At 63.9% G+C, this 50337-nt stretch carries 53 protein-coding genes and 2 pseudogenes; 37 read left to right on the top strand and 18 right to left on the bottom strand.

The annotated features are described in order from the left end of the window. Window positions 1-150 precede the first annotated feature (150 nt). The 4 genes from ACR2J1_RS10470 (at window position 151) to kdsA (ending at window position 2034) form a co-directional block, all read left to right on the top strand. Window positions 151-426, top strand: coding sequence for a hypothetical protein (locus tag ACR2J1_RS10470; RefSeq protein ID WP_434019269.1), 276 nt, complete (start codon window positions 151-153; stop codon window positions 424-426). Beyond that, window positions 423-683, top strand: a complete 261-nt coding sequence (locus ACR2J1_RS10465; RefSeq protein ID WP_434019268.1) for an amidohydrolase family protein — start codon at window positions 423-425, stop codon at window positions 681-683. The genes ACR2J1_RS10470 and ACR2J1_RS10465 overlap by 4 nt, the downstream gene beginning before the upstream one ends. Further along, complete coding sequence (locus ACR2J1_RS10460; RefSeq protein ID WP_434019267.1) at window positions 683-1108, top strand: GFA family protein; 426 nt, start codon at window positions 683-685, stop codon at window positions 1106-1108. The genes ACR2J1_RS10465 and ACR2J1_RS10460 overlap by 1 nt, the downstream gene beginning before the upstream one ends. 62 nt (window positions 1109-1170) lie before the next feature. Beyond that, window positions 1171-2034, top strand: coding sequence for a 3-deoxy-8-phosphooctulonate synthase (kdsA, locus tag ACR2J1_RS10455; RefSeq protein WP_434019266.1), 864 nt, complete (start codon window positions 1171-1173; stop codon window positions 2032-2034). On the opposite strand, the gene ACR2J1_RS10450 is transcribed toward kdsA, so the two are convergent. The 7 genes and pseudogenes from ACR2J1_RS10450 to ACR2J1_RS10420 form a co-directional block, all read right to left on the bottom strand. Beyond that, the gene (locus ACR2J1_RS10450; RefSeq protein WP_434019265.1) at window positions 2006-2356 is read right to left on the bottom strand and encodes a hypothetical protein; all 351 of its coding nucleotides are present in this window, start codon (window positions 2354-2356) and stop codon (window positions 2006-2008) included. The two genes, kdsA and ACR2J1_RS10450, sit on opposite strands and share 29 nt — an antisense overlap. 287 nt (window positions 2357-2643) lie before the next feature. Beyond that, window positions 2644-3105: a preQ(1) synthase gene (gene queF / locus ACR2J1_RS10445; protein ID WP_434019264.1), complete on the bottom strand. Its 462-nt coding sequence runs from the start codon at window positions 3103-3105 to the stop codon at window positions 2644-2646. A 3-nt stretch (window positions 3106-3108) separates the two neighbouring features. Continuing rightward, window positions 3109-3489, bottom strand: a complete 381-nt coding sequence (locus ACR2J1_RS10440; protein WP_434019263.1) for a 6-pyruvoyl trahydropterin synthase family protein — start codon at window positions 3487-3489, stop codon at window positions 3109-3111. Window positions 3490-3533: 44 nt separating this feature from the next. Continuing rightward, on the bottom strand, window positions 3534-4166 hold the full coding sequence (queE, locus tag ACR2J1_RS10435; protein WP_434019262.1) for a 7-carboxy-7-deazaguanine synthase: 633 nt from the start codon (window positions 4164-4166) through the stop codon (window positions 3534-3536). A gap of 150 nt (window positions 4167-4316) precedes the next feature. Then, a pseudogene (locus ACR2J1_RS10430) lies at window positions 4317-4744 on the bottom strand (DUF1348 family protein); the annotation flags it as partial. Window positions 4745-4797: 53 nt separating this feature from the next. Beyond that, window positions 4798-5526 (bottom strand): 7-cyano-7-deazaguanine synthase QueC, encoded by a 729-nt coding sequence (queC, locus tag ACR2J1_RS10425; protein ID WP_434019261.1) that lies wholly within the window; start codon window positions 5524-5526, stop codon window positions 4798-4800. Continuing rightward, window positions 5507-5867: pseudogene (locus ACR2J1_RS10420) on the bottom strand (GFA family protein). Before ACR2J1_RS10420 ends, queC begins: the two are co-directional and overlap by 20 nt. Before the next feature lie 163 nt (window positions 5868-6030). On the opposite strand from ACR2J1_RS10420, the gene ACR2J1_RS10415 reads away from it, so the two are divergent. The 13 genes from ACR2J1_RS10415 to ACR2J1_RS10355 all read left to right on the top strand — a co-directional run bounded on the left by ACR2J1_RS10415 (window position 6031) and on the right by ACR2J1_RS10355 (window position 16728). Then, on the top strand, window positions 6031-6519 hold the full coding sequence (locus ACR2J1_RS10415) for a hypothetical protein (protein ID WP_434019260.1): 489 nt from the start codon (window positions 6031-6033) through the stop codon (window positions 6517-6519). Window positions 6520-6580: 61 nt separating this feature from the next. Further along, on the top strand, window positions 6581-7861 hold the full coding sequence (eno, locus tag ACR2J1_RS10410) for a phosphopyruvate hydratase (RefSeq protein WP_434019259.1): 1281 nt from the start codon (window positions 6581-6583) through the stop codon (window positions 7859-7861). A 75-nt stretch (window positions 7862-7936) separates the two neighbouring features. Then, window positions 7937-8266 (top strand): FtsB family cell division protein, encoded by a 330-nt coding sequence (locus ACR2J1_RS10405; RefSeq protein ID WP_434019258.1) that lies wholly within the window; start codon window positions 7937-7939, stop codon window positions 8264-8266. 70 nt (window positions 8267-8336) lie between these two features. Continuing rightward, window positions 8337-9389, top strand: coding sequence for a pyruvate dehydrogenase (acetyl-transferring) E1 component subunit alpha (gene pdhA, locus ACR2J1_RS10400; protein ID WP_434019257.1), 1053 nt, complete (start codon window positions 8337-8339; stop codon window positions 9387-9389). A gap of 14 nt (window positions 9390-9403) precedes the next feature. Continuing rightward, window positions 9404-10795: a pyruvate dehydrogenase complex E1 component subunit beta gene (locus ACR2J1_RS10395; protein WP_434019256.1), complete on the top strand. Its 1392-nt coding sequence runs from the start codon at window positions 9404-9406 to the stop codon at window positions 10793-10795. Window positions 10796-10814: 19 nt separating this feature from the next. Then, window positions 10815-11201, top strand: coding sequence for a GFA family protein (locus tag ACR2J1_RS10390; RefSeq protein ID WP_434019255.1), 387 nt, complete (start codon window positions 10815-10817; stop codon window positions 11199-11201). A gap of 2 nt (window positions 11202-11203) precedes the next feature. Then, window positions 11204-12694, top strand: coding sequence for a pyruvate dehydrogenase complex dihydrolipoamide acetyltransferase (locus tag ACR2J1_RS10385; RefSeq protein ID WP_434019254.1), 1491 nt, complete (start codon window positions 11204-11206; stop codon window positions 12692-12694). Between the two features lie 54 nt (window positions 12695-12748). Continuing rightward, entirely contained in the window at window positions 12749-13198 is a 450-nt protein-coding gene (locus ACR2J1_RS10380; RefSeq protein WP_434019253.1) for a hypothetical protein, read from the top strand. Window positions 13199-13208: 10 nt separating this feature from the next. Continuing rightward, the gene (gene lpdA, locus ACR2J1_RS10375) at window positions 13209-14615 is read left to right on the top strand and encodes a dihydrolipoyl dehydrogenase (protein ID WP_434019252.1); all 1407 of its coding nucleotides are present in this window, start codon (window positions 13209-13211) and stop codon (window positions 14613-14615) included. 105 nt (window positions 14616-14720) lie between these two features. Further along, window positions 14721-15035 carry a GlsB/YeaQ/YmgE family stress response membrane protein gene (locus ACR2J1_RS10370; RefSeq protein WP_434019251.1) on the top strand — a complete coding sequence of 105 codons (315 nt, stop codon included), beginning with the start codon at window positions 14721-14723 and terminating at the stop codon, window positions 15033-15035. Then, window positions 14993-15268 carry a GlsB/YeaQ/YmgE family stress response membrane protein gene (locus ACR2J1_RS10365; protein ID WP_434019250.1) on the top strand — a complete coding sequence of 92 codons (276 nt, stop codon included), beginning with the start codon at window positions 14993-14995 and terminating at the stop codon, window positions 15266-15268. Before ACR2J1_RS10370 ends, ACR2J1_RS10365 begins: the two co-directional genes overlap by 43 nt. Window positions 15269-15275: 7 nt before the next feature. Next, window positions 15276-16235, top strand: coding sequence for a lipoyl synthase (lipA, locus tag ACR2J1_RS10360; protein ID WP_434019249.1), 960 nt, complete (start codon window positions 15276-15278; stop codon window positions 16233-16235). Between the two features lie 19 nt (window positions 16236-16254). Continuing rightward, the gene (locus ACR2J1_RS10355) at window positions 16255-16728 is read left to right on the top strand and encodes a type II toxin-antitoxin system RatA family toxin (RefSeq protein ID WP_434019248.1); all 474 of its coding nucleotides are present in this window, start codon (window positions 16255-16257) and stop codon (window positions 16726-16728) included. On the opposite strand, the gene ACR2J1_RS10350 is transcribed toward ACR2J1_RS10355, so the two are convergent. Then, window positions 16720-17223 (bottom strand): CinA family protein, encoded by a 504-nt coding sequence (locus ACR2J1_RS10350; protein WP_434019247.1) that lies wholly within the window; start codon window positions 17221-17223, stop codon window positions 16720-16722. The two genes, ACR2J1_RS10355 and ACR2J1_RS10350, sit on opposite strands and share 9 nt — an antisense overlap. Next, window positions 17220-18401 (bottom strand): bifunctional 2-C-methyl-D-erythritol 4-phosphate cytidylyltransferase/2-C-methyl-D-erythritol 2,4-cyclodiphosphate synthase, encoded by a 1182-nt coding sequence (locus tag ACR2J1_RS10345; protein ID WP_434019246.1) that lies wholly within the window; start codon window positions 18399-18401, stop codon window positions 17220-17222. The genes ACR2J1_RS10350 and ACR2J1_RS10345 overlap by 4 nt, the downstream gene beginning before the upstream one ends. Before the next feature lie 169 nt (window positions 18402-18570). Between ACR2J1_RS10345 and ACR2J1_RS10340 the strand changes: the two genes are divergently transcribed. The 6 genes from ACR2J1_RS10340 to hflX all read left to right on the top strand — a co-directional run bounded on the left by ACR2J1_RS10340 (window position 18571) and on the right by hflX (window position 26987). Then, the gene (locus ACR2J1_RS10340; RefSeq protein ID WP_434019245.1) at window positions 18571-19704 is read left to right on the top strand and encodes a two-component system sensor histidine kinase NtrB; all 1134 of its coding nucleotides are present in this window, start codon (window positions 18571-18573) and stop codon (window positions 19702-19704) included. A 10-nt stretch (window positions 19705-19714) separates the two neighbouring features. Further along, window positions 19715-21157, top strand: a complete 1443-nt coding sequence (gene ntrC / locus ACR2J1_RS10335; protein ID WP_434019244.1) for a nitrogen regulation protein NR(I) — start codon at window positions 19715-19717, stop codon at window positions 21155-21157. Window positions 21158-21357: 200 nt separating this feature from the next. Then, on the top strand, window positions 21358-23763 hold the full coding sequence (locus tag ACR2J1_RS10330) for an ATP-binding protein (RefSeq protein WP_434019243.1): 2406 nt from the start codon (window positions 21358-21360) through the stop codon (window positions 23761-23763). Next, window positions 23753-25150: a sigma-54-dependent transcriptional regulator gene (locus ACR2J1_RS10325; protein ID WP_434019242.1), complete on the top strand. Its 1398-nt coding sequence runs from the start codon at window positions 23753-23755 to the stop codon at window positions 25148-25150. The genes ACR2J1_RS10330 and ACR2J1_RS10325 overlap by 11 nt, the downstream gene beginning before the upstream one ends. A 175-nt stretch (window positions 25151-25325) precedes the next feature. Continuing rightward, complete coding sequence (gene hfq, locus ACR2J1_RS10320; protein ID WP_434019241.1) at window positions 25326-25577, top strand: RNA chaperone Hfq; 252 nt, start codon at window positions 25326-25328, stop codon at window positions 25575-25577. Further along, window positions 25578-26987, top strand: a complete 1410-nt coding sequence (hflX, locus tag ACR2J1_RS10315; RefSeq protein WP_434019240.1) for a GTPase HflX — start codon at window positions 25578-25580, stop codon at window positions 26985-26987. Window positions 26988-26990: 3 nt separating this feature from the next. On the opposite strand, the gene mazG is transcribed toward hflX, so the two are convergent. Together mazG and ACR2J1_RS10305 are read right to left on the bottom strand one after the other, a co-directional pair. After that, complete coding sequence (gene mazG / locus ACR2J1_RS10310) at window positions 26991-27839, bottom strand: nucleoside triphosphate pyrophosphohydrolase (RefSeq protein ID WP_434019239.1); 849 nt, start codon at window positions 27837-27839, stop codon at window positions 26991-26993. A gap of 158 nt (window positions 27840-27997) precedes the next feature. Further along, window positions 27998-29539 (bottom strand): leucyl aminopeptidase, encoded by a 1542-nt coding sequence (locus ACR2J1_RS10305; RefSeq protein ID WP_434019238.1) that lies wholly within the window; start codon window positions 29537-29539, stop codon window positions 27998-28000. 250 nt (window positions 29540-29789) lie between these two features. Here ACR2J1_RS10305 and lptF point away from each other — a divergent pair, with 250 nt between their 5' ends. From lptF to rsmA, 6 genes are read left to right on the top strand one after another with little or no spacing between them, the layout of a single operon-like run. Next, entirely contained in the window at window positions 29790-30959 is a 1170-nt protein-coding gene (lptF, locus tag ACR2J1_RS10300; protein WP_434019237.1) for an LPS export ABC transporter permease LptF, read from the top strand. A gap of 8 nt (window positions 30960-30967) precedes the next feature. Next, window positions 30968-32077 carry an LPS export ABC transporter permease LptG gene (lptG, locus tag ACR2J1_RS10295; RefSeq protein WP_434019236.1) on the top strand — a complete coding sequence of 370 codons (1110 nt, stop codon included), beginning with the start codon at window positions 30968-30970 and terminating at the stop codon, window positions 32075-32077. A 29-nt stretch (window positions 32078-32106) separates the two neighbouring features. Further along, complete coding sequence (locus tag ACR2J1_RS10290; RefSeq protein WP_434019235.1) at window positions 32107-34503, top strand: LPS-assembly protein LptD; 2397 nt, start codon at window positions 32107-32109, stop codon at window positions 34501-34503. Between the two features lie 30 nt (window positions 34504-34533). Beyond that, on the top strand, window positions 34534-35481 hold the full coding sequence (locus ACR2J1_RS10285; RefSeq protein ID WP_434019234.1) for a SurA N-terminal domain-containing protein: 948 nt from the start codon (window positions 34534-34536) through the stop codon (window positions 35479-35481). Window positions 35482-35507: 26 nt separating this feature from the next. Then, on the top strand, window positions 35508-36530 hold the full coding sequence (gene pdxA / locus ACR2J1_RS10280) for a 4-hydroxythreonine-4-phosphate dehydrogenase PdxA (RefSeq protein ID WP_434019233.1): 1023 nt from the start codon (window positions 35508-35510) through the stop codon (window positions 36528-36530). After that, the gene (gene rsmA / locus ACR2J1_RS10275) at window positions 36527-37375 is read left to right on the top strand and encodes a 16S rRNA (adenine(1518)-N(6)/adenine(1519)-N(6))-dimethyltransferase RsmA (protein WP_434019232.1); all 849 of its coding nucleotides are present in this window, start codon (window positions 36527-36529) and stop codon (window positions 37373-37375) included. The genes pdxA and rsmA overlap by 4 nt, the downstream gene beginning before the upstream one ends. Here rsmA and gmk read toward each other — a convergent pair. The 7 genes from gmk to fabD form a co-directional block, all read right to left on the bottom strand. Next, the gene (gmk, locus tag ACR2J1_RS10270) at window positions 37372-38004 is read right to left on the bottom strand and encodes a guanylate kinase (RefSeq protein WP_434019231.1); all 633 of its coding nucleotides are present in this window, start codon (window positions 38002-38004) and stop codon (window positions 37372-37374) included. The genes rsmA and gmk overlap by 4 nt on opposite strands. Before the next feature lie 7 nt (window positions 38005-38011). After that, a complete protein-coding gene (locus tag ACR2J1_RS10265; RefSeq protein WP_434019230.1) occupies window positions 38012-38899 on the bottom strand; it encodes a YicC/YloC family endoribonuclease in 888 nt (295 codons plus the stop codon). A gap of 125 nt (window positions 38900-39024) precedes the next feature. Beyond that, a complete protein-coding gene (mltG, locus tag ACR2J1_RS10260) occupies window positions 39025-40392 on the bottom strand; it encodes an endolytic transglycosylase MltG (protein ID WP_434019229.1) in 1368 nt (455 codons plus the stop codon). A gap of 81 nt (window positions 40393-40473) precedes the next feature. Next, window positions 40474-41739, bottom strand: a complete 1266-nt coding sequence (fabF, locus tag ACR2J1_RS10255; RefSeq protein WP_434019228.1) for a beta-ketoacyl-ACP synthase II — start codon at window positions 41737-41739, stop codon at window positions 40474-40476. Window positions 41740-41836: 97 nt separating this feature from the next. Beyond that, entirely contained in the window at window positions 41837-42076 is a 240-nt protein-coding gene (locus tag ACR2J1_RS10250; RefSeq protein ID WP_434019227.1) for an acyl carrier protein, read from the bottom strand. A gap of 250 nt (window positions 42077-42326) precedes the next feature. After that, entirely contained in the window at window positions 42327-43064 is a 738-nt protein-coding gene (gene fabG, locus ACR2J1_RS10245; RefSeq protein ID WP_434019226.1) for a 3-oxoacyl-[acyl-carrier-protein] reductase, read from the bottom strand. Window positions 43065-43088: 24 nt separating this feature from the next. Continuing rightward, window positions 43089-44030 (bottom strand): ACP S-malonyltransferase, encoded by a 942-nt coding sequence (fabD, locus tag ACR2J1_RS10240; protein ID WP_434019225.1) that lies wholly within the window; start codon window positions 44028-44030, stop codon window positions 43089-43091. A gap of 191 nt (window positions 44031-44221) precedes the next feature. On the opposite strand from fabD, the gene ACR2J1_RS10235 reads away from it, so the two are divergent. From ACR2J1_RS10235 to ACR2J1_RS10200, 8 genes are all read left to right on the top strand, one after another. Beyond that, a complete protein-coding gene (locus ACR2J1_RS10235; protein WP_434019224.1) occupies window positions 44222-44713 on the top strand; it encodes a hypothetical protein in 492 nt (163 codons plus the stop codon). A 221-nt stretch (window positions 44714-44934) separates the two neighbouring features. Beyond that, entirely contained in the window at window positions 44935-45441 is a 507-nt protein-coding gene (gene rpsF, locus ACR2J1_RS10230) for a 30S ribosomal protein S6 (RefSeq protein ID WP_434019223.1), read from the top strand. Window positions 45442-45443: 2 nt separating this feature from the next. Continuing rightward, window positions 45444-45689, top strand: a complete 246-nt coding sequence (rpsR, locus tag ACR2J1_RS10225; RefSeq protein WP_434019271.1) for a 30S ribosomal protein S18 — start codon at window positions 45444-45446, stop codon at window positions 45687-45689. Window positions 45690-45773: 84 nt separating this feature from the next. Continuing rightward, entirely contained in the window at window positions 45774-46739 is a 966-nt protein-coding gene (locus ACR2J1_RS10220; RefSeq protein ID WP_434019222.1) for a DUF2232 domain-containing protein, read from the top strand. A 24-nt stretch (window positions 46740-46763) separates the two neighbouring features. After that, window positions 46764-47393 (top strand): 50S ribosomal protein L9, encoded by a 630-nt coding sequence (gene rplI / locus ACR2J1_RS10215; protein WP_434019221.1) that lies wholly within the window; start codon window positions 46764-46766, stop codon window positions 47391-47393. 216 nt (window positions 47394-47609) lie between these two features. Next, complete coding sequence (locus tag ACR2J1_RS10210) at window positions 47610-49094, top strand: replicative DNA helicase (protein WP_434019220.1); 1485 nt, start codon at window positions 47610-47612, stop codon at window positions 49092-49094. Beyond that, entirely contained in the window at window positions 49091-50239 is a 1149-nt protein-coding gene (gene alr / locus ACR2J1_RS10205; protein ID WP_434019219.1) for an alanine racemase, read from the top strand. Before ACR2J1_RS10210 ends, alr begins: the two co-directional genes overlap by 4 nt. 3 nt (window positions 50240-50242) lie before the next feature. Then, the coding region (locus tag ACR2J1_RS10200; protein ID WP_434019270.1) for a hypothetical protein at window positions 50243-50337 on the top strand (95 nt) is incomplete at its 3' end.

Below are 50337 nucleotides of genomic sequence, written 5' to 3'. Positions count from 1 at the left end.
GGCTGGTGTAGCGCATCGCCCCGCGTCCTCGGGAGTGACGGCTCTGACTGAAAAATCTGTCACCGCGCTCCGTGGCACGATCGTTTCCTTCAGCGACGACCCGTTTCTCGTCGATCCGGCCAGCGCGGCGTCCATGAGACGGATGGCCTCGTGGTCTGCCGCGACGGCATCATCGAGAGCGTCGGCCCTTATGCCGATCTCCGCAGCAAGCTCCCACCGCATACGCCGATCACGGATTCCGGCTGCATAATCTCGGCAGGCTTCATCGATACCCATGTCCATTATGTTCAAACCGGAATCATCGCGGCGCCGGGCAAGGAGTTGCTGCAATGGGTGAGCGACTATGTCTATCCGGTGGAGGAGGCCTTCATGAACGAGGCCTACAAGGTGGGAGCCGCTTGTCGGCGGACCCATCACGGCGGTTGAGGGCCTCTACCTGGCGACGCTCGGCGGCGCGCGCGCTAGATCTCGAGGACCGTATCGGCTCGCTGCGCACCGGCCGCGAGGCGGACATCGTCGTGCTGAACCCAAAGGCGACCCCGCTGCTAGCCTTTCGCAATTCGCGGTCGCGCTCGATCGAGGAAAACCTGTTTGTGCTAATGACCCTCGGCGACGACCGAGCCGCGCGCGCAACCTATGTTGCTGGCCGATTGCCGCATGAAAACGTCCGCGAGGAAGCATGATGCCTGACGCGGTTCATACCGGGGGGTGCGCCTGCGGCAAGGTCCGCTTCGAGACGCGCGGCGAGCCTTACCGCGTGGGCGTCTGCCACTGCATGAGTTGCCGCAAGGTGCATGGCGCACCGTTCAACTTTTACGTCGTGTTCCCAATCGGGGCGGTGACAATCATTGGTGACGTTCTCGCTTTCGCGAACTCCGAACACGGGCGCCGGTATTCGTGCCGCGCGTGCGGCGCGCCCGTGTACTCTCATTACGAGAGGCCTGACGAGATCGACCTTTATCCGGGGTCTTTCGACGAGACGGGGCTGTGGCAGCCGAGCTACGAGCTTTGGACCAAGAGGCGCGAACCCTGGCTGCCAGAAATTCCGACCATCGTCCGCCGCTATGAGGAAAGCCGGCCCAAATGGCGGCGAACCGAGCAGGATTGAGCTGGAGGTCGCAACGACTGCCGGCTGTTGACGGGCTCTGATGCTGGCCCCATGGTCCCGCGATGAACGAAGCCATGAAGCCCGCGCCGAGCGCCGTCGTTGCGGTCGGAAATGCCCGGTTTGGCAACGATCTGCCGCTTGCCCTGATGGCTGGACCCTGCGCGATGGAGAGCCGCGCCCATGCCTTGGAGATGGCCGAGGCGCTCAAGGGTATCGCGGGCAGGCTCGGCATCGGGCTTGTCTTCAAGTCGTCCTTCGACAAGGCAAACCGCACCAGTTCTTCCAGCGCACGCGGCCTCGGCCTCAAAGAGGCGCTCCCGATCTTCGCCGAGATCAAGGAGCGCTTCGGTCTTCCCATTGTCACCGACGTGCATGAGCCTGAGCAATGCGCCGCTGTCGGCGACGCCGTCGACGTGTTGCAGATCCCCGCCTTTCTCTGCCGCCAGACCGACCTGCTGCTGGCCGCCGCGCGCACGGGCAAGCCCGTCAACGTCAAGAAGGGTCAGTTCCTGGCGCCCTGGGACATGCGTCATGTCGTGGCGAAGCTCGTGGCTGCCGGCAATCCGAATGTGCTGGTGACCGAGCGCGGCGTCAGCTTCGGCTACAACACGCTCATCTCCGATATGCGCGCGCTGCCCATTCTCGCCGAGACCGGCGCACCGGTGATCTTCGATGCCACTCACTCGGTGCAGCAGCCGGGCGGACAGGGGGCTGAGAGCGGAGGCGAGCGGCGTTTCGTGCCCGTGCTCGCGCGCGCAGCGGTTGCGGTGGGCGTTGCCGGCATCTTCATCGAGACCCATCAGGATCCCGATAAAGCTCCCTCCGACGGCCCCAACATGCTGCCGCTGAAACAACTCGAGTCGCTCCTCGCCGAGCTGATCGCTATCGACGAGCTCATCAAGCAGCCCCTGGAGTTGGGGGGATAAGTTTCTGGGTAATGGCGTCCCACCGCCATAGATTGGCGTTGGTGAGATGCGTGCCGCCCCACCAGCGGTCGATCGCAGTGTGGCGTACAAAGTCGTCGCGCCCGGCCAGAACTTTCAGGCCCAGAGGCGTAACCCGCAACTCGCTGCGGAAGTAGGGCTGCGCGAGGCCCTGACCGTCGGGCGTGAAGGGCGCGTCGACCAGGCTGGTAATCAATGGAGCCTTGGCGAGAGCGAGACCATCGAGCACGCCCCAAAAGCTCCAATCGCCCATGAAGGGCGCCTCTTCCTCCCGCTGCGTCGCGACAAACAGCGCCGGCGCCATGGCCGCGCCGGCTTCGATGGCGCTAGGATCTGCCGCTCGCTGCCCGACAGACCGTCAAGGCCTGGCAGCTCTTCCAGCATGCGGATGACGGAAGCGTGGAGAAAGGGCAGGGCGGAGAGGTCGCGCTCGAGAAGGCCGTGCCACGGCTCCGGCGTCGGCGAGCGAAAGGCCCGCCACGCTTCGCTCGCGAGAGAAAACTGCTCCGGCGTCACCGGACGTTCCAGCTCCTTCAGCTCCAGAATGCCCTCCGGGGTTTGCTGCCCGAGTGATGATGAGATCGGCCGTCTCTAGCCCCGGCCGCGATAGGGCGCGACGCCCTGGTCGGGCAGCCATATGCCCTCTGGCGTCGTGCCATGCTGCCAGAACACGTCGATGGGCATGCCGCCGCGCGGGTACCAATAGCCGCCAATGCGCAGCCAATGCGGCTGGATCAGCTCCGCCACACTCTTGCCGAAGGAGATCGTCGCGTCCTCGTGAAAGGCGCCGTGATTGCGGAAGCTCGCGAGATAAAGCTTCAGCGACTTCGACTCGAGCAGCCAGTCCTTTGGCGCATAGTCGATGACGAAATGCGCGAAGTCAGGCTGGCCCGTCACCGGACAGAGACAGGTGAACTCCGGTGCGGTGAAGCGCGCGACATAGAGCGTGTCGGCATGCGGATTGGGCACCCGCTCCAGCTCCGCGTCGCCGGGGCTTTGCGGCAACCGCGTCTGCTCGCCGAGCTGTTTCAATCCGCTGATCTTGCGTGTCATGACCTACTCCGCCGCAAACCGCTGCTGTGGCCCGCGATAGGCGCAGCCCTCATGGCAGCTGTCGCGCGAAACCTGCACCTCGGCAAGACCGGGGAGGCGGTTATGCAGCCGGTCCCACAGCCACATCGAGATGCGCTCAAGCGTCGGCTGCGCCAGCCCGTCGATGTCGTTTAGGAAGCGATGGTCGAGCGCCTCGCGCGCATCCGCGAGAGCCGCATCGAGATCGTCGAAATGGATGATCGTGCCGGTGTCGGGATTGGGCTCGCCGGCGACCGTGATGCGCACGCGGAAGGAATGGCCGTGCACGCGGGCATTGGGATGGCCTGGAGGCGCCGACGGCAACAGATGCGCGGCCTCGAAATGGAATTCCTTGTAGATATTCATGGCGGCTGTTTAGGCGATTTCACCTTGGCGAACCAGGGCTTTGGCTAAGGAATGCCGAGCAATTTGTGCGTTTGCAGGCTCAAGCGCCATTTGGGATGGGCGAGGCAATACGCAACGGCAGCGGCGAGATTTGCTTGTTGCGCCGGCCCGTCCATGGGCTGCAGCAGGTAATGGGTGAAGTCCAGCCCATCGATGACCTTCGGGGAGAGTTCGGCTTGCGGATAGACGAGCTTCAGCTCGTCGCCCGAGCGCTGCACCAGGCCTGCGCCGGCCTTGGGGCTGACGCAGATCCAATCGATCGTGCGCGGCACCGGAAGCGTGCCATTGGTCTCGATCGCGATCTCGAAGCCGGTGGCGTGCAGAGCGTCGATCAGCGCAGCGTCGACCTGCAGCATGGGCTCGCCGCCGGTGAGGACGACATAAGGCGGCGTTCCGGAATTGCCGCGCCAGGCGTCGCGGCAGGCACGCGCGAGAGCGGCGACATCCCCGAATTTTCCTCCGCCAGGCCCGTCGGTGCCGACAAAGTCGGTGTCGCAGAAATTGCAGGTGGCATCGTCGCGGTCTTGCTCGCGGCCGGACCACAAATTGCAGCCGGAAAAGCGGCAGAACACCGCCGGACGCCCGGTCTGCGCGCCTTCGCCTTGCAGCGTGTAATAGATCTCTTTGACAGCATACATGAGCGGAACTTGGCGGTTTGGGAAGGTGAGAGCAAGCCATGCGTCTCCGTGGCCGCGACGCGAGGCGGCCGGGGTTTGCTTTGCATCTCCCTCAGTCCTTTGGGAGGAGGGGGAGGGCGGGGATAAGTTTGCTGTAGGCGCATTATCGGCTCAAAGGCCAAGCTCGCTCAAGCCAGGATGATCCGACGGGCGCGGGGCACTTCGACTCCAATGGAATTTGCGGTCCGCCTCGGAGATCGGCAGATCGTTGATGGAGGCGAAGCGCAGCCGCATCAGGCCGTGCGCATCGAACTCCCAATTTTCGTTGCCGTAGGCGCGGTACCAATTTCCGGAATCGTCATGGAATTCATATGCGAAACGGACGGCGATGCGATGCCGGCGAAGGTCCACAGCTCCTTGATCAGCCTGTAGTCGAGTTCGCGAATCCATTTTCGCGTCAGGAACGCCATGATCTCGCCGCGGCCGTTGAGGAATTCGCTCCGGTTCCGCCAACACACGGCGTAAGACGGCGAAACAGCAGCACGGGATCGTTGGTCGGCGCAATGCCGTCGGCCATGACGAGCGGGTCGTAGTTGTCGCCTTGTCGGCTAAAATGTCGCCGGCTTTAAGGTTATTTCTTCCTCAGGAGACCTCACCGAGCCGCCTGCCAGGCGTTGAAGCCCTTGGCGCGGAGCTCGCAAGCGGGGCATGTCCCGCAGCCATAGCCCCAGGGGTGACGCCGCCCGCGCTCGCCTTTGTAGCAGGTGTGGGTCTCCTCGATGATGAGGTCGACGAGCGCATCGCCGCCGAGCTCTTGCGCGAACGCCCAGGTCTCGGCCTTAGTCAGCCACATCAGGGGTGTCAGAATCGAAAACGGGATCTCGGTGCCGAGCTGGATCGCCTGCTCGAGCGCGCGCAAGGTGGCATCGCGGCAATCGGGATAGCCGGAATAATCCGTCTCGCACATGCCGCCCACGAGCACGCGCAAGTTCCGGCGATAACCGAGCGCAGCCCCATAGACGAAAAAGACGAGGTTGCGCCCAGGCACGAAGGTGCTTGGCAGGCCCGATGCCAACATCTCGATCTCGGCGTCGGAGGTCAGGGCGGTGTCACCGATGGCGCCAAAGCTTGCGATGTCGAGCAGATGGTCCGATCCGAGACGCGGCGCCCAGTCAGGAAAGCGGTGGACGATCTCGCTGCGCACTCGCGCGCGGCAATGCATTTCGATCCCGTGGCGCTGCCCATAGTCGAAGCCCACGGTCTCCACGCGGTCGCATGTGTTGAGTGCATAAGCGAGGCAGACGGTCGAATCCTGGCCGCCAGAGAAGAGGACGAGGGCCGCGGATTGAGGTGTCACCACGCTAGCGGCTCTTGCCGTCATAGGGCGTGAGGGTCAGGGCATCGAGGTCGACATCGTCCAGACAGCGCACATTGATGCCGACGCCTTCCGACCCATCCTCGCCGCGACCGGTCGCGAAAGGAGGCGATGCCGCAGGTGCGGCAGAAGAAGTGGTGAATCACCCGCTTATTGAACTGGTAGTCGGTCAGCGCGTCTTCACCTGAGAGCAAAGTGAACTGGTCGGCCCCCACATAGGTCCGCAGCGAGCCGCGCTTCAGACACATCGAGCAATTGCAGTAGAGGACGGGTTCGAGGCTGGTCGAGACCTCGTAGCGGACACGCCCGCAACGGCACCCGCCGGTATGTTTACGCGCTTCGGCCATTCAACTCCTCGTTTCGTTCTCTGCGCTTAAAGCAACGTCCTACCGAATCTAGCAAAATTTCGGCCGGGCGCAGCGCTTTGCATCCTCGCCTTTTGACTCCTCCTATGGTTGTAATTATGATATCATGCTACTTAAGAGGGAAGCTCGGTTGGGGGTTAGGCCAATGGTTCGCGCCACTGCCGCTTTGTGCGGCATCGTTTCCGTCCTGTTTGCCGGCTGCTCGACCATCGTCAAAGGCACCGAGCAGCAGGTCTCCGTGAATACGCCCGGCGTGCCTAGCGCCACGTGCCAGCTGCAATCGCTGGCCATCGGCACGCGCACGGTCCAAACCCCTGGCAACGTCATACAGCCGAAGAGCAAGCACAACGTTGCTGTCTCCTGCACGGCACAGTGCTTCGGCCCCGGCGTCGGAACGCTCGCCTCGCATACCGAAGTGATGACGGCGGGGAATGTGTTGTTCGGTGGCCTGATTGGACTCGGCGTCGATGCGGCGTCGGGGGCGATGAACAAATACGATCCAGGTTTCGAGGTCATGATGAGTCCCGTTCCCAATTGCGGCCGGCCTGGTAGGGGGAAGGGCATGCCCATGGCAAGCTCCCCAGTACCGCCGCCAGCTCGCGCGGCTAGCGACCGCGCGAGGCCGTCCACTTAGCGGCTTCCGCTTACGGACCGGTTCGGCTAAGAGGGCCCCTTACCGAAAGGGACCCTGAAAAATGAGCGCTATCGCCACCATTGTCGGCCGAGAAATTCTGGACAGCCGCGGCAATCCCACGGTCGAGGTCGATGTCATCCTCAAGGATGGCGTGTATGGCCGCGCCGGGGTTCCGTCGGGCGCGTCGACCGGCGCGCATGAGGCCCATGAACTGCGCGACGGCGGCAAGCGGTATGGCGGCAAGGGCGTGCGCATGGCGGTCGCTGCCGTGAACGGCGAGATCCGCAACGCGCTGCAAGGGTTCGATGCCGCCGATTTGCAGGGGCTCGACGATCGCCTGCGCGCGCTCGACGGCACCGACAACAAGAAGCGCCTCGGCGCCAACGCCATTCTCGGCGTCTCGCTCGCCGCAGCCAAGGCCGCGGCGCTGGACCGTAAGGAGCCACTTTACCGTTATCTCGGCGGCACCGAGGCGAACCTTCTTCCCGTGCCGATGATGAACATCATCAATGGCGGCGCGCACGCGGACAATCCCATCGACTTTCAGGAATTCATGATCGCGCCTGTCGGCGCCACCAGCATCGCCGAAGCTGTGCGCATGGGCGCCGAGGTCTTCCATGCGCTGAAACACGCGCTGAAGGGCGCGGGCCACAACACCAATGTCGGCGACGAAGGTGGCTTCGCTCCCAATCTCGGCTCGACTCGCGAGGCGCTCGATTTCATTTTGACCGCGATCGACTCAGCCGGTTATCGCCCCGGCGAGGACGTGTTTCTCGCACTCGATGTCGCCGCGACCGAGCTTTACGGCGAGGGCCGCTATTTCCTCAAAGGCGAAAAACGCAGCCTGACCTCCGACACGCTCGCCGCCTATTACACCGAGCTCGTCTCCAAATATCCCATCTTCTCGATCGAGGACGGCATGTCGGAAGACGATTGGGATGGCTGGCAGGCCCTGACACAGGCGATCGGCGACCGTTGTCAGCTCGTCGGCGATGATCTGTTCGTGACCAATGTCACCCGCCTGAAGCAGGGCATCGAACGCCGCATCGCCAACGCCATCCTCGTCAAGGTCAATCAGATCGGCACCTTGTCGGAAACGTTGGATGCCGTGCGCATGGCGCAAAATGCGGGCTACGCCGCGGTGATGTCGCATCGCTCCGGCGAGACCGAGGACGCCACCATTGCCGATCTCGCCGTCGCCACCAATTGCGGGCAGATCAAGACCGGCTCGCTTGCCCGCTCCGACCGCGTGGCGAAATACAACCAGCTCATCCGCATCGAGGAAGAGCTGGGAACGGCCGCGCGCTACGCCGGCGCCTCGGTGCTCAGACGCGGCCAGTAACTCGGGATTAACCCTGCGCGGCCGATGCTGGGCCACGCCTCGTCTAGAGGGGCGGGGCACTCGCGCGAGGGGACAATGCGGTTTCGGGCCTTACTCTTTCCTTTGCTCGCCTGCAGCGTCGGCGGCTATTTCGTCTATCACGTCCAGATCGGCGACCATGGCTTGAAGGCGCGCGCCGATCTCGAACGGCGCACGCAGGTGCTGGAAGGCGAGCTTGCCGGCCTCGAAGAGGTCAAGCAGCGCCTTGAGCGCGATGTGGCCTTGCTGCGGCCGGAAAGCCTCGACCCGGATATGCTGGATGAGCGCGCCCGCGCCATCCTCAACCTCGCCCATCCCAACGACCTCGTTCTCCTCAAGCGCCGGACGCCTGCGCCGGACATCACCGAAACGCCACCGAAGCCCTAGACTTCGTGTAGCTTCCGGGACGCTTCCCAGTCGTGCTAGCCTTTGTCGGCGGAGACAGAGGCCAAGAATCATGAGTCCCAGCCCAAGCCTGACACCGGGCGCCGCCAATCTCTGGCTCGGCGAAGACGCACCCAGCACGAGAACGCCTGCCGAGCCCGAGCCGCTGACGCCGGACCAGGCGCTCGTCGCCTACCGCCAGATGCTCCTCATCCGCCGTTTCGAGGAGAAGGCTGGACAGCTTTACGGCATGGGACTGATCGGCGGCTTCTGCCATCTCTATATCGGCCAGGAGGCGGTGGTCGCGGGCATGCAGCTGAACGTCGAGGACGGCGATCAGGTCATCACCGCCTATCGCGATCACGGGCACATGCTGGCGACCGGCATGGACCCGAAGCGGGTCATGGCGGAGTTGACCGGGCGCCGCGACGGATATGCCAAGGGCAAAGGCGGCTCCATGCACATGTTCTCCGTCGACAAGAATTTCTACGGCGGCCACGGCATTGTCGGCGCGCCAGCACCGCTCGGCACAGGACTCGCCTTCGCCAACAAATATCGCGGCAACGACCGCGTCTGCTTCACCTATTTCGGCGAAGGCGCGGCCAATCAGGGCCAGGTCTATGAGAGCTTCAACATGGCCTCGCTCTGGAAGCTCCCGGTCATCTACATCATCGAGAACAATCACTACGCCATGGGCACGGCCGTGGAGCGCGGCAGTGCGCTCGCCGAGGAGCTCTATCACCGCGGCTCGGCCTTCGGCATTCCCGGCGAGCAGGCGGACGGCATGGATGTGAGCGCCGTGAAGGACGCCGGCGCGCGTGCGGTCGCGTGGACCCGGGCCGGCAACGGCCCGATGATTTTGGAGATGCGCACCTATCGCTATCGCGGCCATTCCATGTCCGACCCCGCGAAATACCGCACCCGCGAGGAAGTGGATAAAGTGCGCGAGCACCAGGACCCGCTCGAGCTTGTGCGCAAGCGCATCCTGGCGCGAGGCCTCGCGAGCGACGACGAGCTGAAAAGGATCGACCAGGAAGTACGCACGACGGTCCTCGAGGCCGCTGAGTTTGCGCAGAATGCGCCGGAGCCCGCTGCCGGCGAACTTGAAACCGACGTGGTGGTCTGATTGCCAAGCTGCCAATGACCATCCCCATCCTGATGCCGGCGCTCTCTCCGACCATGGAGGAGGGCAAGCTTGCGAAATGGCTCGTGCGCGAAGGCGATAGAGTCGCGCCCGGCGATGTCATCGCCGAGATCGAGACCGACAAGGCGACGATGGAGGTCAAGGCCGTTGACGAGGGCACGGTCGAGAAGCTGCTGGTGCCGGAAGGCGCCGAGCATGTGCCGGTGAACAAACCTATCGCGCTGCTGTTGGAAGACAGCGAAGTCGCGGCGTCGAGTTCCACCTCGTCCGCTTGGGGAGAAAAAGGCCGTGAGCCCGAGCCCGATCTCGGCGAGCGTCCGCCCGATGTCAAGGAGGCGCCGGCCGGACCGCAAATCGCGCCCGCTGAGCCGCGGCCGGAAGCGGAGATCGCCGCGGCCACCCAGATGGTGCAGATCACCGTGCGCGAGGCGCTGCGCGACGCCATGGCCGAGGAGATGCGCGCCGATGAGCGCGTCTTCTTGATGGGCGAGGAGGTCGGGGCGTATCAGGGCGCGTACAAGGTCAGTCAAGGACTGCTCGAGGAGTTCGGCGCACGCCGCGTCGTGGATACGCCGATCACGGAATATGGCTTTGCCGGCGTCGGTGTCGGCGCGGCATTCGCGGGCTTGCGCCCCATCGTCGAGTTCATGACCTGGAACTTCGCCATGCAGGCCATCGACCACATCGTCAACTCGGCGGCGAAGACGCTCTATATGTCAGGCGGCAAGATGCATTGCCCCATCGTCTTTCGCGGGCCGAACGGCGCGGCGGCCAGGGTTGCCGCGCAGCACAGCCAGGACTTCTCCGCCTGGTACGCATCCGTTCCCGGCCTGAAAGTGATCGCGCCCTACACCGCCGCCGACGCCAAGGGGCTGCTCAAGGCCGCTATCCGCGACAACAGCCCGCTCGTGTTTCTCGAGAATGAGATCCTCTACGGCCAGCGCTTCGACGTGCCGAAGGGCGAGGATTTCGTGATCCCCATCGGCAAGGCGCGCGTCGCACGCGACGGCAAGGACGTCACCGTCGTCTCTTACTCTCGGGGCATGGTCTATGCGTTGGATGCCGCCGAGCGCTTGGCGAGCGAGGGCATCGAGGCGGAAGTGATCGATTTGCGCACCTTGCGGCCGCTCGACATCGAAACGGTGATTGCCTCGGTACGCAAGACGAACCGCATCGTCTCCGTGGAGGAGGGGTGGCCGATCTGCTCGGTGGGCACGGAGATCTGCGCGCGCGTGGCAATCGAGGCTTTCGATTATCTCGACGCGCCGCCCATCAAGATCACCGGCGCCAACGTGCCCATGCCCTACGCCGCCAATCTGGAGAAACTCGCGCTGCCCTCCGTGGATCAGGTGGTCAAGGCGGCGAAGTCCGTCTGTTATCGGGAGTAAGACCGTGGCGGGGACCTCCATGCATTGGAAGAGCGGCGGCTGCCATTGCGGCACGGTGCGCTTCGAGGTGCTTGCGCCCCACGCAATCGAGCCCAAGGACTGCAACTGCTCCATCTGCCGCATGACGGGCTATCTGCATCTCATCGTGCTTGCCGACCGCTTCCGCCTGCTACAAGGTGAGCCGGCACTCACGACCTACAGCTTCAACACCGGCACGGCGCGGCATCGATTTTGCTCTGTGTGCGGAATAAAGAGCTTTTACGTGCCGCGTTCGCATCCCGACGGCTACAGCGTCAACGTACGCTGCATGGACGACGGCGCTTTCACCGCGGTGAAGGTGACACCCTTCGACGGGCGGCACTGGGAAGACAGCGTTGCCGCGATCGCCGGTCATGGGGGCGCCTGAGGATGCCCACCGAGATCCTGATGCCGGCGCTGTCGCCCACCATGGAGGAAGGCACGCTCGCCAAATGGCACATCAAGGAAGGCGACCGGGTGTCCTCCGGCGACGTCATCGCCGAGATCGAGACCGACAAGGCAACGATGGAGGTCGAGGCGGTGGAGGAGGGCACCATCGGCAAGCTGCTCATCGCCGAAGGCACGGAACATGTGCCGGTCAACAAGCCCATCGCGATTCTGCTTGACGAGGGCGAGGGGACGTCCGCGATTGTCAAAGTCAGTTCCCCCTCACCCAAGCCCGCTCCCCAATGGGGAGAGGGAGACGCCGACGCCGCAGCCCATTTCACGTCTCCCCGGTTGGGAGAGGTCGCTTCGCGTAGCGGAGCGGGTGAGGGGGAAGTCCCGACCGCTCATTCACCCGGCCCCTCACCCCGACCCTCTCGCCACGGGGAAGAGGGAGATCGTCAGGCGTCGGCCGAGCAGGTGATGCACCGCATCGCCGAGAAGATCAGGAGGAACGGCCAAGAGCGTGTCTTCGCCTCACCACTTGCGCGCCGCCTCGCTCGCGAGCAGGGAATAGACCTTGCGCATCTGCATGGCTCCGGCCCGCGTTGCCGCATCGTCGCCGTCGACATCGAGCAAGCAGCACAAGAAAGACTCCCCGCTTCGGAGCCAGAGGACTGGGAGGACGAAGAAGAGGCGGACGCCTCCGCGCCGCAGCGGAACATCGTTCAAGCGCCGCAGCGCCGGGAGGGGCGCGGCCTTTCCGACGAGACCGTGCTCGCGCTCTACGACCCCGGCAGCTACGAGATCGTGCCCCACAACACGATGCGGCGCTTCATCGCTGAGCGGCTGACCCTCGCCAAGCAAACCATCCCGCATTTCTATCTGTCGATCGACTGCACGCTCGACACCGTGCTTGCCGCGCGCGAGCGCCTGAATGCGATGTCGCCCCATGACGGTCCACGCGCCTACAAGCTGTCGGTCAACGACTTCATCATCAAGGCGATGGCCATGGCGCTACAAACGGTGCCGTACGCAAACGCCACATGGACCGAGCGCGGCCTGCTGCTGCATCGCAACTCCGATGTCGCCGTTGCGGTCGCGCTCGAAGGCGGCGGATTGTTCACGCCCGTGATCCGCAATGCCGAAGTGAAGAGCCTGTCGGAGATCTCCATCGAGATGCGCGACCTCGCCGCGCGCGCCCGCACCAAGCGGCTCGCGCCACACGAATATCAGGGCGGCTCGACCACCATTTCCAATCTCGGCATGTATGGCATCGCCCGCTTCGATGCCGTCATCAACCCGCCCCAGGCGTCGATCCTTGCCGTCGGCAAGGCCGAGCGTAAGCCCGTCATCAAGGACGATGCGGTAAAGATCGCCACGATGATGAGCGTGACGCTGTCAGTCGATCATCGCGTCATCGACGGCGCGCTGGGGGCGCAGCTCCTCGCGGCCTTCAAGGCCTATATCGAAGACCCCGTAACCATGCTGGTGTAGCGTCCGGACACGCGAAGGACACCGCAAGGACAGCCAACCATGCGCAGATTTTAGGTGCGGCTCTTGCTCATGCTGCCGCTCGCGTGCATCGGCTCGATCCTAGCCGGGTTCGCTGCCGGCTGGGTCGCGACCATGATTCCCTGCCAAAGCGAACGGCTCGCCTGCAATATCAACGAGGCCGTCGGCGCCTATGCCGTGCTGATCTGGGCGGCGCTCGGTCCGATTGTGTTCGGCGTCACGCTGCTTGTCGCCCGCAACCGCGGCGCGCTGTTGGGCGCGCTGTGCGTGCTGCTCGCGCCGCTTGCCACCTTCTTCTTTCTCGCGACCTATGAGAGATGGCTCTATGACCAACCCGATCTTTACGTCGATGGGCGAACCTTCCTGCTGATGATCGCGCCGCCGGGCCTCGCCGTCATTGCGCAATGGCTCGTGCTTCGTGCGGGGCTGAAGCTGCCCCGCTTGCGGGAAAGCGGAAGCGCCGAGACAGACCCGGCGAAAGCCTGATGGAGAGAGTGTGACGGAACACACCTACGATCTCGCCGTCATCGGCGCTGGACCGGGCGGCTATGTCGCTGCGATCCGCGCCGCGCAGCTGGGCCTAAAGACCGTCATCGTCGAGCGCGCGCATCTCGGCGGTATCTGCCTCAACTGGGGGTGCATCCCGACCAAGGCGTTGCTCCGCACCTCGGAGCTCTATCGCGCCATGCAACGCGCCTCGGAGTTCGGCCTCCGCGCCGACAATGTCGGCTTCGATCTCGCCGCCGTCGTGGCTCGCAGCCGAAAAGTGGCGGACCGGCTCGCGGGCGGCGTCGCCTATCTGATGAAGAAGAACGGCATCGCCGTGATCGACGGAGCCGCACGATTGCAGGGGCAGGGGCGTATCGCCGTCACGGGCAAGGACGGTCAAAATCTCCCCGAGATCGCGGCCAGGCATATCATCGTCGCGACCGGCGCGCGGGCAAGGACGTTGCCGGGGTTGGACACCGACGGCCGGCTGATCTGGACCTACCAAGAGGCGATGGTGCCGCCGAGCATGCCGCGATCGCTGTTGATCGTTGGCTCGGGCGCCATCGGTATCGAGTTCGCAAGTTTCTACCGCAGCCTCGGTGCCGAGGTCACGGTGGTGGAGATTCTCGATCGCATCCTACCAAGCGAGGATGCAGAGATCGCGGAGCTCGCCCGCAAGGCCTTCACGCGACAGGGCATCGCCATCCACACCGGCACAAAGGTCGAGCGGCTCGACAAGGCGCACGACAGCGTCTCCGCCACATTGCGGAACTCGGACGGGAACGACCGCGACGTCACTGTCGAGCGCGTCATCCTCGCCATTGGCATCATCGGCAATGTCGAGGGCATCGGACTGGAAGAGCAGGGGGTCAGGATCGAAAAAGGTCACATCGTCATCGACGAATGGTGCCGGACCGGCGTTCCCGACCTCTACGCCATCGGCGACGTGGCGGGTCCGCCCTGGCTCGCGCACAAAGCGAGCCACGAGGGCGTGCTTTGCGTGGAGAAAATCGCGGGCGTGGAAGGCGTCCACCCGATGGACACGACGCGCATTCCCGCCTGCACCTACAGCACGCCGCAAATTGCGAGCATCGGGCTGACGGAAGACACGGCGCGGAAGGAAGGCCACGAGCTCAAGGTGGGACGCTTCCCCTATTCCGCGAACGGCAAGGCCATCGCGCTCGGCGAGACCGACGGGCTAGTGAAGGCGATATTCGACGCCAGGACCGGCGCGCTGCTCGGCGCGCATTTGATCGGCGCGGAGGCGACCGAGCTTGTTCAGGGCTTCGCCATCGCCAAGGACCTGGAGACGACCGAGGCCGAGCTGATCGCAACCATCTTCCCCCATCCGACCTTGTCGGAGATGATGCACGAATCGGTGCTCGACGCCTTCGGTCGCGCGCTGCACATTTAACCGCCAACGAACCGATTCTGGCCGGGAACCAAGGGGAGCAACATTGCGAGCCTTATTATCTTTCTGATCGTCGGCCTCGTCGCCGGCGCCATCGCCTCTTACGTCATGGGCCGCCAGAAGGATCTTCTCACCAACCTCCTGATCGGCGTCGTCGGCACCGTGGTTGGTGGCCTGCTCGCCGGCCTTCTCGGTCTTGGCGCCTACAATATTATCGGCTCGATCATCATCGCCACGCCCGGCGCGATCATCTGCCTCTATGTCTGGCAGCGCATGCGATACGTCGGCCCGCTGTCTCTTGGCTTAAGACCATCTATATGGGAGGAGCCGGGGCGGGGTCGCCGCGGCGCAGGCAACGCAAAAAAACTCTGGAGGGCTCAATGGAGAACGACACGCAAGCGCTTCTCTCCACGCCGGGGGTAGGCTTTTTCGGCATGCTCGTGATCGGCATTCTCGCCGGCTATATCGCGGAGAAGGTTACCGCGAGCGACCACGGTCTTTTGACCAATCTGATCGTCGGCATTGCCGGCTCCTTCGTCGGCGGCGCGCTCGCCGGCCTTTTGAAGATCGAGTTCTATGGCTGGCTCGGCAACCTGCTCGTGGCCACCGTCGGCGCCATTTTGTTGCTCTTTGTGTGGCGCAGATTCAGGGACTGATGCAGGAATGGTGACATTGCTCGACATGACAGCAGTTAAGACGCGGCCGCGCCATCCCGAAAGGGCGCGGCTGCCGGACACTTCTGTCCTGCCAAAGCCATCCTGGATCCGCGTGCGGGCGCCCGGCGCGCAGGCCTTCGACGCGACCAGAGCGGTGTTGCAAGCCCACGCTCTGCACACTGTCTGCGAGGAGGCGGCCTGCCCGAATATCGGCGAGTGCTGGGGCAAGAAGCACGCGACCATCATGATCATGGGCGACATCTGCACGCGCGCTTGCGCGTTCTGCAACGTTGCGACCGGGCGTCCTGAAGCGCTCGATCCTTCTGAGCCCGAGCGGGTCGGGAACGCCATCGCCGCGCTCAACCTTACCCATGTCGTCGTCACCTCGGTCGACCGTGACGATCTGACCGATGGCGGCGCCGCGCATGTCGCCGCCACGATCGAGGCGATACGCAAAGCGGCGCCTTCGACCAGCATCGAGGTGCTGACGCCTGATTTCCTGAAAAAACCAGGGGGGCTCGACATCGTGTGCGGGGCAAGGCCCGACGTGGTCAATCACAATATGGAAACGGTACGATCCCTTTACCGGCGCATTCGCCCGGGCGCGCGTTACGATCATTCGCTCGCGCTGCTCGCCGCGGCGAAGACATGCGACCGCGGCCTCTTCACCAAATCCGGCATCATGGTCGGGCTCGGCGAGACGGAACCCGAGGTGCTGGCGCTCATGGACGATCTGCGCGGAGCGGATGTCGACTTCCTCACCATCGGGCAATATCTGCAGCCGACGCGAAAGCATGCGGCGATCCACCGTTACGTCACCCCGGATGAGTTCGCGGCGTATAGAAATGCGGCCGAGGCCAAAGGCTTCCTGCTCGTCGCCGCGAGCCCGCTCACCCGCTCGTCCTATCATGCCGCGGACGATTTCAACCGCCTCAAAGCGGCGCGCCGCGCGCCGCTCCCGCATTAGGCCCGAGGCGTCACAAGCGATGTACGTTTACGAAACCACGCACGTCATCGGCTACTCGGCCGACGACATGTTCGCGCTGATCGCCGACATCGAGGCCTATCCGAAATTCCTGCCGCTCTGCGAAGACCTCGTCATCAAGCGGCGCGAGCAGCGCGACGGGAAGGAGGTGCTCACCGCTTTAATGGCGGTCGGGTACAAGATGATCCGCGACAGTTTCACCACGCAGGTGATGCTCGACCGGCCGGAGCGCACCATCCTCGTCGAATATCTCGACGGCCCGTTCTCGTTTCTGGAGAATCGCTGGCGATTCGTGCCGCGGGGCGCGGAGTCCTGCGAGATCGAGTTTTATATCGCCTACAGCTTCCGCTCCCGTCTTCTGGAGCGCTTGATGGGCGGGCTGTTCGCCAAGGCGATACGGAAATATACCGATGCCTTCGAGGCCCGCGCCGACGAGATCTACGGCAAGCGCATGCGCATCGTGGCGTTACAATAGTTGCGCGACCAGGGCCAGTGCCCGCGCGACACTCTGCCGCCTGATCTCGTTTCGCCCAAGATCTCCGAACAGCACGCGCTCATGCAGCATGGGCGTATCGCGCCGCCCGGCGGCGAAATGCACCAGCCCCACCGGCTTGTCGTCGCTGCCGCCATCAGGGCCAGCGATCCCCGTCACCGCGACCGCAAGCGTAGCGCGGGAGCGATTCAGCGCACCGCCCGCCATGGCGCGCGCGACATCCTCGCTCACGGCGCCGTGGCGCTCGATGAGCCAGACCGGCACGCCGAGCATGGCGCTCTTCGCGGCATTGGAATAGGTGAGGAAGCCGCGCTCGAAGATCTCCGATGCGCCGGGCACCGCGGTCAACGTCGCGGCCACGAGACCGCCGGTGCAGGACTCGGCGGTGGCGATGGTGTCGCCTTTGGCGCGCGCTGCATCGAGCAGGGCTTCGGCTTGCGCGACAAGCTCCCCATCGATGCTGAAGCCGTCGCTCATGGCAGGCGGACCGTCGCGGTAGCGAGGGCCGCAATGCCTTCACCACGCCCGATAAAACCCAAGCCCTCATTCGTCGTCGCCTTGATGCTGACTTGGTCCACGTCGATGCCGAGCATCCCCGCGATCCGCGCGCGCATAGCGTCGCGATGCGGGCCTATGCGCGGCGCCTCGCACAGAAGCGAGAGATCGACATGCACGATTTCGCCGCCCCGCGCCTTCAGCATCGCGTCGGCGTGCTTGAGGAAGATCTCTGAGTCCGCGCCGCGCCAGCGCTCATCCGACGGCGGAAAATGCGAGCCGATATCGCCTTCCGCGATCGTGCCGAGCAGCGCATCCGTCAGAGCATGCAGACCAACATCAGCATCGCTATGGCCGATGAGTTTCTTGCTGTGGGGAATGCGCACCCCGCACAGCATGACGGCGTCGCCGGACCCGAGCGCGTGGACGTCATAGCCCGTTGCGACGCGAAGCGTGTCTTCGCGCCGGCCTTCCCGCGCACGCAACACCTCATCGGCGGCCGCAATATCCTCTCGCGTGGTGAGCTTCTCGTTCATCTCCGATCCTTCGACCAGCGCCACATCCAGACCGAACCATTCTGCGACCGCGGCGTCATCGGTGAAGTCTAGCGTCGCGTCCTGCGCGGCGGCACGGTGCGCGGCGAGGATCTTATCGAAGCGAAAGCCTTGCGGTGTCTGCGCGCGCCAAAGATCGCGACGGTCGACGGTCCCCGCGACACGGCCCGCATCGCCGCGCTTCAGCGTGTCGGTCACGGGCAGGCAGGGCAGGGCCCCGTCATGCGCATCGAGGCTGTGGAGAACACGGCCGATGAGGCCGGCGTCCACGAAGGGACGCGCGGCATCGTGGATCAGAACGGAAGATGGTGCGGTCGCCGCAAGCGCCTCGAGCCCGGCCCGGACGGACTCCTGCCGCCTGGCCCCGCCGGCAACCGCGGCCAGCAAACGCTCGCCGAAAGGACGCGCCGCAGCATCGTAGCGGGCGGCATCGTCGGGATGGATGACGACAGCGATGTCGCCAACGCCTGCATGGCCGGCGAAGGCCGCGATGCTTCGCGTCAGCATCGGTACGTCTCCAAGCGGCCAATATTGCTTGGGAACTAAGGTTTCGCCGGTGGCTCTGGTGCCGTGTCCGGCCGCCACGATCAAAGCTGCAACCGGCACGGGTTAACCTCCAAAATTCCCGCATTTCGGGAAACGAATTTGTTGCACTGCGGCAAAACGAGTGTTGCCTGCCGGGCAAATCCTCCGTAGTGTGCCCAATAATAGATCAAGGGGCAGAATTGCATAATTTTTATGCACCCGCGTTTAGAGTTCACCAAGGATACACGTGTTGAGCGGCTTCACCAAAAAGAGCCCACGCGGCGAAACGGCTGTCCCGGTGCTGCCGGAGAACCTTCTCGGCGCCCTGCCGCATCCGCTCCTCGTTTTAGGGGAGGGGCTTGCCATCGAATACGCCAATACCGCCGCCGAAGATTTCTTCCAAATGAGCGCTGGCGTGCTTTGCCGCCGGAACCTCACCGACGTCGTCCCCTTTGGCAGCCCGTTGATCGCTCTTGTCGAGCAGGTGCAGCGCAACGGCACGACCGTCAATGAGTACGGCGTGGATCTCGGCTCCTACCGCTTTGGCGCGCCGAAGCTCGTCGACCTTTACGGCGGCCCGCTGCCCGAAGTGTCGGGCAGGGTGCTGATCGTGTTGCAGCAGCGCAGCATGGCTCAAATGATCGAGCGCCAGCTCACCCATCGCGGCGCGGCTCGCTCCGTCTCCGGCCTCGCCGCGGTCCTCGCTCACGAGATCAAGAACCCGCTATCCGGGATCAGAGGCGCGGCGCAACTGCTCGAGGCCGACCGGGGCGAAAACGATCGCACCCTGACGCGGCTCATCTGCGCGGAGTCGGATCGCATCTGCAAGCTAGTCGATCGCATGGAGATCTTCGGCGATCAGCGTCCCATCCAGCGTGAGCCCGTGAACATCCATGACGTCCTCGACCATGTGAAGCAGATCGCTAAGACGGGCTTCGCGCGCCAGATCAAGATCGTAGAGAATTACGACCCTTCGCTGCCGCCGGTGCCCGGCAGTCGCGACAAGCTCATTCAAGTCTTTCTCAATCTGGTCAAGAACGCCGCCGAAGCCATCGGCCAGGACCGCGCCGACGGACAGATCACGCTGAGAACCTCGTTTCGACCGGGCGTGCGCCTGTCCGTGCCGGGAAGCCAGGCACGCGTCGGCCTGCCGCTGGAGATTTCTGTCGAGGACAACGGCGCCGGCGTGCCCGCGGACCTCATGCCGCATCTCTTCGATCCGTTCGTAACCACGAAGCCGTCGGGCACCGGCCTCGGTTTGGCGCTGGTAGCGAAGATCGTCGACGATCATGGCGGCATCATCGAATTTGACTCGCGGCCAAAATGCACCGTGTTCCGGGCGCTCATGCCCATGGCCGAAGGCGAAACGACGCAGACGGGATAGGCTTGAGTCAATGGGCAAGGGAAACATACTGATCGCCGACGACGACGCCGCGATCCGCACGGTGCTTAACCAGGCACTCGCCCGTGCCGGCTACGTGCCCCGCGCCACCGGGAATGCCGCAGCGCTCTGGCGCTGGATCAGCCAAGGCGAGGGCGATCTCGTCATCACCGACGTGCTGATGCCCGACGAGAACGCCTTCGACCTTATTCCTCGCGTCAAGAAGCTTCGGCCGGACCTGCCCATCATTGTCATGAGCGCGCAGAACACGTTCATGACCGCGATCACGGCCGCGGAGCGGGGGGCTTATGAATACCTGCCCAAGCCGTTCGATCTCAACGAGCTGGTCGCCGTGGTCGGCCGCGCGCTGGCGGAGCCTCGCCGCAAGGCCCAACGCCTCGCCGTCGATTCCAATGACGGGCTGCCGCTGATCGGCCGCTGCGCCGCCATGCAGGATATCTACCGCGTCTTGGCGCGGCTGACGCAGACCGACCTCACCGTGATGATCACGGGCGAGTCCGGTACCGGCAAGGAGCTCGTCGCGCGCGCGCTGCACGAATACGGCAAGCGCCGCAACGGCCCCTTCGTCGCCATCAACATGGCCGCGATCCCGCGCGAGCTAATCGAATCCGAATTGTTCGGTCACGAGAAGGGCGCTTTCACCGGCGCGCAGAGCCGTCACATCGGACGCTTCGAGCAATCCGAAGGCGGCACGCTGTTTCTCGATGAGATCGGCGACATGCCGATGGAGGCGCAGACGCGACTCCTCCGCGTCTTGCAGGAAGGCGAATACACGACCGTCGGCGGACGCACCCCGATCCGCACCAATGTCAGGATCATCGCAGCCACCAATCGCGACCTCCGCCAGCAGATCGATCAGGGCCTGTTCCGCGAGGATCTGTTCTATCGGCTGAACGTCGTCCCGCTGCGGCTGCCGCCGTTGCGCGAGCGGCTGGAGGATATCCCCGACCTCGTGCGGCATTTCCTCGGCATCGCGGAGAAGGAGGGACTGCCGCCGAAAGCGTTCGAGCCGAGCGCCATCGAACGCATGAAACACTATCAGTGGCCCGGCAATGTGCGTGAGCTGGAGAATCTGGTGCGGCGTCTTTCGGCGATCTACGCGCAGGACACCGTGACCCAGGAGATGGTGGACAGCGAACTTTCCAGCGCCACGCGCATCACATTTTCGGAAGCCGCCGAGCAGCAGGGCGATCTGTCCGAATCCGTCGAGCGCTTTCTCTCCGACTATTTCATGAGCTTCGGCCAGGAACTTCCGCCGCCCGGCCTCTATCCCCGCGTGCTGCGCAAGATCGAGCTTCCCCTCATCACTGCGGCACTGGCGGCCACGCGCGGCAACCAGATCCGCGCCGCCGACCTGCTTGGGTTGAACCGGAACACCTTGCGCAAGAAGATGCGCGACCTGGGCATCAAGGTCGTGCGCAGCCCCGGCCTCTAAGCGAATTCCAACGCGAATCAAGACCTTCAGGACTATCTCGCCCGAGCTACAACCCTCGGCCGCAGAAGGTGTGGACGCGCGATCACCGAAGCTTGATTGTCGCCAAAGCGCCACATTGTGATTTTATTGCAACCACTCCCCAATGGGGAGCGCTCCCGGCGACGTATCAGGGTTAAAGACCAGGATAGAGGGGGGAGGGGTTGCGTAGCTTCCTTCAGCATTTGCGCGAGGCGATCGACAAGGTGGCGTTTTGGCGGACGCCAGGCACATTGACTGACTCTGTCGCCCAAGCCTCCTCGCGAACGAACAAGACGCAGCCCGTCAAGGCGCAGTCTCAATCGCGCGCGCGCCGGCGGTTGCCCTTCACGCTCGGCTTGATCACCATGGTGCTCTCGCTGTGCTCCGGTCTCGCGACCTACGTGATCCTGACCGGCCTAACGCCTATCGTTCCGAACCACCGGGTGGTGGTAGGCGTCCTTCTTATCAATCTGGTTCTTGTCCTGGCGATGGTGGGGATCATCGCCTGGCAGGTGACGGGGCTCTGGCTTGCCCGGCGTCAGCAAGCCGCAGGCGCCCAGCTCCACGTCCGCATCGTCAGCCTCTTCAGCGTCATCGCGGTCGTGCCCGCCATTCTGCTCGCGGTGTTCGCCAGCGTCTCTCTCGCCCGCGGGCTGGACCATTGGTTCTCAGTACGCACCAAATCCATCATCCAGAATTCGATCGACGTGGCTACGGCTTACGTGCAGGAGCACGGCCAAGTCATCCGCGCCGACACGCTCGGCATGGCGAAGGACATTGACGAAGCGGTAGACCTGGTCCGCTCACGCCCCGACGGCTTCGGCAATTTCCTCACCGCGCAGGCAGCGATCAGGGCGCTACCCATCGCATATTTGATCGACAGCAAGGGGAAGGTCCTCGCCACCGCCGCAACCTTGCAAGACTTCCCGTATAAGCCGCCGCCACCAGCGGCGATGGAGCTTGCCAAGAAAGGCCAGGTCATCGTGATCGCGCCGGGGCAATCCCACATGGTCGGCGCGATCAAGACACTGCAAAATTTCAACGATACATATCTCTACGTCATCCGCCCGGTGAACGCCCGCGTGCTGGACCAGCTTCGCGCCACACGGGCGAATGTCGCCGAGTATCAGCTCCTGGAGCAACGCCGGACCGGCGTGCAGGTGGCCTTCGGCCTCATGTATGTGGCCATCGCGCTGACGCTGCTGCTTTCGGCGATCTGGATCGGCATGTGGTTCGCGAGCCGCCTTGTGGCGCCGATCCGTCAGCTCATGGGCGCGGCGCAGCAGATCTCGGAAGGCAATCTCGGCGGGGCGCTCGATGTGGATCCCGCCGATGGCGATCTCGCCGTGCTCGGCACCACGTTTAACACAATGACCTCGGAGCTGAAGAGCCAGCGCGACGAGCTGATCGGCGCCAATACCAAGCTCGACGAGCGGCGCAGCTTTATGGAGGCCGTGCTCTCCGGTATCACGGCAGGCGTGGTCGGCGTGGACTCCAATGGTGTGATCACGCTCGTCAACCGCTCCGCCGAAACCCTGTTAGGGGCCAAGGAGAACACTCTAACGGGGCAGCCCCTCGCGAGCGCCATCCCGGAATTCGGCCCGCTCTTCAAGCGCGCGCAGAAGCAGGATCGGCGCCTCGTCTCGGACCAAGTCTCGCTGCGCCGCGCGGGCTCCGAACGTAATTTCGCGGTGCGCGTGACGAGCGAGGGGACCGAGCAGCAGGCGGAAGGCTACGTCGTCACCTTCGACGACATAACCGAGCTCGTCAGCGCGCAGAGAAGCTCGGCCTGGGCCGACGTGGCGCGGCGCATCGCGCACGAGATTAAGAATCCACTGACACCAATCCAGCTTTCCGCCGAGCGCATCCGCCGCAAATACGGCGACTCCATCACCAAAGACCGCGAGGTCTTCGATCAGTGTACCGACACCATCATCCGCCAAGTGTCCGATATTGGCCGCATGGTGGATGAATTCTCGGCTTTCGCGCGCATGCCGAAGCCGGTGATGGAGCCCCACGATGTGCGCGAGCTCGTGCGCGAGGCCGTGTTCCTGTTCCAGGTCAGCCGGCCTGACATCAAATTCGAGTTCGAGCTGCCGCCGAAACCGCTGGTCACCTTGTGCGATCGCAGGCTGCTCACCCAAGCCGTCACCAATCTCGTCAAGAACGCCGGCGAGGCCATCGACTCCGCCGCCGAGGCGGACCCTGCGCGCGCCAATACTGGCCGCATCCTGACCAGGGTGCGCAGCAAGGGCGACCGGGTCCAGATCACGGTCATCGACAATGGCTGCGGTCTTCCGAAGGAAGATCGTCATCGCCTGGTCGAGCCTTACATGACGACCCGCGCTAAGGGGACCGGGCTCGGCCTCGCCATCGTGCAGCGAATCACCGAGCAGCATGGCGGCACGCTCATTCTCGCCGACGCGCCGACGCGCAACGGTAAAATCGAAGGGACCTCGGTCCGCATGGAGCTGCCCCTGACAAACGCGGGGTCCACTGGCGTGGTGGCGCCGGAGGACGATGTCTCGGTCGAGACCACCGCGCGTGAAGCGGTCGAGGAGGGAGAGGAAGTAACCCATGGCGTCTGACATCCTGATCGTTGATGACGAGGCCGACATTCGGGAACTCGTTGCGGGCATCCTCGAGGACGAGGGGCACTCCACACGCCTTGCCAAGAACAGCGACGAGACCCTCGCGGCGGTGGAGGACCGGCGGCCGACGCTCGTGATCCTCGACATCTGGCTGCAAGGCTCGAAGCTCGACGGCTTGGAGCTTCTCGACCGCATTCGAGCGGCGCATCCGGAGTTGCCCGTCATCATCATCAGCGGTCACGGCAACATCGAAACCGCCGTCGCGGCCATCAAGCGCGGCGCTTACGACTACATCGAAAAGCCGTTCAAGGCGGATCGGCTCGTGCTGATCACCGCACGCGCGCTCGAAGCCTCCAAGCTCCGCCGCGAGAACCGCGAGCTGCGCGAGCGCAGCACCTACAGCTTCGAGATGGTCGGACGCTCGGTTGCGATCACCCAGCTGCGGCAGTCCATCGACAAGGTCTCGCCCACCAATAGCCGCGTCCTGATCACCGGACCCTCCGGCTGCGGCAAGGAGCTTGCCGCGCGCATGCTGCACATCAAGTCGGCGCGCGCCGACGGCCCCCTCGTGGTGCTTCACGCAGCCGCCATGGTACCGGACCGCGTCGAGCTCGAGCTATTCGGAACCGAGGAGGGCGCCGGCTCGGGCGCGCGCAAGGTGGGCGCGCTGGAGGAGGCGCATAACGGCACGCTCTATATCGACGAAATCGCCGACATGCCGATGGAGACCCAGGCCAAGATCGTCCGCGTGCTCGTCGAGCAGCGCTTCCAGCGTCTCGGCGGCGGGCCCAAGGTGCATGTCGATGTGCGCGTGATTTCCTCCACCAGCCACGAATTGCAGAAAGAGATCGCGGCGGGGCGCTTGCGCGAAGATCTTTATCATCGCCTCAACGTCGTTCCCATCCGCGTGCCGGGCATCTCGGAGCGCCGCGAGGACGTGCCCGAGCTCGTGCGCTTTTTCGTGCAGCAGATCTCTGTTGCCTCGGGTTTGCCGCCGCGCCGCATCGGCGAGGACGCCATGGCCGTGCTGCAATCCCACGATTGGCCGGGTAATGTCCGCCAGCTGCGCAATGTCATCGAGCGGTTGATGATTCTCGTCGGCGGCGACGACGAAACCCTGATCACCGCGGAGATGCTTCCCGAAGAGATCGTCTCGCCGGTTCCGCTATCCCCGAACGGCGCAGGGGGGGAGCATCTGATGTCGCTCCCCTTGCGCGACGCGCGTGAAATCTTCGAGCGCGAATACCTGCTGGCCCAGGTCAACCGCTTCGGCGGCAACATTTCCCGCACCGCGGAATTCGTCGGAATGGAGCGCTCGGCGCTGCACCGTAAGCTCCGCGCGCTGGGCGTGCATTCCGCCGAGCGCGTCCCCGCCATGCGCTGACCGCACTCAGAAACCGCTTAATCTCGCCAAAAACGGACCCGTTTACGGCCCTAAGCCGCATCAGAACGCTTGCAGTCGTGCCCCGCAATCGCGTCTAATGCGCCAGTCTGACCGGGAGGCTGTATTCCGGGGCCAGAATCGGGCGTAAGCGTGGACCAAAGGCACGGGGAAGCCCATGGCAACTGAACGCACGCAAAGTCTTCAGGACACGTTTCTCAATCACGTTCGCAAAAACAAGGTCCCCTTGACCATCTTTCTGGTGAACGGCGTTAAGCTCCAAGGCGTTGTGACTTGGTTCGATAATTTCTGTGTCCTGCTGCGGCGGGATGGGCATTCACAGCTCGTCTACAAGCACGCGATTTCGACCATCATGCCGGGTCAGCCAATTCAGCTTGCGGACATTGAACCCGAAGGTGCCGGAGAGTAATTGCGTCCGACGAATCCGAAAGCGCTGAAGCGGAAGAAGACACCGGCGGAACCGCGCCGGGAGCGTGAGCCGAATGAAACGGGCCGCGTGCGCACCGTTGTGTTGAGCCCCGTTCTCGCCCCAGTCACACGCAAACTGCACCGCACAGGCACCGGCGCGGGCGAGCGTTCGCCGACGGCGCGGCTCGAAGAGGCCGTCGGTCTCGCGCTGGCGCTCGATCTCGACATCCGCGCAAGTGGTCTCGTGCCGGTCTCGCGGCCGAAGCCTGCGACGCTGTTCGGCGCAGGCAAGGTCGAGGAACTCGAGGGCCTCATCCGCGGAGAAGACGCCGAGCTCGTCATCGTCGACCTTGCGCTCACCCCGGTGCAGCAGCGCAATCTCGAGACCGCGTGGAATGCGAAGGTGCTCGACCGCACCGGGTTGATCCTGGAGATTTTCGGCGAGCGCGCACGCACGCGGGAAGGGCGCCTGCAAGTCGAGCTTGCCCATCTCGTCTACCAGAAGAGCCGGCTGGTGCGCTCCTGGACCCATCTCGAACGCCAGCGCGGCGGCCACGGCTTTCTCGGCGGCCCGGGCGAGACGCAGATCGAGACCGACCGCCGCCTCATCAGCGAACGCATCGACGTCATTCGCCGCGAACTCGAGCAGGTGCGCCGAACCCGCGCTCTGCACCGAAAATCGCGCGAGCGCGTGCCCTATCCGACCGTCGCGCTAGTCGGCTACACCAATGCCGGCAAGTCGACGCTCTTCAACGCGCTGACCGGGGCGGGGGTGCTCGCCGAGGACACGCTCTTCGCCACTCTCGATCCCACCATTCGCAGCCTACGACTGCCCGGCGGTACCAAGGCGGTTCTGTCCGACACCGTGGGCTTCATCTCCAATCTCCCCACCACACTCATTGCGGCCTTCCGTGCGACGCTCGAAGAAGTGCAGGAAGCCGACCTGATCCTGCACGTCCGCGACATCGCCGACGCCGCCACCGGAAGCCAGCGCGCCGACGTCAACGCCGTGCTCTCCGAGCTCGGTATCGATGCGGACGAGGCGCTGGGCCGCGTGCTCGAAGTCTGGAACAAGTCGGATCTACTCGACGAAACGGGCCGCCAGCGCGTCGAGAACGAATCTCACCGGGAGCCGGGGGCCGTCGTGGTCTCCGCCGTTACCGGTTTCGGCCTCGACGCGCTTCGCAGCAAGATCGAGCGGCGGCTCAATCGTACCCGCGACGTTCTGCGCATCGAGCTAGGACCCGACGAAGGGTCGCTTGAGAATTGGATCTACGAGAACTGCGAGGTGGTCGAGCGGTCCAATCTCGGCGAGGGCGCGACCGCGCTGCGGATTCGCATCGCGCCGCAGAAACTGCATATGCTCGCCCGTCTCGCCGGGTCCGCGCGGCTCGGGGAGGCCGCGGAGTAGGCCCTAGTCTTTTGCCTCGGCATCCTTTGCGGCGTCCCACAGCAGATCCATTTCTTCGAGCGTTGCGTCCTCGGGCTTGCGTCCATCGCGGGCAAGCGCCTGCTCGATGCTGTGGAAGCGGCGCGTGAACTTTGCATTCGCCGCCCGCAGCGCCGCCTCTGGATCAACGCGCAGATGCCGCGCGAGATTGGCCATGACGAAGAGGATGTCGCCATACTCTTCGGCGACATTCGCGGCCGCACTCTCGTCGTGCTTCTGCGCGAGAGCCGCTTTCAGCTCCGCGATTTCTTCCTCGGTTTTCGCCAGCACGGCCGCAATATCGGGCCAGTCGAAACCGACACGCGCCGCACGCGACTGAAGCTTGATCGCGCGCGTTAGGCCCGGCAGCGCCAACGGCACGTCGTCTAGTTGGGAGCGGGGACCAGCGTCGCCCTTTCCCGCCTTCTCCTCCGCCTTCATACGCTCCCAAAGATTGTCGCGCTGAAACTGATCCTCCCGCGTCGAATCATCGAACACATGAGGGTGCCGGCGGATCATCTTCGCCGTGATCGCGCTCACCACATCGCTAAAATTGAAGTCGTTTTGCTCCGACGCCATCTGCGCGTGATAGACGACCTGCAAAAGCAGATCGCCGAGCTCGTCTTTGAGCGCGTCCATGTCGGCGCGGTCGATCGCGTCGGCGACCTCGTAGGCTTCCTCGATCGTGTAGAGCGCGATACTTTGAAAAGTCTGGTCGCGATCCCACGGGCACCCTGTCTCACGATCTCGTAGCCGCGCCATCACCGCCAGGAGATCGTCGAGCGAGTGGCGTTTCTCCGCGGCGTCAGGGATGGCTGCGCCCCCTGCCGACAACTCTATTCTATGACGCGGCGATAACGAACAAAATTGCCGAGTGGAGACAAGGCGATAGCGGAATTCGGTCATTCTTCTGGCCCACCCTGATTCGCATAAGGTATATTATGGAAAATTATGTTGGGACGATTAGGTGGATCGTTGCGCGCTGCCCAGGGTCACTGCCGCTCGTATTGATCGCGCACGAACCGATCCAGCAGACGCACGCCGAACCCTGGACCCCAACTCCGATTGATGTCGGTGTCGGCGGATGCCATGCCCGTGCCGGCGATGTCGAGATGCGCCCACGGCATGCCGTCCTTGATGAAGCGCTGCAAAAACTGCGCCGCCGAGATCGAGCCGCCCCACCGTCCGCCGGTGTTCTTGATGTCGGCGACCTTGGAATCGATCAGCTTGTCGTATTTGGGCCCGAGCGGCAGCCGCCACAGTTTCTCGCCCGTCTCAGTTCCGGCAGCGAGCAGCTTGTTGGACAGACCGTCGTTGTTGGAGAAAAGCCCGGCATGCTCCTTGCCGAGTGCGACCATCACCGCGCCGGTGAGCGTCGCGAGATTGACGATGGCTTTCGGCTTGAAGCGCTGCTGCGCGTACCAGAGGCAATCGGCGAGTACCATGCGGCCTTCGGCGTCCGTGTTAAGAACCTCGATGGTCTTTCCCGACATCGCTTTCACGACGTCGCCCGGACGCTGAGCGCCGCCGCCGGGCATATTCTCGGTGAGACCGATAATGCCGACGACGTTCGCCTTCGCCTTGCGCTCGGCCAGCGTGCGCATGAGACCGACGACGCAAGCGGCGCCCGCCATGTCGCCCTTCATGTCTTCCATGCCCGCAGCGGGCTTCAGCGAGATTCCGCCGGCATCGAAGGTCACGCCCTTGCCGACGAAGACGATCGGGTCGCCCCCCTTCGGGCCCGCGCCGCGCCACTGCATGACGACGACATGGCTCGGCTGATCGCTGCCCTGCCCCACGGCCAGCAACGCACCCATGCCGAGCCTTTTCAGCGCCGGCTCGTTCAGCACCTCGACCTGGACGCCGACCTTCGTCAGCTCCTTGGCACGCTGCGCGAATTCGGATGGGCCGAGCACATTCGCAGGCTCGTTGACGAGATCGCGCGCGACGTCGACGCCATGCGCGATCGCCTGACCGGTCGCAAACGCCTTTGTCGCCGCGCGCGGATCCGCGCAATGGATGACGACCTTCTTCAGGCTCTTTTCGAGCTCGTTGGCCGCCTTCTTGGATTTGTCCGTCGTCTTGTACTTTTTGAAGCTGTAGCCGCGGAGCAACATCCCGAGAGCAAAACTTGCGACGTCTGCGGTGTCCACCTCGCCGTTTGCGATCTCGAGAAAGACATGCGCCGTCTGCCCTTCTTTGCCCGTCAGCGCGCCGCGCAGACAGCCGCCGAGATTGAGCCAGTCCTCGGGACCGAACTCAGCCGGCTTACCAATGCCGGCGACCACGAGGCGCGACAGGTTGAGTCCTGTCGGCACGAGCAAGTTAACGTAGCTGTCCTTCTTGCCCTTAAACCCGATGAGTTCTCCAGCCTTCGTCAGCAAACCTTTCGACTTCTTGTCGAAGTCTTGGGCCATGGGGCTAAATTTGGGTCCATCCTCGGCTAGAACGACCACGACGCCCTCCCCGGGGCCGCGCGCGCCAGCAAACGAAATTACGGGTTGATCGCTCAATTGGAACTCCCTCGATACCATTGCCGCCGTGCCAATCGCGGACGCACGAGCCGCGCCGTGAGTCGCTGCCGGCGCGCTCGCTGGTGCAATTTTGCAACAGCGGCATGGATTGCAGTCACCCTACCTAAATCCTGCGCCGCCGGAAAGCAAGCTGGCCCAAAACGTCGAAATTCCGCCATGTTAGCCTGATGGGAATCGTCAGCGGCACCAGACGGTTGGCGCCTCGCGCCGCCAGCCTACTGGGCCACTTGGGGGACATCTCGAAACGGCCATGACACTGTTCGGCCGATACGTGCTGCGGCAGGTGACCAACGCCTTCGTTGTCATCCTGCTCACGCTGACATCCGTCGTGTGGCTCGCTACAGCCCTGAAGGAGCTCGACCTGATCACCTCGCAGGGTCAGGGCTTGGGCCTCTTTCTGCACATGACGCTTCTCAGCCTCCCGAGCCTCATCGCGCTAATCGCTCCCAATGCGGTGCTGATGGCCGCGCTTTACACGCTCGACCGCATGAATGGCGACAGCGAACTCATCGTGATGACGGCCGCCGGCGCGCCGATTTGGCGGATCGGCGCCCCTTTCATCATCCTGGCCTCGGTCGTTAGCGTGGCGATCCTCGTCACCAACCTCTACGTCACCCCGGCCTCGATGCGTGCGCTGCGCACCCTCGTCACTCCGGTGCGCGCCGACATTGTCTCGCAAGTCCTTCAGCCAGGCCGATTTTCCAGCCCCGAATCGGGTCTCACTTTTCATATCCGCGATCGCGCCATGAATGGGGATTTGCTCGGGCTCCTCGTCCAGGATGAGCGCGACGACAAGGAAGTGATGAGCTACCTCGCCGAGCGCGGCCGCATCCTCAGCAATGAGGACGGCGACTATCTCGTGATGATGGACGGCTACGTGCATCGCTACGACAGCGAGGCCAAAGACAAAAACGTGCAAATCGTGGCCTTCGACCAAAACGTCCTCGATCTTTCCGAGCTCAACGCCAAGACCAGCGGCAGCAAGGGCATGGCGCCGCGCGAGCGATATCTGGGCGAGCTGCTCAATCTGACTGCCAAGGACGTGAAGAGTTTTGGGGGCGCAATCCGTCTGGAGCTGCACGACCGCTTCTCCACCGCCCTTTATCCACTGCTGTTCGCCTTCCTTGCCGTCGCCGTCCTCGGCCATGCGCGCACCACCCGCGACAGCCGCTGGGCGCAAATTCTCCTAGCCTTCGGCCTCGCGTTGGGGTTGCGCATAGCGGGCCTCACAGCCTCCAATCTTGTGGCCCTGAATGCATCCGCTGTGGCCTTGGTTTATGCTATTCCAGTGGGGGCGATTCTCGTTGCGGCATGGGCCGCACACGTTAGAATGTCGCCAGAAATTCGGTCCAAGCTGAACTTCGAGTTCCAGCCAAAAAATATAAGATTTTGGGCCGCGAGAGGGATGCAGGCGAAGTGAGAGCGCAGATGCCAGGCATCAGTGCAGTGGGGACCCTTGCGCGCTATTTTTCGCTGCGCTTCCTCATCGCCATGGTGGCGATGTTCGTCATCTGCTGCGTGCTGATTTTCTTCGTAGATCTCATCGAGATTCTGCGCCGCGCCGGCAAGTATTCCGGCGACGTTCCAGGCTTCCTGCTCGCCTGGATCACGCTTTTGCGCCTGCCGTCCTTCTCCGAGCTGATCCTTCCCTTCGCCGTTCTCATCGGCACGATCGGCGTGTTCCTGATGCTGAATCGCTCCTCCGAGCTCGTCGTGTTGCGCGCCGCCGGCGTTTCGGTCTGGCAGTTCTGCCTTCCGGCCATGGTCGTCGCCTTCCTGCTCGGCGTGGCTTTCATCCTGCTCTACAACCCCGTCGGCGCGTTGGCGCGCGGCGAGGCCGAGCGGCTTTACGCCCTCGCCTTCGACCGTGACGAATCCTTGCTCAAGGCGAACAAGAACGCCGGCGCCTGGCTGCGCCAGGATGGGGTCGACGGTCAGTCGGTGATTCACTCCCTGCGCGTGCTGAACCAGGGTCTCGAGCTCGGCGGCGTCACCGTTTTCCAATACGACAAAGATCAGGGTCTCTCCGAACGCATCGAAGCGGCGAAGGCCGTGCTCAAGGACGGCCGCTGGGAGTTGCAGGATGCCTGGGTCAGCGCCGTCGGCCAGGAGCCGGCGCACTATGAGAGCTATATTCTCAGCACCTATCTGACCCCGACCCAGGTGCGCGACAGTCTCGGCACCGTGTTCTCGATCTCATTCTGGGATCTGCCGAATTTCATCCAGATCGCGGAACGCGCCGGGCTGCCGGCGACCCAGTACCGCGTGCAGTATCAGCTGCTGCTGTCGCGGCCCTTCGTGCTCGTGACCATGGTGCTCATCGCCGCCACCTGCTCCTTGCGCAGCTTCCGCTTCGGCAAGATTCAGCTGAACGCCATGGTCGGGCTGGCGGCCGGTTTCGGGTTCTTCGTGTTCGCCGAAGTCTCGCGCAATTTCGCCATGTCCGGACTGACCTCCGCGGTGGCCGCGGCCTGGGTTCCCGTCATCGTCGCGGCGAGCCTCGCGCTGACCGTGCTCTTGTACAAAGAGGACGGCTGACCATGGCCACGGGGGAAGCGATGAGGAGGATGCGCCGGGCCCTGCCCGGCTTCGCCGCGTCTATGGGCCATTGCGTCTGCAGCTGGCGCGAGGCAGCTTTTGCCTGCCTGCTCGCCTGCGGTTTTGCGCTTGCCGGCGCGCAGATCGCCGCCGCTCAGCAGGAGCAGATCGCCGCCGCTCAGCAGGAGAAGGCGAGTGAGCTCACCAAGTCCCTGACCGCGCCCAAGATCGGCGACAACGAGCCCATGCTGCTGCAAGCCGACGAGATGATCTACGACAACGACAACAACCGGATCACCGCCAAGGGCAATGTCGAGATCTATTACGGCAACTACACCTTGATCGCCGAGCGCGTGGTCTACGACCGCGGTTCCAACACGCTCAAGGCCGAAGGCAATGTGAGCATCAAGGACCCCGACGGCGCGGTGATCACGGCGGACCACATCACCCTCACCGACGATTTCCGCGACGGCTTCATCGACGCGCTCAAGGTCGTCACCCAGGAAGACACCCGCATCGTCGCCACCACCGCATCGCGCGAGGCCGGCAACGTCACCGTGTTCCAGGACGGCTGGTTCACGCCTTGCAAACCTTGCCTGCGAAACCCGGAGAAAGCGCCGACCTGGCGCATCCGCGCGCAAAAGATTACCCATCGCCGCGACCAGGCGACCATCACCTACAAGAACGCCCAGTTCGACCTCTTCGGCGTGCCCGTCGCCTGGGTGCCGTATTTCCAGATGGCCGATCCGACGGTGAAGCGTAAATCCGGCTTCCTCATCCCGAGCTACGGCAATACCGATCAGCTCGGCAGCACCTTCCAGGTGCCGTACTATTTCGCTCTGTCGGATAATTTCGACTTCACCTTCGCCCCGATGTTCACCACCAAGGCGGGAACGCTGCTGCAGGGCAATTGGCGGCATCGGCTCTCGACCGGCGCCTACTACGTCGATCTCGCAGGCGTCGTCACCGATTCGAATGCCGACAGCCCCGCCGACAGTGATTTCCGCGGCAGCATCAAGACCGCGGGTAAGTTCGCGCTCAATCCTTATTGGGGCTATGGCTGGGACATTCTCGCCGAGACCGACGACACGTTCCGCCGCTTCTACAGTCTCGACAGCAGGCTCAAGACCGACCGCGTCTCGCAGGTGTTCCTGGAGGGCCTGCACGACCGCAACTACATGAGCACCCGCTTCTACGAGACCGGCAACCTGCTCTTCACCGATGGTGAGCCGAGCGCGCAAGCCTGGGTTCTTCCCATTGTCGATTACGACTACATCGTCAGCCAGCCCATCGTCGGCGGTGAGCTCAGCTTCAATGCCAATGCCATGAGCCTGACGAGCGGCGAGGAAGGCCCCGACTCCAGCCGCCTCATCGCCCAGGCGCAATGGCGCCGGCAGATGATCGATGGCATGGGCCAAGTCTACACGCCGTTCGCGCAGGTACGCGGCGATGTCTACGACGTCACGGGCTTCAGCGCGGCCGACACCACGAGCCCGCTCGGCGACAACATCGCGCCGACACCTGTCACCTCGGTGGACGTCAACAGCACGCCTGTTCGCGGCAATGCCGTGGGCGGCGCGGAGTATCGCTATCCCTTCGTCGCCAACACCGGCAGCGTGACGCATATCTTGGAGCCGGTCGGGCAGATCATCGCGCGCCCCGACGAGGTCGGAAATCAGGGTGAGATCCCCAACGAGGACGCGATCAGTCTCGTCTTCGACGACACCATCCTCTTCGACATCGACAAATTCTCCGGATACGACCGCATGGAAACCGGCACGCGCGCCAATGTCGGCATGCGCTATACCGCTCAGCTTTATTCCGGCGCCTACGCCCGCGCCGTGTTCGGCGAGAGCTATCAGCTTGCCGGCGAGAACCCGTTCAACGATCAAACCGGCGCCGGTCTTGAAACCGCCCGCTCCGACTATGTCGGCGGGCTCTATGTGCAGGCGAGTTCGTATCTGTCCTTCGTCGCCCAGTCGCGCTGGGATCAGGATAATTTCGACACCCAGCGCACAGATCTCGGCTCCAACGTGAACTACGGCCCAGTATCGGTCGGGGTGAACTATGCCAAGGCGGTGGCGCAGCCGGGGCTGGAGCAGCAGGGCCTGACTGTCGACGAGGGCCGCGAGGAAATCCGCACCACCGGCTCCCTGGCGCTGACCGAACGTTGGGCGCTGCTCGGTCAGATCCGCTATGACCTCGAGCGCGACTATACCGTCACCGATGCGGTCGGCCTGCGCTATCAGGACGACTGTTTCATGTTCAGCGTTCAATACGCCGAAAGCTTCCTGCAAGATCGTGACATCGAGCCGGAGCAGATCGTTCTCGTCAATTTCTCTTTGAAATATCTCGGCGCCTACAGCGTTCAGAGCGAGGCCTTAGGCATGGTCAGTCCGGACTCGACCGATCTGAACAACCCGTAGACGCGGCTGCTGAAACGCGCAGGAAGCACAATGGTAAGAGTTCAATCCGTAATCTGGCTGCTGGCGTCATTGACGCTTGCCGTGTGCCTGATCGGCGGCTCCGCGTTAACGCAGGAGGTCTCGATCGTCGTGCTCGTCAACGACGAGCCGATCTCCGGTTACGACATCGAGCAGCGCGAGCGCTTCCTCGCCATCACCACCAAAGCCGAGCCCTCCCCTGCGCTCAAGAAGCAAGCGACCGACCTTCTCATCGACGAGAAACTGCAACAGCAGGAAGCCCGCAAGCTCGGCATTAACGCCGACGAGAGCGACATCAATCGCATTCTCGAGGACATGGCGAAGAAGAATAATATGCCCGTCGATGGCCTGGCGAAGGCGCTCGGGCAAATGGGCGTCGACATCAAGACGTTGCGGGACCGCATCCGCTCCCAGATCCTCTGGCAGGACGTCGTGCGCCGCAAGTTCCGCCAGGAAGTGAACATCGGCGAGGCCGATGTCGACAAGGCGCTCTCCGAAGGCACCGGCGAGAAGGCCGAGACCGGCACGCCCGATGAAACGACATTGCAGCTGCGTCAGGTCAAGTTCGAGGTTCCAAGCGGCGCCAACCAGGCGACGCTCGCGGCACGCCTCGCCGAAGCGGAAGCTCTTCGCGCCCGCTTCAATTCTTGCGCCAATGTCACCGAGCTCGCCAATGGGATACAGGGCGCGAGCGTGAAATCTTTATCCGACCAGGCACCGGCGTCTCTCGCCCAACCTGCACGCCTCCTGGTCCTAAACGCCAAGGTCGGGCAGATGACGCCGCCCACCCTGTCGGCCTCGGGCATCGAGCTTTACGCCGTCTGCGGCAAGCGCGCCGTCCGCGGCGACGCGACCGCGCGCGAGCAGACCCAGAAGAAGTTGATGAACGACGAAATGACCATCCGCGCCGAACGGCTTCTGCGCGATCTGAAGCAGGACGCCTTCATCGAATACCGTTAGTCAGATTTCCGTGCTAGCCCGATGCCATGGGTTCTAGCGATCGATTACTCGCCCTCACGCTCGGCGACCCTGCCGGCATCGGGCCCGACATCACGCTGCGCGCCTGGCGGGCGCGCGAGCGCGAGGCTATACCGCCTTTTGTGCTGCTCGGAGATCCCGGTCTCCTCCTCGACCGCGCCAAAGCCCTCGGCCTCGCGGTCAGGATAGAAACTGTCGATGACATCCGCTCGGGCGCTGCGCTGTTTGCGGACGCCCTCCCCGTGCTGCCAATAAATATGCCCGGCCCCGTCACGCCCGGCCGCCCCGACGTCGCGTGCGGCCGCGCGGTGCAGCAATCGATCGAGGACGCGGTCCGTCTCGTACTGCAGGGGGAGGCGTCTGCCGTCGTCACCAACCCGGTGAGCAAGGCCATGCTCTATCGCGGCGGCTTCGCCTTTCCGGGGCATACTGAATATCTGGCGTCGCTCGCCGCAAGCGAAGGCGAGACGCCGCACCCCGTGATGATGCTCGTGGGCGAGGATCTGCGCGTGGTGCCGGTTACTATTCACATCCCGCTGAAGGATGTGCCGGCGGCACTCTCGACCGAGCTCATCCTGGCGACCATCGAGATCACCGCCCGCGATCTCGGCCGCTTCTTCGGCATCGCACACCCGCGCATCGCCGTCTCAGGACTGAACCCTCATGCAGGCGAGGACGGGAGCTTAGGCCGCGAGGAACTCGACATCGTTGCGCCAGCCATCGAGGCGGCACGCGCCAAGGGCCTGGACGTGACCGGCCCACATTCCGCCGACACGCTGTTCCACGCAGCCGCACGCTCAGGCTATGACGCCGCCATCACCATGTATCATGACCAGGCGCTAATACCGATCAAGACCATCGCCTTCGATACCGGCGTCAACGTGACCTTGGGCCTGCCCTTCGTCCGCACCTCGCCGGATCACGGCACGGCCTTTGCGCTGGCAGGCACCGAAAGGGCGAGCCCCAACAGTTTGATTGCCGCTCTGCGCCTCGCAGCCGCGATGAACAAGACGGCGGCGAGCCGCGCGTGAGCACGCCCGACGGTCTGCCGCCTTTGCGCGACGTCATCCGTGCGCTGGAACTGACCGCGCGGCGCAGCCTCGGCCAGAACTTCCTCCTCGACTTCAATTTGACCCGCCGCATCGCGCGCGCAGCCGGCGCGTTGGACGACGCGACCATTGTGGAGGTCGGGCCTGGGCCTGGGGGCCTCACACGCGCTCTTCTGTTCGAGGGTGCACGTCGGGTCGTCGCGATCGAAAAGGACGAACGCTTCCTCCCTGCCCTCCATGCGATTGCCGCGCAGTATCCCGGCCGTCTCCAGATCATCGCCGCCGATGCCAAGCATGTCGATTATGCCGGCATGGATCTCGGCAAGCCGGCCCGCATCGTCGCCAACCTGCCTTACAGCATCGCCACGCCCCTGCTTGTGGGCTGGCTCAAGACCGAGCCGTGGCCGCCTTGGTTCGATCGCCTCGTGTTGATGTTTCAGCGCGAGGTCGCGGACCGCATCGTCGCCGCGCCGCGGACCAAGGACTACGGCCGCCTCGCCGTGCTGTCGGGCTGGCGCACGGAACGGCGCATCCTCCTGACCCTCCCGGCGCAGGCCTTCACGCCGAAGCCTAAAGTCGACTCCGCCTTGGTCGAGCTTGTGCCGAAGCCGATCCCCACCCCACCTTGCGACGTCACATTGTTGGAACGAGTGACGGCCGCAACTTTCGGCCAGCGCCGCAAAATGCTGCGCGCGTCGCTGCGGCAAATCACGCCCGACGCCGAAATATTTTTGCTGAAGCTCGGTATCAACCCGCAAGCACGTGCCGAAGAGCTCGATGTCGCCGATTTCTGCCGCATCGCCAATGCGCTTGGTGGCGTCGGCTAAAGCTCCGACAGCAGCGTCTGCACGAAATCCTTCAAGCCGGTAAGGCGGGAGCGCCGCACGCGCTCGGCATCGAGGATCGACCGAATTGTTTTCGAGGACTGATTCACATCGTGATTGACGACGACGTAATCGTAGTCGTTCCAGTGCTGAATCTCGTTGCCGGCTCCGAGCATCCGCCGCTTCACAACGTCCGGCGGGTCTTGCGCGCGGACATTGAGCCTTTGCTCCAGTTCGGCTGCGGACGGCGGAAGAATAAAGACTGTCACGACATCGCCGGGAGCATTGGCGCGCAGGCTCGCGGCCCCTTGCCAGTCCACGTCGAACAGCACGTCGCGACCTTGCGCCAGCGCGGCCTCGACCGGCGCACGCGGTGTGCCGTAATGGTGATCGAACACGACCGCCCATTCCAGGAACTCGCTATGGTCGCGCATGCGCGCGAAGGTCTCGCGGTCGATGAAGTGATAATCCTTCCCCTCGACCTCTCCGTTGCGCTGCTTTCGCGTCGTGCAGGACACGGACATCTCGATGCCCTGCCCCTCCAGGATATGGCGCGCAAGCGTGGTCTTGCCCGCACCTGATGGCGACGACAAGACCAGCATCAGCCCCCTGCGGGCGATCGGACTTTCCATCACCGCCTCACTCGATATTCTGAATCTGTTCACGCAATTGATCGATCACGGTCTTGAGCTCCAAGCCGATGCGGCTGATCTCGATATCGGCAGCCTTGGAGCAGATCGTGTTCGCCTCGCGATTGAATTCCTGCGATAGGAACTCGAATCTGCGTCCGACCGGCTCCCGCGCGTGCAGCAGCTCTTTCGCGGCGGCGACATGCGCGCGCAAGCGATCCATCTCTTCTTGAATGTCGGCCTTGGCGGCAAGCAATAACGCTTCCTGGTGCAGGCGCTCGGGGTCCAGACCCGCAGCGCCCTCCATCAGCCGGTTCAGCTGCTCGCCGAGGCGCGCGGTGATGGCCGCCGGCTGCCGCGCCGGAGCGTTCGCCGCCTTCTCGACGAGGCTTCCGATCTGTTCAAGCTGCTTGCCGATCACCTCGGCGAGACGTTCGCCCTCGCGCGCACGCGCATCCACGAGCTGATCGAGCGCCTTGGCAAGCCCCGCGATAAGCACGTCGGCAAAGGCGGCACGCTCTTCCTCGCTTTCCTCGCCCTCCGCCACTTCCACCACGCCACGCATTGCAAGCAGCGTATCGAGTTGCGGTGCGGCCATATTGGTCAGGCCTTGCGCGCGCTCTGCGAGCGCCACGGCTTGGCGAAGCGCTGCTTCGTTGAGGTGGATCTCCATCTCGCCCGACTCGCGCTTGACGGAGAGATTGATGGTGCAATTCCCACGCGCCAACCTCTCCTGGCAAAGCCCCCTCGCCCGCAGCTCGATGCCGTCGGACCCGGATGGCAAACGCAGGCGCAGATCGAGATTGCGGCCGTTGACGCTGCGCGCTTCCCAACTCCAGGCAATGTTGCCATGGATGCCGTCGGCGCGGGCAAACCCGGTCATGCTCTTCAAGGTCATTCGCCTGCAGGCCCTTCGCCGAATGAGGAGGCTTATATGCGCCTTATAGGCCGAGTGGTTCGCGTTGGGGGACGATGGGTCAGAAGCTTAGGCAAAAATGGTTACTTCGGCCGCCGGTCAAGAAATCAGCGCTTGGGGTTGCGCTTCGGCAGCGGCACGGCCTCGCCTGCATCGGCCGGGGATTCCGTGGCCCCCGTGGCTGCCGTCTCGCCGGCGACGGTGACGAGAGCGTCCGGCAGGGTGACGGCCCCTGTCTCTGCGGCCGCGCTGGTGCTCGCGTCCACAGGCGGCGCATTCGCGGCTGCGGCGGTCGCCTGCTCCGCCTCGCGCGCACGCCGCTCGCGTTCGATCGCCCGCCACTTCGCGACATTCTTATTATGCGCGTCGAGAGACGGCGCGAAGGCGTGGCTGCCCGTTCCGTCCGCCACGAAATAAAGGTCGCTCGTCTTGGCGGGGCGCAGCACGGCCTCGATCGCGGCGCGGCCGGGAGTGGCGATCGGTGTCGGCGGCAGGCCATTGATCTTATACGTATTGTACTCGGTCTCGCGGTCGAGCTCGTCTTGCGTAATGGGATGGTCGAGGACGCCGACGCCTTTCACCAGCCCATAAATAATCGTCGGGTCCGATTGCAGCCGCATCTTCTTGCGCAGCCGGTTATGGAACACGCTTGCGATCCGGGGACGCTCGTCGGCGCGGCTCGTCTCCTTCTCCACGATGGAGGCGAGGATGAGCGCCTCTTGCGGTGTTGAGATCATGAGATCCTGGTCGCGATTGTCCCAGAGCGTGGCGAGAAACTTCGCCTGCGCGGCCTGCATGCGCTCGATGATGTCCTGCCGCGTGTCGTTCCCACCGAATTTATAAGTGTCTGGCAGCAGCGTGCCCTCGGCGGGGATTTGGGCGATCGTGCCCTTGAGCTCCGGATGCGCGAGCAGGCGCTCGACGATCTGCTGGCTGGTGAGGCCTTCGGCAAGCGTCACCTTGTGCTCGATTGAGCGTCCTTCGACCAACGTGTCGAGGACCTGGCGGATGCTTGCATATTTGTCGAATTCATATTCGCCGGCTTTGAGGCTGCCCTGCCCCCGCAGATACATAAAGTAGAGCACGCTCGTCATGAACACGCGGCGATCGCCGATCACGTGCTCACGCTCCAGCCGCTCCGCGATGGCGCTGACGCCTTCGCCCTTCGGCACGACGATCACGGTCGAGGTCTTGAGCGGCCCCGGACGGTCGAACTGCACTTTGACAAAGTAGACGACGCCGAGCGCCGCCACGAGCATCAGGCAGGCAAGCGTGAGCATGCCGCTGAGAAAGCTGAGGAAGGGATGCTTGTCGCGCGCGCGTTCGGGACGTTCCGGGCGGTCCGGCGGACGCATCGGCTCCAGCGCCTCGGCGGGGCTGCGCGGGAGAATCGCGAGTGCATGCCCCTTGTGCCCGGCGTTGCCTCGGCCGTCATTGCCGTTAGCCGTCGGCGGATAGTCGCTGGTCAATGACATGGCCGATAAGCCCCGCGCGGATAACGTGAATCAAGTGACCGCGAAATATGGCAAAAGGGAGGATCGCGGGAGTCCGCGCGGCTAGGCAGCATAACGGCGCATGATCAGCGAGGCATTCGTGCCGCCGAACCCGAACGAGTTCGACAGCACCGTATCGATGCTCCTCCGCCTCGCCTGATGCGGCACGAGATCGATGGCCGTCGCCACCGACGGATTGTCGAGATTGAGGGTCGGCGGCGCGACATTGTCCCGGATCGAAAGCACCGAGAAGATCGCCTCGACGGCGCCTGCCGCACCCAAGAGATGCCCGGTCGCCGACTTCGTCGACGACATCGAGATTTTGCCGGCGGCATTGCCGAACAGCCGCTCCACGGCCGCAAGCTCTATCTCGTCGCCCATCGGGGTCGAGGTGCCGTGCGCATTGATATAGTCGATATCGGCGGGCTCGATCCCCGCCCGCTTCGCCGCCGCGACCATGCAGCGATAGGCGCCATCACCGTCCTCCGCCGGTGCCGTGATGTGGAAGGCGTCTCCGGAAAGCCCGTAGCCGATCACCTCGGCATAGATCTTGGCGCCGCGCGCCTTAGCGTGCTCCAGCTCCTCCAGCACGACGATGCCCGCGCCCTCGCCCATGACGAAGCCGTCGCGGTCGCGGTCGTAGGGACGCGATGCGCGCTCGGGCTCACGGTTGAAATTGGTGGAGAGCGCCCGGCACGCGGCGAAGCCCGCGAGCGACAGCCGGCAAACCGGAGATTCCGCGCCGCCCGCGACCATCACGTCGGCATCGCCAAGCGCCACGAGCCGCGAGGCGTCGCCGATCGCGTGCGCGCCCGTCGAGCAGGCGGTCACGACCGAATGGTTCGGCCCCTTCAGCCCATGCTCGATGGAAACATAGCCGGAGGCGAGATTGATGAGGCGTCCGGGAATGAAGAAGGGGCTGACGCGGCGCGGGCCCTTTTTGGCGGACAGCCGCGACGTCTTCTCGATGCCCTGCAAGCCGCCGATGCCAGATCCGATCAGCACGCCGGTGCGGATCTGATCCTCATAGGCCTCGGGCTTCCAGCCGGCATCGCGCAATGCCTGGGTCGCCGCGCTCATGGCATAAATAATAAAGTCGTCGACCTTGCGCTGCTCTTTCGGCTCCATCCAATCGCTGGCATTGAAGGTGCCGTCGCTGCCGTCGCCGCGTGGAATCTGGCAGGCGATCTGGCAGCTGAGGTCCTCGACCTCGAAATTCTCGATGCGCCGCGATGCGGTCTCGCCTGCGGTCAGCCGTTGCCAAGCGGTTTCGTAGCCGCTGCCGAGCGGCGAGACGAGACCCAGACCTGTAATGACTACACGTCGCATCGCGCGCTTTCGCTTGAGAGTTCGGAGACCTGCCGCGACCTATTGGGAGTCGGCAGGTCTCAAAACAAGGACGCTGGAGAGCAAGCGCGAAATCGCGTCAGGCGGCGGTGTTCTTTTCCAAGAACTTGATCGCGTCGCCAACCGTCAGAATCGTCTCGGCCGCATCGTCGGGAATCTCGCAGCGGAACTCCTCTGCGAATGCCATCACCAATTCGACAGTATCGAGACTGTCGGCCCCGAGATCGTCGATGAAGCTCGCATTCTCGGTCACCTTATCCGCCTCGACTCCGAGGTGCTCGACCACAATTTTCTTAACGCGCTCCGAGATATCGCTCATGTCCGCCTCACCGTTCCTTGCATGTCAGTCCACAGACTTAGCATGTCCCCCCGAGCGGCGGCTCACGCCGAACGTACCCCCGAGTGGTCGTTTCGGAGTTTGATCGCGGTGGGATGGTTTTTTGTCAAGCCCCACTTGAGCGCCGTTTGGGTAACACACTTTACCAGAGTTTGCCAGCAGCCCTCATCGGTTGCATCTCACCTGGGGCCCAAGCTGAGGAGCCCATCTTAAGCTATTGAAAAATAATCGATTACATCATCACCATGCCGCCATTGATATGCATGGTTTCCCCGGTGATATAGCCCGCTTCGTCGCTCGCCAGGAACACGACCGCAGCCGCAATGTCGTCCGGTTTGCCGAACTTTTGCGCAGGGATGGCGGCGGCAATAGCCTCGACTTGCTTCGGCGTCAACGCATCCGTCATCGGCGTCTGGATAAAACCGGGCGAGATACAGTTGGCGGTGATGCCGCGGCTCGAGACCTCGCGCGCAAGCGATTTTGTCATGCCGACGAGGCCCGCTTTCGACGCGGCATAATTGGGCTGCCCCGGATTGCCGAGAACGCCGGAGATCGACGCGATGTTGACGATGCGGCCCGCGCGGCGGCGCATCATGTTGCGCAAAATCCCGCGCGTCAGCACGAACACGGAGGTGAGATTGACGGCAATCACGTCGTCCCACTCCTCGTCCTTCATGCGCATGAAGAGGTTGTCGTGGGTGATGCCGGCATTGTTGACGAGAATGTCGACCTGGCCGAGCGCCTTTTCCGCATCTTCGCCGAGCTTGACCACCGCGGCGCGATCGCGCAGATCGCAAGGCAACGGTGTCACGCGCGTGCCAAGCTCGGACGCAAGCTCCTCGAGGCGCTCCGCGCGCGTGCCGGAGATCGCGACATTGGCGCCTTGAGAGTGCAGGGCTTTGGCGATGGCCCAGCCGATGCCGCCGGTCGCACCGGTGACGAGCGCCCCTTTTCCAGTCAGATCGAACATCGAGGCTCTCCTTCTCCTTGAGGGCTACGCCGCAAGCGCCGTTGCAGCCGCTTCGATCTCTTCCGGCGTGCCGGCGCTCTTCGCTTCCATGCCGTCGAAGCGGCGCGCAATGCCGGTGAGCACGCGGCCCGCCCCAACCTCATACACGGTACTGACACCCTGCGACTGCAAATAGAGCATCGACTCGCGCCATCGGACCATGCCGGTGACCTGCTGCACCAGGTGCGCGCGGATCTCGTCCGGATCGGTCAACGGCGCGGCAAGGACATTGGCGATCAAGGGCACCGAAGGGGCCTTTATCGTGACGGCGCCAAGCGCCTCGCGCATCACCTCGGCAGCCGGCTGCATCAAGGCGCAATGAAAAGGTGCGCTGACGGGAAGGAGCACGGCCCGGCGCGCGCCGAATTTTGGCGCGAGCGCAATCGCTCGGTCGATCGCGGCCTTTGTGCCGCTGATCACAACCTGGCCCGGGGCGTTATCGTTTGCGGCCTCGCAGACTTCTCCGTCCCTTGCGGCTTGAGCCAGCTCTTGCGCCTGGGCGAGATCGGCGCCGAGCAGCGCGGCCATAGCGCCGGCGCCGACCGGCACGGCCTGCTGCATCGCGCGCCCCCGAGTCTTCAAGAGGCGCGCGGTATCGGCAAGGCTCAAGGCCTCCGCGGCGGCGAGAGCGGAATATTCACCGAGCGAATGGCCCGCGACATAAGCCACGCTCGATGCGAGCTGCATGCCTTTTTCACCCAGCACCCTGATCGCGGCGAGGGACACCGCCATCAGCGCGGGCTGCGCGTTTTCGGTCAGGGTCAGCTCGCTCTCCGGGCCCTCCCACATCAGGGTCGAGAGAGTCTGGCCGAGCGCATCGTCCACTTCGGCGAAGACAGCTTTCGCGGCCGGAAACGCCTTGGCGAGATCGGCGCCCATGCCGACTGCCTGGCTGCCCTGCCCGGGAAAGATGAAACCTATGCTCATGCTGCGCAGTTGCTCGCTTATAGGAGAGCGGCAAAGACACTGTTTGCGTCTAGGCTGTCAAGCCGGGCCCCAGAACGCGGTAAGCACGCCAGGAAAGCGAGCATTGGCAGCGTCACCCTCCATGCTAGAAGAATGCGTGATCGCACGAGCCAACTTACGAAAGAAGCTTAAGACGCCCTAGGGAGATATCGATGAAAGCCTCCGCCCGCCTCGCCGTCCTAGCCGGTCTTGCCGCGCTCGCATTGACCGGACCGCTCCTCGCCGCAGATCCGCTGCCTTGGCCGTGGAAGGACAAAAGCCCCAACGATCCTGCGCTGGCGCTGCTGACGTCGGTTGAGGATGTATCGGTCGTCGTAAACGACAAATCCACCCCTTCAACCGTGGCGATCACTGTGAAGGCGACCGCGCCCGCTCCGGGTTTCACCGAACTCCAGCTCGCCTATCGCATGGGTGATACCGCCGACCTCAAATTTGAGTTCGATGCACGGGGACGGCCGCCGCAGGACGTAACGACCGAGGCGGCCACGCCGGTCACGATCAGCGCCGAATATGCCGATCCGCCGCTGGCGAAGCTCGGGATCGTGGAGGTCTACGCCAAGGACAATTGCATCGGTTTTTCCATCAAGGACAAGACCAAGGTCGACTGCAAGCCGAGGCCGGGCACCGCGCAAGAGGCGAAGTAGGCCGATTGCTCACGCACCCTTGCAAAGAACGGCCGAAAGCTTATAAACCGCTCACATTAGCAACCGCTCCGGTCGGAGGCTGAACGGAGGACCGCGTCCGCGGTAGGCACTTGCGCCGCCCTCCCGTGTCTCCGCTCCCACGGGTCGTCACTTGGGCCTTTCCTTCTAAGCGCCCTTGCGAGGCTTCGCGCCGGAGTAAACTGAAGAAGGAAAGGCAGGCCATGCCTCTTTACGAGCATGTGTTCCTGGCGCGCCAAGATATTTCGGTGCAACAGGTCGAAGCACTTATTGAAAGTTTCCGCTCCATTCTTACGGAGCACGGCGGCACGCTCGGCAAGACCGAGTATTGGGGCCTCAAGGGTCTCACCTACCGCATCAAGAAAAACCGCAAGGCGCATTTTGCCCTGATGGACATCAACGCGCCGCACGAGGCCGTTTCCGAGCTCGAGCGCCAGATGGGTCTTTCGACCGACGTCATCCGCTTCCTGACCGTGAAGGTCGAGGAGCATGAGCAGGGCCCGTCGGCCATGATGCGCCGTTCCGATCGCGACGAGCGTGGCGATAGAGGTGACCGCGGCGACCGCTTCGATCGCGGCGACCGAGGCGATCGTGGAGATCGTGGCGGCCGTGGACCCCGGCGCGACCGCGACTTTGGTGGTGGCCGTGAAGCCGCTGCGCCACGGCCCGAGATTGAAGCTGTCGTCGCGACCGAGGAGGAGCCCGCATGAGCATGACCTCATCATCGTCGCCCGCGCGGCGTCCGTTCTATCGCCGGCGCAAGACCTGTCCGTTCTCGGGCGATAAAGCGCCGAAGATCGACTACAAGGACGTGAAGCTGCTTCAGCGTTATGTCTCCGAGCGCGGCAAGATCGTTCCGAGCCGCATCACGGCGGTATCCGCCAAGAAGCAGCGCGAGCTCGCAAAGGCGATCAAGCGCGCCCGTTTCCTTGGTCTCCTGCCTTATATCATTCAGTAAGGTGGACCTGACGCCGACTGACGCCTGACAGAAGTTGGGGTGGTTCGGCCACCCCTAACCGCTCTTCAATGAGCCGGGACAGCGATGCCGACTTATCTCTTGATTGGTGCCGGTGCGGGACTTGTTTCCGCCGCCCTGTTTGGCTCCGCTGCTACGGCTACCGCGTTTGCGGGCGTGCTGTTCTACCTCGCTCCTCTTCCGCTTTGCCTTGCCGGGCTCGGCTGGGGCGCGACGGCAGCAGCCGTTGCCGCTCTGTCGGGGACCCTGATCGTTGCAGCAGCCCTTGGCATCCCGACCGCGGGCGTTTTTGCGTTCGCGATGGGCGTGCCCATCGTAACGCTGATCCATCTCCTCCTGCTCTCGCGCCCCGCAGGCACGCCGCAAAGCGCCGTGCCCAATGTCGTTGAGTGGTATCCGCCCGGACGCGTGCTCGGCTGGGCTGCCATGGTCGCCGGCGGGCTCGCGGGCATCATGGTGCTGTTCCTGGGCTACGACACCGAGACCTACCGCGAGTCCATCAAGACCATTCTTCAGCACAGCGCGCTGAAGGAGTTCGACCGCGACGGCTTCTTCAGCGAGGAGAATATCGCGAAGCTGGCCGGCGTTCTTGCCCGCGCGCTACCCGCCGCCTTCGCCGTCATCTGGCTCTCCATCACGCTATTCAATCTTTGGATGGGCGGCCTCATCGTTCAGGCGTCTGGCGGCGCCATGCGTCCCTGGCCGCGGCTTGAGGAACTCGATCTTCCCAATGTCTTCTTTATTGTCTTCGCGGCATCCCTCGCTCTGTCTTTCATTCCCGGCCTGCCAGGTCTGCTCGCGACGGGATTCGCGGGTGCCTTGCTCTTTGCTTATGTGCTGCAAGGGCTCGCGGTGCTGCACGTTTATACGCGCGGCATGCCCGTTCGCGGGCTGCTCCTGGCCGCCGTCTATATCGGCATTTTGCTTTTGGGCTGGGTCGCTCTCGCCGTCGCCATTCTCGGCCTTAGCGAACCGATCCTGCGCTTGCGCGATCGCGCGGCGGCCCGAGGCCAACCACCCACCAACGATTGATCATCTTAGAGAGGAGTAATTGATATGCAGGTCATTCTACTTGAGCGCATCGGTCGCCTCGGACAAATGGGCGACGTGGTCAAAGTCAAGGACGGCTTCGCCCGCAACTTCCTCCTGCCGCAGGGCAAGGCGTTGCGCGCCACGAAAACGAACTTGAAACACTATGAAAGCGCCCGCACCCAGCTTGAAGCGCGCAATCTCGAGCTGAAATCCGAAGCCCAAACCGTTGCCGACAAACTCAACGATAAGAGCTTCATCGTCATTCGGCAGGCGGGCGATGCCGGCCAGCTTTACGGCTCGGTTTCCACGCGCGACATCGCGACCGTCGTGAGCGAAGGCGGGTTCTCCGTCGAGCGGCGTCAGGTTCTGCTCGACAAGCCGATCAAGACTCTCGGGCTCCACGAGGTTCGCGTCGCTCTCCACGGCGAGGTCGAGCCACGCGTCACCGTGAACGTCGCCCGCTCGGCCGACGAGGCGGAACGCCAGGCCCGCGGCGAGGAGGTTGGCCAAGCCGCGACGGAGGCCGAGGAGGATGCCGCCGAGGCCCGGCGCGCTGCTTCCGAGCTCTTCGAGGACGGCAACGCAGCCCCCGGGGACGAAGAGGCCGCGGAGGAAGCAATCGTCGATGAGAATGGAGACGACGAGGAGGACTAAACCTGCGTCCTGGTGAATCGCTTCCCCTGACCCGCGACTATCTCTACGACACCGAACGTGAGCTGCGCGCGTGTCAGGGCACGGAAGCGTCCTCCACACGGCGCCCCGGCGCTAGCTCAAGCCGCCTCTCCAGCTTGTGGGCAGATCGCGATCTCCCCGTTCTCCACAGACCGGGCATCTATCGGCCCCGATTCTTTTGGATACACTGTCACTGCCATGAGCACCGCCCTGATTCTCTCTCGCCACGCCCCGGAAACGCCCGTTTTCCGCTCCGCCCCCCACAATCTCGAGGCCGAGCAGGCGCTTCTTGGCGCGATCCTCGTCAATAACGAGGCGTGCGACCGAGTCTCAAGCTTCCTAAAGGCCGAGCATTTCTTCGACCAGTTGCATGGGCGCATCTACGATCACGCCGCAAAGCTGATCTGGGCCGGCAAGCGCGCGACCCCCATCACGCTGAAAACTTTTTTCGAGAGCGCCGAACCCGTGGGCGAGCTCACCGTGCCGCAATATCTCGGCCGCCTCGCCGCCAACGCGACCACCATCATCAATGCCGAGGATTACGGCCGCACCATCTACGATCTCGCCATCCGCCGGCAGCTGATTCAGATCGGTGAGATCATGGTCACCACGGCCTACGATTCGCCGATCGACGCGCCGCCATCCGAGCAGATCGAGGAAGCGGAGCAGCAGCTCTATCAATTGGCCGAGACCGGGCGCTTTGGCTCGGGCTTCGAGCCCTTCTCCGCGGCGCTCACCGACGCCATCGACATGGCGGCCAACGCCTATCGCCGCGACGGCGGGCTTTCCGGCGTCGCCACCGGCTTTTCCGACCTCGACCAGCGCATGGGCGGCTTGCAGCCCTCCGACCTCATCATCATCGCCGGGCGCCCCTCGATGGGAAAGACGGCGTTCGCCACCAACATCGCCTATCACGTCGCCCGCCACTTCCAGCCCGGCGCCGATCCCGACCATGCCATGGACGGCGCCGTGGTCGGCTTCTTCTCGCTCGAAATGTCGGCCGAGCAGCTCGCCACCCGCATCATCTCCGAGCAGTCGCAGATCCCCTCCGAACGCATCCGCCGCGGCCGCATCGAGTCCGACGAGTTCGATCGCATCGTCGAAGCGAGCCAGGAGCTGCAGAACCTGCCGCTTTACATCGACCAGACCGGCGGCCTCACCGTGGCCCAGCTCGCCGCCCGCGCACGACGCCTGAAGCGCCAGCGCGGCCTCGGCCTCGTCGTCGTCGACTATCTCCAGCTTCTGTCGGGCTCCAATCGCCGCGCCGCGGAAGGCCGCGTGCAGGAGGTCTCGGAGATCACCACGGGTCTGAAGGCGCTTGCCAAAGAGCTGCATGTGCCGGTGCTGGCGCTGTCCCAGCTCTCCCGCCAGGTCGAGCAACGCGAGGACAAACGTCCGCAACTGTCTGATTTGCGTGAATCCGGCTCCATTGAGCAGGATGCCGATGTGGTATTGTTTGTGTTCCGCGAGGAATATTATCTCGAACGCAGCCAACCCCGCGAAAACACCGAAGAGCACAAGCAGTGGCAGGCAGAGATGGAAGCGGTCATCGGCAAGGCCGACGTGATCATCGGCAAGCAGCGGCACGGCCCGACCGGAACGGTGACGCTGCAGTTCACCCCGGAATACACCCGCTTCAGCAACCTCGCCGCGGAAGAGCGCCTGCCGGAGCGCCGCTGGTGAAGCCTGTTAGCCCGCGCGAAGGTGAAGCGGGCGAGGCCGGGGCGGACGAGACGGCGATCCTCACCATCGATCTTGGTGCCCTTGCCGCCAACTATCGCACCCTCTCCGCGCTCGCGGCTGGCGCGGAATGCGCTTCCGTCGTCAAGGCGGACGCCTACGGCCTCGGCATGGCGGAAGCCGCGCCTGCGCTCTTTGCTGCGGGCTGCAAGACCTTCTTCGTCGCCACGCTTGCAGAGGCGGAAGCCTTGCGCGCGCTGCTGCCCGGAGCGATCATTTACGTGTTCGCAGGGCTCGCGCCTGGCACGTCTCCCCGCTTCCATCGCCACGATCTCTGCCCCGTCCTGAACAGCGCCGAAGAGATCGCCGAATGGGCCGCCTATTGCGGCAGCGTTGGCGAGAAGCTGCCTTGCGCCGTGCATATCGACAGCGGCATGAACCGGCTCGGCCTCTCGCCGGCGGAGGTCGAGCATGTCGGCGCCGCAAGCGATCTGTGGCCGGCGCTGACGCTCGCGCTCGTCATGAGCCATCTCGCCTGCGCCGACGATCCCCAGCATCCGAAAAGCGCCAACCAGCGCGCCCTCTTCGATGCGCTTCGCGCGCGCCTGCCCAACGCCCTTGCCAGTCTCGCCAATTCGGCCGGCATGCTGCTCGGAGAGACATATCACTACGACCTGGTGCGTCCCGGCATCGCGCTTTATGGCGGCGACCCGCAGCGGAGCGGCGGCGGGTGGTTCGAACCCGTGGTCGAGCTGCTCGGCCGCATCCTTCAGGTGCGCGAGGTTCCGGCCGGCGAAAGCGTCGGCTATGGCGCCATCCGCACCGTGAAGCGGCCCTCGCGCGTTGCGATCGTCGCGGTCGGTTACGCCGACGGCATCTTCCGCTCGCTCTCCACGCGCGACGAGGAGGAAGGACTGACGGTCTTTATTGAGGGTCACGCCGCCCCCATCATCGGCCGTGTGTCCATGGATCTCATCACCGTTGACGTGACGGACGTGCCGCCAAGCGCGGCAAGGCGCGGCGCCTGGGTGGAGCTCATCGGCGAAAACATCACCGCCCACGATTTCGCCCGTCATGCCGGCACCATCGACTACGAAGTCCTGACCAATCTCGGTGGCCGCGCGCTGCGCCGCTATCGGAACGGCTAGAGCATGGCCAAAGCATCGAGAGCGTTCGTCTGCCAGGCCTGCGGCGCCGTCAGCAACAAATGGGCGGGCAAATGCCCGTCTTGCGGCGAATGGAACTC

This window comes from Methyloceanibacter sp., from assembly GCF_050999895.1.
Classification (GTDB): domain Bacteria; phylum Pseudomonadota; class Alphaproteobacteria; order Rhizobiales; family Methyloligellaceae; genus Methyloceanibacter.
This window is presented reverse-complemented; position numbering and strand designations above follow the sequence as displayed.

What these genes read in the sequence shown, in the direction of transcription:
- lipA (WP_434019249.1), top strand. Translation starts at nt 15,276, where the DNA reads ATGGTGACATTGCTCGACATGACAGCAGTTAAGACGCGGCCGCGCCAT.
- ACR2J1_RS10405 (WP_434019258.1), top strand. Translation starts at nt 7,937, where the DNA reads ATGCGGTTTCGGGCCTTACTCTTTCCTTTGCTCGCCTGCAGCGTCGGC.
- ACR2J1_RS10290 (WP_434019235.1), top strand. Translation starts at nt 32,107, where the DNA reads ATGCGCCGGGCCCTGCCCGGCTTCGCCGCGTCTATGGGCCATTGCGTC.
- ACR2J1_RS10370 (WP_434019251.1), top strand. Translation starts at nt 14,721, where the DNA reads ATGGGCCGCCAGAAGGATCTTCTCACCAACCTCCTGATCGGCGTCGTC.
- hfq (WP_434019241.1), top strand. Translation starts at nt 25,326, where the DNA reads ATGGCAACTGAACGCACGCAAAGTCTTCAGGACACGTTTCTCAATCAC.
- ACR2J1_RS10390 (WP_434019255.1), top strand. Translation starts at nt 10,815, where the DNA reads ATGCATTGGAAGAGCGGCGGCTGCCATTGCGGCACGGTGCGCTTCGAG.
- pdhA (WP_434019257.1), top strand. Translation starts at nt 8,337, where the DNA reads ATGAGTCCCAGCCCAAGCCTGACACCGGGCGCCGCCAATCTCTGGCTC.
- ACR2J1_RS10440 (WP_434019263.1), bottom strand. Translation starts at nt 3,489, where the DNA reads ATGAATATCTACAAGGAATTCCATTTCGAGGCCGCGCATCTGTTGCCG.
- ACR2J1_RS10450 (WP_434019265.1), bottom strand. Translation starts at nt 2,356, where the DNA reads ATGGCGCCGGCGCTGTTTGTCGCGACGCAGCGGGAGGAAGAGGCGCCC.
- rpsR (WP_434019271.1), top strand. Translation starts at nt 45,444, where the DNA reads ATGACCTCATCATCGTCGCCCGCGCGGCGTCCGTTCTATCGCCGGCGC.
- ACR2J1_RS10460 (WP_434019267.1), top strand. Translation starts at nt 683, where the DNA reads ATGCCTGACGCGGTTCATACCGGGGGGTGCGCCTGCGGCAAGGTCCGC.
- ACR2J1_RS10365 (WP_434019250.1), top strand. Translation starts at nt 14,993, where the DNA reads ATGGAGAACGACACGCAAGCGCTTCTCTCCACGCCGGGGGTAGGCTTT.
- rpsF (WP_434019223.1), top strand. Translation starts at nt 44,935, where the DNA reads ATGCCTCTTTACGAGCATGTGTTCCTGGCGCGCCAAGATATTTCGGTG.
- lptF (WP_434019237.1), top strand. Translation starts at nt 29,790, where the DNA reads ATGACACTGTTCGGCCGATACGTGCTGCGGCAGGTGACCAACGCCTTC.
- ACR2J1_RS10395 (WP_434019256.1), top strand. Translation starts at nt 9,404, where the DNA reads ATGACCATCCCCATCCTGATGCCGGCGCTCTCTCCGACCATGGAGGAG.
- rplI (WP_434019221.1), top strand. Translation starts at nt 46,764, where the DNA reads ATGCAGGTCATTCTACTTGAGCGCATCGGTCGCCTCGGACAAATGGGC.
- ACR2J1_RS10285 (WP_434019234.1), top strand. Translation starts at nt 34,534, where the DNA reads ATGGTAAGAGTTCAATCCGTAATCTGGCTGCTGGCGTCATTGACGCTT.
- ACR2J1_RS10415 (WP_434019260.1), top strand. Translation starts at nt 6,031, where the DNA reads ATGGTTCGCGCCACTGCCGCTTTGTGCGGCATCGTTTCCGTCCTGTTT.
- pdxA (WP_434019233.1), top strand. Translation starts at nt 35,508, where the DNA reads ATGGGTTCTAGCGATCGATTACTCGCCCTCACGCTCGGCGACCCTGCC.
- fabF (WP_434019228.1), bottom strand. Translation starts at nt 41,739, where the DNA reads ATGCGACGTGTAGTCATTACAGGTCTGGGTCTCGTCTCGCCGCTCGGC.
- ACR2J1_RS10235 (WP_434019224.1), top strand. Translation starts at nt 44,222, where the DNA reads ATGAAAGCCTCCGCCCGCCTCGCCGTCCTAGCCGGTCTTGCCGCGCTC.
- ntrC (WP_434019244.1), top strand. Translation starts at nt 19,715, where the DNA reads ATGGGCAAGGGAAACATACTGATCGCCGACGACGACGCCGCGATCCGC.
- ACR2J1_RS10250 (WP_434019227.1), bottom strand. Translation starts at nt 42,076, where the DNA reads ATGAGCGATATCTCGGAGCGCGTTAAGAAAATTGTGGTCGAGCACCTC.
- ACR2J1_RS10305 (WP_434019238.1), bottom strand. Translation starts at nt 29,539, where the DNA reads ATGGTATCGAGGGAGTTCCAATTGAGCGATCAACCCGTAATTTCGTTT.
- ACR2J1_RS10325 (WP_434019242.1), top strand. Translation starts at nt 23,753, where the DNA reads ATGGCGTCTGACATCCTGATCGTTGATGACGAGGCCGACATTCGGGAA.
- fabD (WP_434019225.1), bottom strand. Translation starts at nt 44,030, where the DNA reads ATGAGCATAGGTTTCATCTTTCCCGGGCAGGGCAGCCAGGCAGTCGGC.
- ACR2J1_RS10350 (WP_434019247.1), bottom strand. Translation starts at nt 17,223, where the DNA reads ATGAGCGACGGCTTCAGCATCGATGGGGAGCTTGTCGCGCAAGCCGAA.
- kdsA (WP_434019266.1), top strand. Translation starts at nt 1,171, where the DNA reads ATGAACGAAGCCATGAAGCCCGCGCCGAGCGCCGTCGTTGCGGTCGGA.
- mltG (WP_434019229.1), bottom strand. Translation starts at nt 40,392, where the DNA reads ATGTCATTGACCAGCGACTATCCGCCGACGGCTAACGGCAATGACGGC.
- eno (WP_434019259.1), top strand. Translation starts at nt 6,581, where the DNA reads ATGAGCGCTATCGCCACCATTGTCGGCCGAGAAATTCTGGACAGCCGC.
- lptG (WP_434019236.1), top strand. Translation starts at nt 30,968, where the DNA reads ATGCCAGGCATCAGTGCAGTGGGGACCCTTGCGCGCTATTTTTCGCTG.
- queC (WP_434019261.1), bottom strand. Translation starts at nt 5,526, where the DNA reads ATGACGGCAAGAGCCGCTAGCGTGGTGACACCTCAATCCGCGGCCCTC.
- fabG (WP_434019226.1), bottom strand. Translation starts at nt 43,064, where the DNA reads ATGTTCGATCTGACTGGAAAAGGGGCGCTCGTCACCGGTGCGACCGGC.
- ACR2J1_RS10265 (WP_434019230.1), bottom strand. Translation starts at nt 38,899, where the DNA reads ATGACCTTGAAGAGCATGACCGGGTTTGCCCGCGCCGACGGCATCCAT.
- queE (WP_434019262.1), bottom strand. Translation starts at nt 4,166, where the DNA reads ATGTATGCTGTCAAAGAGATCTATTACACGCTGCAAGGCGAAGGCGCG.
- ACR2J1_RS10385 (WP_434019254.1), top strand. Translation starts at nt 11,204, where the DNA reads ATGCCCACCGAGATCCTGATGCCGGCGCTGTCGCCCACCATGGAGGAA.
- ACR2J1_RS10355 (WP_434019248.1), top strand. Translation starts at nt 16,255, where the DNA reads ATGTACGTTTACGAAACCACGCACGTCATCGGCTACTCGGCCGACGAC.
- queF (WP_434019264.1), bottom strand. Translation starts at nt 3,105, where the DNA reads ATGACACGCAAGATCAGCGGATTGAAACAGCTCGGCGAGCAGACGCGG.
- ACR2J1_RS10210 (WP_434019220.1), top strand. Translation starts at nt 47,610, where the DNA reads ATGAGCACCGCCCTGATTCTCTCTCGCCACGCCCCGGAAACGCCCGTT.
- gmk (WP_434019231.1), bottom strand. Translation starts at nt 38,004, where the DNA reads ATGGAAAGTCCGATCGCCCGCAGGGGGCTGATGCTGGTCTTGTCGTCG.
- ACR2J1_RS10220 (WP_434019222.1), top strand. Translation starts at nt 45,774, where the DNA reads ATGCCGACTTATCTCTTGATTGGTGCCGGTGCGGGACTTGTTTCCGCC.